Origin of the sequence: Bifidobacterium tsurumiense (assembly GCF_000741765.1) — a bacterium.
In the GTDB taxonomy this organism is placed as follows: domain Bacteria; phylum Actinomycetota; class Actinomycetes; order Actinomycetales; family Bifidobacteriaceae; genus Bifidobacterium; species Bifidobacterium tsurumiense.
In genome coordinates this window covers 288,358-346,028 of sequence record NZ_JGZU01000015.1, presented here as the reverse complement: position 1 = coordinate 346,028, position 57,671 = coordinate 288,358, and the positions used below count along the sequence as shown (strand labels likewise).

General features: G+C 53.7%; 38 protein-coding genes and 2 pseudogenes (2 of these 40 only partly in view). 34 read left to right on the top strand and 6 right to left on the bottom strand.

Annotation, left to right across the window (positions count from 1 at the left end; genetic code table 11):
- The 4 genes from gltX to BITS_RS07250 all read left to right on the top strand — a co-directional run.
- Positions 1 to 1,469: the 3' portion of a glutamate--tRNA ligase gene (gene gltX / locus BITS_RS07265; protein ID WP_034533599.1), read on the top strand. It extends 58 nt beyond the left edge of the window; 1,469 of the gene's 1,527 nt are visible here — the last part of the coding sequence; its start codon lies off the left edge, out of view; the stop codon is at positions 1,467 to 1,469.
- 455 nt (positions 1,470 to 1,924) lie between these two features.
- Positions 1,925 to 3,181, top strand: a complete 1,257-nt coding sequence (locus BITS_RS07260) for a hypothetical protein (protein ID WP_044259659.1) — start codon at positions 1,925 to 1,927, stop codon at positions 3,179 to 3,181.
- Positions 3,088 to 5,670 (top strand): hypothetical protein, encoded by a 2,583-nt coding sequence (locus BITS_RS07255; protein WP_044259657.1) that lies wholly within the window; start codon positions 3,088 to 3,090, stop codon positions 5,668 to 5,670. The genes BITS_RS07260 and BITS_RS07255 overlap by 94 nt, the downstream gene beginning before the upstream one ends.
- Positions 5,667 to 7,982 carry a Cna B-type domain-containing protein gene (locus tag BITS_RS07250; protein WP_044259655.1) on the top strand — a complete coding sequence of 772 codons (2,316 nt, stop codon included), beginning with the start codon at positions 5,667 to 5,669 and terminating at the stop codon, positions 7,980 to 7,982. Before BITS_RS07255 ends, BITS_RS07250 begins: the two co-directional genes overlap by 4 nt.
- 217 nt (positions 7,983 to 8,199) lie before the next feature.
- Here the strand turns inward: BITS_RS07250 and fbaA are convergent, their stop codons facing one another.
- Entirely contained in the window at positions 8,200 to 9,264 is a 1,065-nt protein-coding gene (gene fbaA, locus BITS_RS07245) for a class II fructose-bisphosphate aldolase (RefSeq protein ID WP_026641722.1), read from the bottom strand.
- A 377-nt stretch (positions 9,265 to 9,641) separates the two neighbouring features.
- On the opposite strand from fbaA, the gene BITS_RS07240 reads away from it, so the two are divergent.
- From BITS_RS07240 to ilvC, 12 genes and pseudogenes are all read left to right on the top strand, one after another.
- Positions 9,642 to 10,943 (top strand): adenylosuccinate synthase, encoded by a 1,302-nt coding sequence (locus BITS_RS07240; protein ID WP_026641721.1) that lies wholly within the window; start codon positions 9,642 to 9,644, stop codon positions 10,941 to 10,943.
- A 43-nt stretch (positions 10,944 to 10,986) separates the two neighbouring features.
- Positions 10,987 to 11,946 (top strand): annotated as a pseudogene (locus BITS_RS09650) (FluC/FEX family fluoride channel); the annotation flags it as partial.
- Positions 11,947 to 12,501: 555 nt separating this feature from the next.
- Positions 12,502 to 12,873 carry a fluoride efflux transporter FluC gene (locus BITS_RS09535; RefSeq protein ID WP_026641720.1) on the top strand — a complete coding sequence of 124 codons (372 nt, stop codon included), beginning with the start codon at positions 12,502 to 12,504 and terminating at the stop codon, positions 12,871 to 12,873.
- Positions 12,874 to 13,304: 431 nt separating this feature from the next.
- The gene (locus tag BITS_RS07225; protein WP_026641719.1) at positions 13,305 to 14,342 is read left to right on the top strand and encodes a LacI family DNA-binding transcriptional regulator; all 1,038 of its coding nucleotides are present in this window, start codon (positions 13,305 to 13,307) and stop codon (positions 14,340 to 14,342) included.
- A gap of 204 nt (positions 14,343 to 14,546) precedes the next feature.
- The gene (gene gtfA / locus BITS_RS07220) at positions 14,547 to 16,058 is read left to right on the top strand and encodes a sucrose phosphorylase (RefSeq protein ID WP_026641718.1); all 1,512 of its coding nucleotides are present in this window, start codon (positions 14,547 to 14,549) and stop codon (positions 16,056 to 16,058) included.
- Between the two features lie 367 nt (positions 16,059 to 16,425).
- Positions 16,426 to 18,015 carry an MFS transporter gene (locus BITS_RS07215; RefSeq protein WP_034533487.1) on the top strand — a complete coding sequence of 530 codons (1,590 nt, stop codon included), beginning with the start codon at positions 16,426 to 16,428 and terminating at the stop codon, positions 18,013 to 18,015.
- Positions 18,016 to 18,297: 282 nt separating this feature from the next.
- Positions 18,298 to 18,945 (top strand): YesL family protein, encoded by a 648-nt coding sequence (locus tag BITS_RS07210; RefSeq protein WP_026641716.1) that lies wholly within the window; start codon positions 18,298 to 18,300, stop codon positions 18,943 to 18,945.
- 457 nt (positions 18,946 to 19,402) lie between these two features.
- Complete coding sequence (locus tag BITS_RS07205; protein WP_026641715.1) at positions 19,403 to 20,683, top strand: ABC transporter substrate-binding protein; 1,281 nt, start codon at positions 19,403 to 19,405, stop codon at positions 20,681 to 20,683.
- An 85-nt stretch (positions 20,684 to 20,768) separates the two neighbouring features.
- On the top strand, positions 20,769 to 21,647 hold the full coding sequence (locus BITS_RS07200) for a carbohydrate ABC transporter permease (protein WP_026641714.1): 879 nt from the start codon (positions 20,769 to 20,771) through the stop codon (positions 21,645 to 21,647).
- Positions 21,647 to 22,510 carry a carbohydrate ABC transporter permease gene (locus tag BITS_RS07195; protein WP_026641713.1) on the top strand — a complete coding sequence of 288 codons (864 nt, stop codon included), beginning with the start codon at positions 21,647 to 21,649 and terminating at the stop codon, positions 22,508 to 22,510. The genes BITS_RS07200 and BITS_RS07195 overlap by 1 nt, the downstream gene beginning before the upstream one ends.
- A gap of 663 nt (positions 22,511 to 23,173) precedes the next feature.
- Positions 23,174 to 24,472, top strand: coding sequence for an MFS transporter (locus tag BITS_RS07190; protein WP_162141984.1), 1,299 nt, complete (start codon positions 23,174 to 23,176; stop codon positions 24,470 to 24,472).
- A gap of 455 nt (positions 24,473 to 24,927) precedes the next feature.
- Positions 24,928 to 25,980 carry a ketol-acid reductoisomerase gene (ilvC, locus tag BITS_RS07185; protein ID WP_026641711.1) on the top strand — a complete coding sequence of 351 codons (1,053 nt, stop codon included), beginning with the start codon at positions 24,928 to 24,930 and terminating at the stop codon, positions 25,978 to 25,980.
- Positions 25,981 to 26,155: 175 nt separating this feature from the next.
- Here ilvC and BITS_RS07180 read toward each other — a convergent pair whose 3' ends face one another.
- Complete coding sequence (locus tag BITS_RS07180) at positions 26,156 to 29,710, bottom strand: glycoside hydrolase family 2 TIM barrel-domain containing protein (RefSeq protein ID WP_026641710.1); 3,555 nt, start codon at positions 29,708 to 29,710, stop codon at positions 26,156 to 26,158.
- Between the two features lie 260 nt (positions 29,711 to 29,970).
- Between BITS_RS07180 and BITS_RS09260 the strand changes: the two genes are divergently transcribed.
- The 6 genes from BITS_RS09260 (at position 29,971) to BITS_RS07155 (ending at position 37,874) form a co-directional block, all read left to right on the top strand.
- The gene (locus BITS_RS09260; RefSeq protein WP_160249597.1) at positions 29,971 to 30,324 is read left to right on the top strand and encodes a hypothetical protein; all 354 of its coding nucleotides are present in this window, start codon (positions 29,971 to 29,973) and stop codon (positions 30,322 to 30,324) included.
- Positions 30,218 to 31,612: an ABC transporter substrate-binding protein gene (locus BITS_RS07175; protein ID WP_193345823.1), complete on the top strand. Its 1,395-nt coding sequence runs from the start codon at positions 30,218 to 30,220 to the stop codon at positions 31,610 to 31,612. The genes BITS_RS09260 and BITS_RS07175 overlap by 107 nt, the downstream gene beginning before the upstream one ends.
- A gap of 209 nt (positions 31,613 to 31,821) precedes the next feature.
- Entirely contained in the window at positions 31,822 to 32,748 is a 927-nt protein-coding gene (locus BITS_RS07170) for a carbohydrate ABC transporter permease (protein WP_238556565.1), read from the top strand.
- Positions 32,749 to 32,898: 150 nt separating this feature from the next.
- Entirely contained in the window at positions 32,899 to 33,804 is a 906-nt protein-coding gene (locus BITS_RS07165; RefSeq protein WP_081693481.1) for a carbohydrate ABC transporter permease, read from the top strand.
- Between the two features lie 106 nt (positions 33,805 to 33,910).
- Positions 33,911 to 36,619 (top strand): glycoside hydrolase family 2 protein, encoded by a 2,709-nt coding sequence (locus BITS_RS07160; RefSeq protein WP_026641706.1) that lies wholly within the window; start codon positions 33,911 to 33,913, stop codon positions 36,617 to 36,619.
- Positions 36,620 to 36,833: 214 nt separating this feature from the next.
- A complete protein-coding gene (locus BITS_RS07155) occupies positions 36,834 to 37,874 on the top strand; it encodes a LacI family DNA-binding transcriptional regulator (protein WP_026641705.1) in 1,041 nt (346 codons plus the stop codon).
- A gap of 183 nt (positions 37,875 to 38,057) precedes the next feature.
- On the opposite strand, the gene BITS_RS07150 is transcribed toward BITS_RS07155, so the two are convergent.
- Positions 38,058 to 38,681 carry a YesL family protein gene (locus BITS_RS07150; RefSeq protein ID WP_051264307.1) on the bottom strand — a complete coding sequence of 208 codons (624 nt, stop codon included), beginning with the start codon at positions 38,679 to 38,681 and terminating at the stop codon, positions 38,058 to 38,060.
- A gap of 100 nt (positions 38,682 to 38,781) precedes the next feature.
- Positions 38,782 to 39,582 carry a hypothetical protein gene (locus tag BITS_RS09255; protein WP_160249596.1) on the bottom strand — a complete coding sequence of 267 codons (801 nt, stop codon included), beginning with the start codon at positions 39,580 to 39,582 and terminating at the stop codon, positions 38,782 to 38,784.
- 145 nt (positions 39,583 to 39,727) lie between these two features.
- Between BITS_RS09255 and BITS_RS07140 the strand changes: the two genes are divergently transcribed.
- The 3 genes from BITS_RS07140 (at position 39,728) to BITS_RS07130 (ending at position 43,727) form a co-directional block, all read left to right on the top strand.
- On the top strand, positions 39,728 to 41,905 hold the full coding sequence (locus BITS_RS07140) for an alpha-galactosidase (protein ID WP_026641703.1): 2,178 nt from the start codon (positions 39,728 to 39,730) through the stop codon (positions 41,903 to 41,905).
- Positions 41,906 to 42,112: 207 nt separating this feature from the next.
- Complete coding sequence (locus BITS_RS07135; protein WP_026641702.1) at positions 42,113 to 42,427, top strand: hypothetical protein; 315 nt, start codon at positions 42,113 to 42,115, stop codon at positions 42,425 to 42,427.
- A gap of 52 nt (positions 42,428 to 42,479) precedes the next feature.
- Positions 42,480 to 43,727: an AGE family epimerase/isomerase gene (locus tag BITS_RS07130; protein ID WP_034533485.1), complete on the top strand. Its 1,248-nt coding sequence runs from the start codon at positions 42,480 to 42,482 to the stop codon at positions 43,725 to 43,727.
- Positions 43,728 to 43,850: 123 nt separating this feature from the next.
- Here the strand turns inward: BITS_RS07130 and BITS_RS07125 are convergent, their stop codons facing one another.
- On the bottom strand, positions 43,851 to 45,326 hold the full coding sequence (locus BITS_RS07125; RefSeq protein WP_026641700.1) for an amino acid permease: 1,476 nt from the start codon (positions 45,324 to 45,326) through the stop codon (positions 43,851 to 43,853).
- A gap of 374 nt (positions 45,327 to 45,700) precedes the next feature.
- Between BITS_RS07125 and BITS_RS07120 the strand changes: the two genes are divergently transcribed.
- The 3 genes and pseudogenes from BITS_RS07120 to BITS_RS07115 all read left to right on the top strand — a co-directional run.
- The gene (locus tag BITS_RS07120) at positions 45,701 to 46,402 is read left to right on the top strand and encodes an ABC transporter ATP-binding protein (protein ID WP_026641698.1); all 702 of its coding nucleotides are present in this window, start codon (positions 45,701 to 45,703) and stop codon (positions 46,400 to 46,402) included.
- 59 nt (positions 46,403 to 46,461) lie between these two features.
- Entirely contained in the window at positions 46,462 to 46,974 is a 513-nt protein-coding gene (locus BITS_RS09760) for a hypothetical protein (protein ID WP_420795465.1), read from the top strand.
- Positions 46,975 to 47,756: 782 nt separating this feature from the next.
- Positions 47,757 to 49,473 (top strand): annotated as a pseudogene (locus BITS_RS07115) (ABC transporter permease); the annotation flags it as partial.
- 212 nt (positions 49,474 to 49,685) lie between these two features.
- On the opposite strand, the gene BITS_RS07110 reads toward BITS_RS07115, so the two are convergent.
- Positions 49,686 to 50,366 carry an SOS response-associated peptidase gene (locus BITS_RS07110; protein WP_051264306.1) on the bottom strand — a complete coding sequence of 227 codons (681 nt, stop codon included), beginning with the start codon at positions 50,364 to 50,366 and terminating at the stop codon, positions 49,686 to 49,688.
- A gap of 236 nt (positions 50,367 to 50,602) precedes the next feature.
- On the opposite strand from BITS_RS07110, the gene BITS_RS09755 reads away from it, so the two are divergent.
- The 6 genes from BITS_RS09755 to BITS_RS07085 form a co-directional block, all read left to right on the top strand.
- Positions 50,603 to 50,749 (top strand): DUF4113 domain-containing protein, encoded by a 147-nt coding sequence (locus BITS_RS09755; protein WP_081693490.1) that lies wholly within the window; start codon positions 50,603 to 50,605, stop codon positions 50,747 to 50,749.
- Between the two features lie 297 nt (positions 50,750 to 51,046).
- Positions 51,047 to 52,594, top strand: coding sequence for an amino acid permease (locus BITS_RS07105; RefSeq protein ID WP_044259652.1), 1,548 nt, complete (start codon positions 51,047 to 51,049; stop codon positions 52,592 to 52,594).
- Between the two features lie 235 nt (positions 52,595 to 52,829).
- The gene (locus BITS_RS08985; RefSeq protein ID WP_081890990.1) at positions 52,830 to 53,417 is read left to right on the top strand and encodes an iron chaperone; all 588 of its coding nucleotides are present in this window, start codon (positions 52,830 to 52,832) and stop codon (positions 53,415 to 53,417) included.
- Positions 53,418 to 53,505: 88 nt separating this feature from the next.
- Entirely contained in the window at positions 53,506 to 54,009 is a 504-nt protein-coding gene (locus BITS_RS07095; RefSeq protein WP_026641693.1) for a MarR family winged helix-turn-helix transcriptional regulator, read from the top strand.
- A gap of 102 nt (positions 54,010 to 54,111) precedes the next feature.
- Positions 54,112 to 55,938: an ABC transporter ATP-binding protein gene (locus BITS_RS07090; RefSeq protein WP_026641692.1), complete on the top strand. Its 1,827-nt coding sequence runs from the start codon at positions 54,112 to 54,114 to the stop codon at positions 55,936 to 55,938.
- Positions 55,939 to 56,030: 92 nt separating this feature from the next.
- On the top strand, positions 56,031 to 57,671 hold the 5' portion of the coding sequence (locus BITS_RS07085; protein WP_026641691.1) for an ABC transporter ATP-binding protein. It continues 237 nt past the right edge of the window; only the first 1,641 of its 1,878 coding nucleotides appear in the window; its start codon is at positions 56,031 to 56,033; its stop codon lies off the right edge, out of view.

The window sequence follows — 57,671 nt, the reverse complement described above, 5'->3', positions numbered from 1 at the left end:
GTTTTTGCCCCTCTCCTACTGGCACGCCGCATGTGGGTATGGTGCGTACTGCGCTCTTCAACTGGGCTGAGGCACGTCATGCCAAGGGAACGTTTGTGTTCCGCATTGAGGATACTGACGCCCAGCGTGATTCGGAAGAGAGCTACAACCAGATTCTTGACGCCTTGAAGTGGCTGAATATTGATTGGGATGAGGGTGTTGAAGTCGGCGGCCCTGACGGACCGTATCGTCAGTCTGAGCGAGCTGACATATATAAGGACGTTGCGGCAAAGTTGCTTGAGGCCGGTTATGCCTATGAGTCATATTCGACACCTGAAGAAATCGAGGCTCGCAATGTTGCGGCAGGCCGTCCGAAGGCCTTTGGCTACGACGGTTATGACCGCAATCTGACCGAGGAGCAGCGTGAACAGTTCCGCGCAGAAGGTCGCAGGCCAGCGCTCCGTTTGCGCATGCCTGACGAGGATGTGGTGTTCAACGATCTGATTCGCGGCAGCATTGAGTTCAAGGCCGGTTCCGTTCCGGATTATGTTATCGTTCGTCCTAATGGCGATCCGTTGTACACGCTGACCAACCCCGTGGATGATGCTTTGATGCGCATCAATGTGGTGCTCCGCGGTGAGGATCTGCTGAGCTCGACCCCGCGTCAGATTGTGCTGTATCGCTACTTGATGGAGCTTGGCATCGCCAAGGAAATGCCGCTCTTTGGGCATATGCCATATGTTATGGGTGAAGGTAAGAAGAAGCTATCCAAGCGTGATCCTGAATCCAACCTCTTCCTGCATCGTGAGAACGGCTTTATTCCAGAAGGTCTGCTGAATTATCTGGCTCTGCTGGGCTGGTCGATCGCACCTGATCGCGATGTCTTCTCCATGGAAGAGATGGTGGAGAAATTCGATGTGCGCGATGTCAAGGCGAATCCTGCGCATTTCGATTTGGACAAGGCAATTTCCATCAACGCCGAGCATGTGCGCATGTTGGAGCCCCAGGATTTCCTGAACCGTTCTGTTCCGTATTTGCACCGTGATGGTGTGGTGTCTGCCGATTCGTGGGATGCGCTTACCGATCGCGAGCGCGAGATTCTCACTGCTGCCGCTCCTCTTGTGCAGCCTCGCGTGCGACTGCTCGGCGAGGTTTCGGGCATGGCTGGATCATTGCTCAGCGCCGAAGGCTACATTGAGCCTGATGTCGATGCGCGTAAGCAGTTGAAGGATTCAGCTGCCGAGGTGCTTGATAAGGCGATTGTTGCGCTTGAAGGTGTTGAGGAAACCGCATGGCTCACCGATGATCTGCATAACCTGCTGAATAAGGCCTTGGTGGAGGAAGGCGGCTATAAGCCGCGTCTGGCCTTTGGCCCGGTTCGTGTGGCGGTTTCTGGTCGCAGGGTTTCACCACCGCTTTTCGAATCGATGGAGATCCTCGGCAAGGATGTGACTTTGGCCCGTTTGCGTGGTCTGAGAGATCATCTCTGATCCGCAGGATGTGATCCTTGCGATCTGCCTCGTGAGCAGCGCCGCTGTGCGTTGTGAACGAGGCATTTTTTATTGCGAACGTATTGTGTTATTGCTGATATGCATTATTGTCTGATTGGTGAATGCTGTGTAAAAGTTCGCACGGGGGCTGCTTTGATACGAGTGAATCAGAGAAATACATGACATATTTCTGTGCCGGGCTGAGTGTGACAAGCATGGAAATACAAGATTCCATAACCGAATAATTGCATATTTCAGGGGCTCCACGCCGACCCCAGTCGGTTATGGATGTTCATCATGTCAAGAGTTTCAAAACAGTGAAGTTACAAAGTTTTCAGCAATGAAAATATCATGGAGTTTCGGTCCATGTCGATGGTAAAATCGGTTCGTACCCTAGCGGCGTTGATGAGGTGCGAAGGGTGAAGAATTGAATGTAGAGAAGGAAGAGACTCGGTATGAAAAAATTGATATCGAAGTGCATTGCTGTAGCCATGGCCGCTGGAATGACTATGGGCGGGCTTGGTCTTGTTTCTGCAGCATGGGCGGATGATGCCAATAGTTCAACTAATAGCAGTGTCACAGTGAACACTCAGCCTCAGGATTCCAATGATCCATCGGCGGGCGATTCCGACGATAATGCTGGCGGGAATGGAAGCGCCACGGGTGAAGCGCAAAATAACGGAGATGCTAGTGGCGGGTCTGCGGATTCGGACACCAATAGCAGCGAAGGGGACAGCGCTCAAAACGGCAATGATTCGAATGATTCGCTAGCCCCTCAGCAGCTAGCGCCTAGCGCAAGTGCCGCACCACAGGAGGATCGTGAATATGTTCCCGCTCCTTCGCAAGATCAAATCGATGCCTCCGGCTCGGATTACCAGCCAGGATCTGGCCGTTTGGAAAGTCACTTCCTGCGATATCTGGATGATGAGACTTCTCACAATGATGTGATAGAAGTGGAGCCGAATAAATCTGTGAATTTGACTAGCCATATCAGTATGGCGTCCAAGCAAACCCCTGTCGTTACGGCAACCTCGGTATGGCTTGGATACCGCTTGACATTGCCCAAAACTACAGCTTCGTTGGGTACTTTGGAAATAAGCTCAGGAACAATCAAGGATCTCAATACGGGCAGCCGCACGGTAAGCGCCAAGGATGATGGGAATGGAAACTGGGTTATCGAAGGGCGTCTGAAAGTAACCGGTAGTGAAGATGCCATCGTGATGCCAGGGGAGTTTGAGAATAGCCTCTCCATAATTGGCAAGAATGTGACTGACGGAGATGCGGTCACCATTCGTGAGGATATCTGGCTGTGGGCTGATGGGGAGCAGAACACGGTCAATACCACATCACGTGATATCAAATTCACGGCAAAGCCGGTATTCGACCTTGTCGGACCGGGACGTCTCGTGACCACTGACAGTGATCCTTGGTATTCCGGGTATTACAACGCTCAGACCAAGCAATTCTCTCTGTCCAAGCCCGCGGGCGACGGATGGGTATACGGACGTTTATACGGTGTCAATATGGGTGTGAGACCGACTTCGGCAGGAAGCGAGCGTATCGACCCACCGTTCCGATTACTTGGAATATCACAACCCAGATCAAAACAACCGGGGGAGTGGATGATACCGAAGAGAACCAGCCGGTGCTCATCGGCATCCGCTCGGCAACTTCACCCACAACCATTTCACAGCTTGCCACGGGCGTGGTAACAGATGACGATATGGGCTTGGGAATCGAAGCGATTGCCGAAATGAATGTGAATAGCGGTAATTATCCCAAGTCTGAAGGGGATAATCCGCCACATGCATACAGCTTCAGTGGTGATGTCAACGAGACCAGTGTCTCGGTGAAGCTTGCAGATCAAAATCCTGCTGACTATTTGTCGGCACAAGTATGGGCAGAGTACTTTGTTCCTGTTGTGACATCTGATACCCGCGATACAGGTCGATCCTTCACCATTAAGGTCTCGGATCTCACCGGAAAGAGCATGTCTGGCGCGGATCTGAAGGATAGCGATGGTGCAAACAACGTCAACACATATCCGATTGGATATCTTCCTGAAGGCGAAGGCGGCTTCAATCGCATTACCGTCGCAACCGGTTGGACTGGTGTTGCCAGCAAAGAGCTCGCGGCATCAATTCCGAATTATGGTTCTGCATATCAACAGACCAAACAGATGATGGCCAATGGTGAGGGAAACACCATGTGGAGTTATCTTGCTGCACCTGGTCAAACGTATGAGCCGAATAAAACCAGTTCGATTCGCGACTATGACGTACGCGCAATGAACCAACTCATCAAATTCGACGATGCCTTCCACATCACAGGTAATCCCACTATTTGTGGAGTAGGATTAGGCATGGGTAGCTGTGGATATCTGAATGAGACCAATGGCAAGCGCATAGAACCCAATGTGTTGTGGGCCGTGAAGCCAGATGGTAGCGCATGGGCATCCGATGTCGAGCGAGATCAAACTCAGGATTATCAGCTGAGGTACTACCCCACAAAAGAAGCCGCTGCTCAGGCCGGAACCATTGTCGGCGTACTTATCGAGTTCCGTGGAGGTATTTGGTCTTCCGGAGTATTCCTAGGGGTTTCACGGATTCCTTATACATTGGATGGCGAGCCGGACACGGTTGCTGCCGTCACTACTGACTATCGAGTGTGGACAGGCAACAGCGTTCCCGGCGTCGATGACACTTGGAAAGACACAAATGGAAGTGCTGTCGCGGAAAACACATGGGGCGACACCACTATCGCAAATAACATGTTGCTGCTGCCGTGGGATGATCCGAATAACACATCGGCTGCCGATCCTGCTCAGCGCAGCTATATGAAGGATACTTGGGATGATGAAGCCGCCGCTCCCAAGCAAAACGAAATCGAATACTACGGTGATTCGGTTCGTGTCATAGGTGCCAAGGTGCAGGTGGTGAATCCTTCAGGAAGTACTGAGGGCGATTTTACGCGAATATTGAATGGTAGTGATGCCAGGCTTGTCAATATTGAGGAACATGGCGGGCGAGTGCAGAAAACCTTCGATGTCACTTCCGGAAACCGTATTGAAGATAGGGTCTTGGTATTCGACGTCACCGGTAAATTGAGTGATGAGCCGCTTGAGCTCAAGGGTTTGTTGAATCGAGCTGATAGCACCTGGGCTCCTCGATACCCGTTTGTGAGGGGCGATAAAACCTATCAATACGGTGAGGTTTTGCTGGATACCCCAGATAATCCAGTCACTTACACCCCGGCCCCGGATCCACAGAAGCCTGGGACATTTACTGGTGGAACGCCAGTGGATCCAAGCAATTTCTCTGTGCCAACAACTGGCCGATATCGCTTGTATTACCGTGCATATCTGGGGGATGAATCTGATTATTCCAAGGATGTGTCCATCGGCTCACGGTATTACAACGCAGGAGATTTGAGTATTCCTGCGCAGTCAGTCCGACGAGCAGTAATGGTATTTTCAAATGGCTGGTCCAATGGTGAGTACATCACCAATATCGTTGGTACTGCACGAGCTGGAATCCAACAGTCGGTGCGAAGCCCGTTGTTGGTAGAAAATGGCAAGGTCACAGATCAGCAGTCTTGGAATACCACAGTTGAAACAGCGGGACAAAACATGATCAACCTTTATGTGTTGGATGTTCTGCCAAACAATAGTGACAACCGAGGTACCCAGCGAGTTTCTAATCACAGCACATTATCGGGCGAGGTTACGCTTACCATGCGTGCGCAGTCTGGTGATGCCAAGAGCAAACCGATGCGCCTCTTTGCAACCACAGATGTGGTGAATTCAGCGACATGCGATGCGCGATCCTTCGGAGACACTATTGCGCCGAGCACTCGTGCCACCAGTTTCGAGACCTGTGGAGTGACGTGGACAGAGGTGACGGTTGGCGAAGACGGCAAATATGCAATCGATACCAATACCACAGCGTTGGTATGGGGCACCGATCAATTGGCGCCGTTTGAACGCAGCACAGTAGCGATTGGTTTGAATCTCAACCAAGCTCATGGTGATGTGCTGACCAATGATGCGAGCTATTCACACACCGGCACAACAGATGGTGCTCTCATCTCGAATGAGGCGATCGTGAAAGTGCCAACCAAGTCAATTTCTGGTATTGCGTTTAATGATGTGAATCGCGATGGCGTATACGAAGCTGGTATTGATAAGCCATTCCGGGTGTGACTGTAGAGCTTATCGATAAGGATGGCGAGACTATCACCGCCAACGCCAATGGCGATGCTTTTGGTGCAAATCAAACCGCGCGGCAAAGTTCGTCCGGCGTCGTGACTGATGAACAAGGTGCATACCGGTTTGATGTGGTGCCTGATGGTGAAGTCATAGCGGCTCGATTCTCCGGAAACACGCTGTCCAGATTCGAAAAGGCAACAAAAGCTTCGGGTGTCTCTCCGGAGGTATCGGATACCGATTCGGATGTGTCTGCCGATGCTTCAGGCAATTATGTGACCAGCGCTGTTGGAATGAGTTCCTATGCACAATTGGCAATAACTGGTGCCGCTTCTGAATTGGCAGGAGGCGTCAATGCTGGTTTCGTTGAACCTCTGAGAAAAGTTCATGCTGACAAGGTGTGGGTGAACGGTGCCGATTCTGATCACGGTGAGGTCAAATTGCAACTGCAGAGATCTGTGGATGGCGGTGATCCTGAGAAAGTTGGCGATGTTGTCACCACGAAGGATCTCAGCTATGACTGGGCCGATCTGGATCGTTATGACGGAAACGGAAAGGCATATTCTTACACGGTCAGCGAAGTTGATTCACATGCCAATTACCAAACGACGGTAGCTTCACAAGAGGATAAGGCTCAAACAACACAGACATTTACCTTCACCAATACGTATGTGGTTCCCACAATGGACGTCTCTGCGCAGAAGGTGTGGGTGAATGGTGCAGATGCTGACCACGGCGAAGTGAAGTTGCAACTGCAGCGAACTCTGCCTGGCGGTACCGCGGAAAATGTTGGCGATGTGATCACTACCGAAAGCCTGGCTCACATTTGGACGGGTGTGCCATCTACTGATATCAAAGGCAAGCCATACACATATTCCGTCAAGGAAATAGATACGGCTGGTAATTATGTGGCGACATACGCAATGGGTGAGAATGATGGTTCGTTCACAGTGACGAATACCTATGTCATTCCAAAGATCAGTGTTACCGCCAATAAGCAGTGGGTGGATGGCGCCGACGCCGACCATGGCGAGGTCCAATTGCAATTGCAGAGAAGCCTACCTGGCGGACAAGCCGAAAATATCGGTGATCCGGTAACGACTGCGGACCATACATACACTTGGCAGGATTTGGATCAAACCGATGACAAGGCTAATTTCTACACCTATTCGGTTGTGGAAGTGCAGGTGCCCGAAAACTATGCTGTCAGCTACGGCACTACTGCGGATGGTTCACTGACGGTGACCAATACCTATGTGATTCCCAAGCGCGATGTCACGGCTCAGAAGACTTGGGTCGATGGCGCCGATGCCGATCATGGCGAAGTGAAACTGCAATTGCAGCGCAGCATAGCCGGTGGTGAGGTCGAGAGCGTTGGCGATGTGGTCGAGACCAGCGACTTGGCCTACACTTGGCAAGGCGTTGACCAAACCGATAGCAAGGGCAATGTATACACCTATTCGGTTGTCGAGACTCAGATCCCTGCTCATTATGAGGCTTCCTACGGGACTGCCGAGGATGGCACGCTTACGGTAGCCAATACCTATGTGGTGCCGACCATGGATATCACAGCCAATAAGGTGTGGGTTGATGGCACGGATTCCGATCACGGTGAGGTACGCCTGCAATTGCAGCGCACATTGAATGGTGGAGAGCCGGAAAATGTGGGCGATGTTGTAGAGACGAGCGGACTGACTTATGTGTGGAAGGGCGTGCCGGTTACGGATAGTGCGGCGCAGCCTTATGCATACACCGTGTTGGAAGTCGATGTTGCCGGCAACTACGTGGCAAGCTATGCCATGGGAGAGCAGGGTGATTCATTTACTGTCACCAATACCTATGTGATTCCGAAGGCTGATGTCACCGCAAATAAGGTATGGGTCGGCACACAGCACGCTCAGCGCCCGACCATCTATTTCTTGCTCGAACGTAGTCTCGATGGGAAGAATTGGGACGCAGTGCCGGAAGTGAAGCCAGCGGAGCTTGCCAATGGCAATACCGTCGCTGAATGGAAGGACGTCGAGCAGACCGATGAAGCAGGTAACGCATACACCTTCCGCGTACGCGAGGTGAATGCGGATGGCGTCGATTCAGTACCAAATGGGTACACCAAGCAAGAGAACGGGCTGACTGTAACCAACACAGAAATCCCACCTGTTGTTGTGGAGGTGCCTAACACGCCGAAGCGTATGGCTAATACAGGTTCTCAAGTCGGAGTCTTGGTGGCGATTGCGGCAATGTGCCTGGTCGTAGGTGCAGTCGTGATGGGATTGCGTCGCAACAGCTATCGTGCGCGACACGGCAAATGATATTGGCTGCGCAAACCAGTGCCTAGCGTGGATCTAGGCACTGGGCACTAGGTGCAGAAACGAGAGCGGGCTGTGATGGGAATTCGATCCCATCACAGCCCGCTCTCGCATACGCCGCAAGAACACAGCCGGAATTCGCGATTCACTGGGTAACGCAAGTTGCACTGACGTATCGCGCAATCTCGGCTGGGAGCCGTTTGGGGGTGAACCTGCGGGCTTATTTCAGTGCACGTCCAGCTGAGCCGAGTTGTTGGCAGGCGGCAACCACTCGCTGCGCCATGGAATTTTCGGCTTCACGACCCCATGAACGCGGATCGTACAGCTTTTTGTCGCCCACTTCGCCATCCACTTTGAGTACCGAGTCATAATTGGCGAACATATGGCCGGCAATGGCCCTTGAGAAAGCGTATTGGGTGTCGGTGTCGATATTCATTTTCACAACGCCATGACGGACGGCAGTGGCGATTTCCTCTGGCAAAGAGCCCGATCCGCCATGGAAGACCAGAAGGAAGGGCTTTTCGCGTGCAGCATCATCGGTAATATCGGAAGAAGAAAGGGATGAAGAGAACTCCTTGGCGACCTCCGCCTGAATTTCGCCCAGTAGATCCGGGCGCAGTTTTACGACACCCGGTTTGTACGCGCCGTGCACATTGCCAAAGGTGAATGCAGCCATATATCGCCCGCGTTCGCCCAGACCAAGACGCTGTGCGACTCGAACTCCATCTTCTGGAGTGGAATACAACTTATCGTTGATCTCGGCCGAATGACCGTCTTCTTCGCCTCCGACCGCGCCGATTTCGATTTCCAGAACGGTGCGGGCCTTCACTGATTTTTCCAAAAGCTCCTCGGCAATATCGAGATTCTCCCCCAACGGAACAGTGGATCCATCCCACATATGCGATTGGAATGAGGGTTCTTTGCCGTGAGCAACTTCATCGGCTTCGTGTGCGAGCAATGGGCGTACCCAGTCATCGAGATACTGCTTCGCGCAGTGATCCGTGTGCAAAGCGACCGTGATATTCGGGTATTGTTTGGCCACTTCATGGGCAAATGAGGCAAAGGCCAAAGAACCGGTGACGCGATTATTCACTGCCTGTCCGGAGAAATATGCGGAGCCGCCCACTGAAACCTGAATGATACCGTCAGACTCAGCCTCAGCAAGACCCTGCAAAGCTGCGTTCAATGTTTGGGTACTGGTGACATTGATAGCAGGAAAAGCATAACCGCCGCGACGTGCTGCATCCAGCATCTCGGCATAACGTTCCGGGGTTGCAATAGTCATGACTTCATTATCGCCTTTTATGCTGCCCAAGGGAAATGCATACGCTGAGAGTTTCATCACGTCCAATGAAGAGCGAATGGCGTGCATTATCGGCGTTGCAACGTAGCACAGCTCGGTAACGCAGCAATCCTCTTGATGCCGAGCAAATCCACCACCGCTGAGGTCTTTGATCGAATGCATGTGCAACGAGCGCTCCCCAATGCTCAGGAGTTTGAAGAAATACCTCTTGCACAGGCGAAGCATGGTGTCCAGATATTCGATGTAAAGCCCTGTTCAAGCCACACGTTGCTTACCAACAGTAGAGGCTTCACAGTATGCTAGTCGCGGCGACAGGTGTGCAAATACGCGCACAACACAACGCATAGCGGAGGTGCATGATGGCCGGAATTGTTCTTATCGGTGCCCAATGGGGAGATGAAGGTAAAGGCAAGGCCACAGATCTCATTGGAACGAAAATAGACTATGTTGCTCGCTTTAATGGCGGCAATAATGCCGGTCACACAGTGGTTGTGGGCGACGAATCCTATGCATTGCATCTGTTGCCTTCCGGCATTCTGAGCCCGAATGTCACTCCTATTATCGGCAACGGAGTTGTTGTCGATCCTGAGGTGCTGTTCGAGGAAATCGACGCTCTTGAATCGCGCGGAGTGGACTGCTCCCGTTTGCTGGTGAGCGAAGGTGCACATATTATTGCGCCATATCACCGCGTTATCGACAAGGTGACGGAACGTTTCTTGGGCAAGCGCAAAATCGGTACGACCGGCCGTGGCATCGGACCTACGTATGCGGACAAAATCAATCGTGTGGGCATACGCGTGCACGACTTGTTCAATGAGAGCCATCTTCGCGACAAGGTTGAGGCAAGCCTGCACCAGAAGAACCAGATGCTGGTCAAGCTCTACAACCGTCGTCCGCTTGAGGTGGATGCCGTCACTGAAGAGCTTTTGCAGCTTGGTGAGCGCTTGCGCCCGTATGTTGCCAACACGTCGCTGGTGCTGAACAAGGCTTTGGATGAGGGCAAGACCGTCCTGTTTGAGGGTGGTCAGGCGACCATGCTGGATATCGATCACGGCACGTATCCGTTCGTGACGTCATCAAATCCGACGGCCGGCGGCGCATGCACCGGTACCGGTGTCGGACCGACCAAGATCAACCGTGTTATCGGCGTCGCCAAGGCATATGTCACTCGTGTTGGCGAAGGCCCGTTCCCGACCGAGCTTTTCGATGAGCAGGGTGAATGGCTGCGCAAGCAGGGTCATGAATTCGGTGTGACAACCGGACGTCCCCGCCGTTGCGGGTGGTTCGATGCGGTGGTTACCCGATATGCTTCACGCATCAACGGGCTTACCGATATCGTGTTGACCAAACTGGATGTGCTCACAGGACTGAAGGAAATCCCGATTTGCGTGGCATATGACGTTGAGCAGGAAGATGGCACGCATATTCGTCTTGAAGACATGCCTGTCGACCAGTCTCAATTCGCAGCGGCCCAACCGGTGTATGAGACCATGCCGGGTTGGGATGAGGATATCTCGCAAATTCACAGTTTCGATGATCTGCCTGAGACTACGCAACGCTATGTCAGGCGTTTGGAAGAGCTTTCGGGTTGCCGTATTTCCGCGATCGGTACCGGCCCGCAGCGCGACCATATCATCGAAATCCACTCCCTGATCGACTGATTTGCGGATTGGATAGAGCGCTCTTTTCCTCCAACTTAGCGATATGACAACGAATGATGATGACCTTAAGGGTCGGCTTGCAGCCCGCAAAGCGCCGCATTCAACTGTCGAAGGAGACAGTGCTGAGACGCATATGCGGGCTGTGAAACATGACGCGAATGAATCCGGCGATGCCTCCGTCGCATTGGTCGATGCGACAGGCGATGAACATGACGATGGTTCTCGCATATTGCATATGGCAGATCTTGAAGTGCCAACTTTGCGTCAAGGGACTACCGATGACGAGCCAGACGAGAATCCGGTTTTGAGTGGTGCATCCACTGCTGCAGATGGCGATGCCCAGAGTGAAGCGGATATCGGCACGTCCACGGCTTCAGGCGTTGCTGCCGGTTTGTCTGAATCATTCGGCCCCTGGACGCTTCGCAAACCGGTGCCTGTTGAGGCTCCGGACTTGGATGTTGTCGCTATGCTGACCCAGCCTGACGAGGAGGCGAAGCAACAAGGCAATGCCGACCCTGAGACTTCGACTTTCCGGATTGAAGATGTCAAGCGAAGTGGCAAGCCTACCGGTGCATCGGCGGACCCCGCACCTCCGCAAGTGCCTTTGGCTCCTATGAAGCGCATGCAAGCCAAATTCAATCCACTTGCAGATTTTCCCATGTATGTGGTCGTATTCTTCGGCGGCGCCGCAGGAACAGCCGTACGATATGGCTTGGCGTCATTGTTGCATGTCAATTCCGATATCATGCATGTGGCGACTTTTGTGGCCAATATGGTCGCGTGCTTCGCTCTGGCTGTTATTTCGGAATATATGTCTCATGCCGTGTGGATGCGAAAGCGCAATCGGGCGTTATTCAGTCGCGGCATGGGAGTGGGTTTCTGCGGCGGATTGTCGACCTTGTCGACGCTGGTCTTGGAAACGATGACCACAATGCAGGGCGGGGATATCATTCAACCTGCAATATATCTAGTGCTGAGCATGGTATTTGGCGTCGTATTCGCCGGGCTCGGCGTCTGGTGCGGCAAACGTCTTGCCTCCCAACGAGAAGTCGCGATTCTGAGGGATGTGGCCAAACGCATGAATGAACTTTCGTCGATGCGTGCGATGCAACGCCCACAATATCCGCAAGCGAGACTGGCTCGACAAGCGATTCAAGTGCTGGAACAGGAATATGGCGTATCCATGCCTTCTTCACAGCACCATGGCATTGGGCAAATGTCGGACGGAATATCTAGAGGATCGGCGGGAGACAATATCAATTCAGCCGACGAACAAGTGTATCCAGGTTCAACGAACGGACTGCGAGAGCATGACGGCAAAACCATTGCAAGGAACGATCCGGTGCAACGCCAGGCGGATGGTTATGCCCAGAAGGACGGTTCTGCTACTGGCATCCGAGCCAATCTTGCGATGGAGGGCTCTGCATCCGATGCAGAGGTGAACGCTTCCGCAGTCCATGCCGGTGATGCTAGGCAGAAGCCGCCATCATTCGAGCCGGATCCCATAACCGCGGAGATCGATGTGATTGCCGACCCCATGACCGGTGAGGGTGCGATGATGGTTGAATTCATGGCGGTATGCCTGTGCGGCGGTCTTGGAGCGGTTGCCAGATTTGTGCTGGACACCTCGATACAGCGTCAGTGGAAACGTGCGTTTCCGCTTGGCACTTTTCTGATTAATGTGACTGCAGCGTTTTGTGCAGGGATTGCCGCTGGAGCATATGCCAATGTCACTGTTCCTCATAGCACGTATCTGCTCTTCGTGACCGGATTTTTGGGCGGCCTGTCGACGTTTTCTTCGGCGACAGGTCAGATTGTCTCGCTGTCCCAGCATAAGAACATAGCCTTGGCGCTTACATACGCTGCGCTGACTTTGCTGGTGCCTCTGGGCTGCGCTTTTGCGGGCTGGGGTGTCGCCATGACGTGTTGAATATCAGGTTGATGAGGGAGCCAATACTTCGCTTGGACAAATGAATAGTCGTAGCGTGTGGCCATGCGGGATATGTGTTATGTCTACATGAGCTGTGGTTATACGGGCATTTGGTCCTATGCTCGGTCATGCGGGCATAGGAGTGTGCGTAAGTAAGTGAGCGAGCAAGTATGCAACTTTGCATACGGGCGGTTAGACGAGTCTCGAGCAAGCAGCATTGCGGCGCATGCCGCGCAATGCCCAATCTGGGCAGAATGCGGGTTTTCAGGACGTTGACTTTCGGCGCATAGATTTGTCACCTGTGTCACATTTGGCATATCGTACCGGTTCGATAGTAGAATAACTTGCAGATGCATATATTGTGGCGTTTGCAATGCGGCTGCCCACAAGGTGAAGCATGCGACATCCTGGAATAATAAAGGCGGTGCATGATGGTAGGAATGCGCGACGTGGCCAAAAAAGCCGGCGTCTCCGTAAGTACGGTGTCATTGGTGGTCAATGGCACGGGTTACGTATCCGAGGATATGCGCAAGCGTGTGGAGAAGGCGATGAAAGCCTTGGATTACATCCCCAATGAGCTTGCCCGCAATCTCTATCATGATCGCACCAATATCATCGGGGTGATTGTGCCCACCATACGGCATCCGTTCTTTGCGACTCTTGCTGCCTTGCTCCAACAGGAACTGGCCAATAAGGGCTTCAGGACCATGCTGTGCTCGACCACTGATTCCCTCAACGGGGAAGCTGAATATGTCGATATGCTGCGTAGACACATGATGGACGGCATCATTATGGCAGCACACACCGCGCATGCTCCGGACTATTGGAGTTCCATTGGCCGGCCGGTGGTGGCATTCGACCGATATCTTGGCGCGGGTATTCCTTCTTTGGGCTCCGACCATGAACAGGGCGGCAATCTGGTGGCCGATCTGCTAATCCGTTCGGGTACCCGCCATGTGGTTATGGTCAGTGGCCCGCGCTCGCAGTTCCATGATCTTGAGGGGGAAGGAACCACGTTCCCTACCATTCGCTACTACGCCGCGCTGGAGGAGCGTATGGAACGCGAGGGTGTGAAATACGATTACATCGAAGCTGGCGAAGTCAATGACATGCGGGGATACGCCCACGCCATGCATGATATTTTCGATCGCTTTGACGATGTGGATGCGGTGGTGAGTTCTGATATCGGCGCCGCGTACTGTGTGCAAGAGGCGCATCGACGTGGTGTTTCTGTGCCGGACGAATTGCAGGTGGTGGCTTATGACGGCACATATCTTGCGGATACGGCAGGCAAACGATTGACCGCCATATGTCAGGATTTCAATGCCATTGCCGAGCTTACGGTTCGACGCATGGTCGAAGCCATGGAAGGAAAGCAGACCGCATCAATGCAGATGTCCCATACCGGAGAACTGGATGATCTGGTGCCGGTGCGTTTGATGCTTGGTGAAACCACGAAACAGCAGTGAATCCAAGGCAATTGGATCGCCGTCATGAAGGGTCGATTGTTACCCAATAAACGCTTGATGAGCGAGTCGGATGGCATTTACCTCAATTTGTGCTATCCTTGTATCGAACCGGTTTGATACCGGAATACGCGCCGATCACCAATGAGGCTGACGTGTCCGTCATCACCGGAGGCAACCGGTACTTAAGGCGCCAAAGGAGGTCCGATGAAAAACAAAGTTCAGCTCATCACCTATGCCGATCGTTTAGGAGATGGCACCATCAAGTCGCTGACCGATGTGCTGCGTACGCGCTTCGACGGTGTGTATGAGGGGGTGCACATCCTGCCGTTCTTCACGCCGTTTGACGGTGCTGATGCGGGCTTCGATCCGGTGGATCACGCCCAGGTCGATCCAAGACTGGGAGGCTGGGATGACGTCACCGAGCTTTCCAAGACTCATGACATCATGGTGGATACCATCGTGAACCATATGTCTTGGGAATCCAAGCAATTCCAGGATGTTATGAAGAATGGCGAAGCCAGTCCGTATTACAAGATGTTCTTGACCATGTCGACCATTTTCCCCGATGGTGCAACCGAAGAGGATCTGGCCGGCATCTACCGTCCACGCCCGGGTCTGCCTTTCACCCACTACACATGGGCCGGCAAAACCCGTCTGGTCTGGACCACCTTCACTCCTCAGCAGGTGGATATTGACACTGATTCCGCAGAAGGCTGGGGCTATCTGACATCCATTCTTGATCGCCTTGCAGAAAGCCATGTCAAGTTCATACGTCTTGATGCAGTCGGATACGGGGCCAAGGAAGCCAAGACCAGCTGCTTTATGACTCCGAAGACCTTCGATTTGATCGAGCGCATCAAGGAGGAAGGAACCAAACGAGGTCTGGAAACGCTTATCGAGGTGCATTCCTACTACAAGAAGCAAATCGAAATCGCTTCGAAGGTGGATCGCGTGTATGACTTCGCTCTGCCGCCACTGCTCCTGCACTCGCTGTTCACAGGCGATGTGGACGCCGTCGCGCATTGGGTGGATGTTCGTCCCAATAATGCGGTCACCGTGCTGGATACCCACGACGGCATCGGTGTTATCGATATCGGTTCAGACCAGCTTGATCGCGGCCTGAAGGGTTTGGTGGATGATGAATCGGTGGATTCATTGGTGAACACCATCCACAAGAACACGGATGGCGAATCGCAGGCAGCTACCGGCGCAGCAGCCAGCAATCTCGATCTCTACCAGGTTAATTCCACATATTATTCGGCGTTGGGTTGCAACGACCAGCATTACATTGCTGCCAGAGCGGTGCAATTCTTTGTGCCGGGCGTTCCTCAGGTCTATTATGTGGGAGCTTTGGCGGGTGCCAACGATATGGACCTGCTCAAGCGCACCAATGTCGGTCGTGATATCAACCGCCATTATTATTCCACCGCAGAGGTGGATGAAAACCTTGAGCGTCCTGTGGTCAAGGCGTTGAATGCCCTGTGCAAGCTGCGCAATACCCTGGATGCCTTCGACGGTGAGTTCTCCTACCGCAAGGAAGGTGAATCCCTTGTATTCGAGTGGCAGGGAGACAATAGTTCTGCCTCGCTTGAATTCGAACCTGGTCGCGGATTGGGACGTGATAATGAATCTTCAGTGATCGCACTGCGTTGGACTGATGCAGCTGGAGAACACTACACCGATGATGTCATCGCTAACCCACCTGTGGCAGCCTGAGTAGGCGACAGCCGATCTTTCTGACCTTCGACAACGCAGTCGGAGATATTTGTGGCAATGCATGCCGCGGATATCTCCGACTTTTTTGTGCTTGGGCCAGTATCCAGGCGCACATCAATGACCTTGGTGTGCATCCTGTGCGGGAATCGAGCTGGCTCAGTACAATACAAGGTGTACGTGCAATGCCGCAGGCCATGGTGTAGCGGTTAAGTATTGCCTCTACGCCGTGACTGTGGTTGGTGGTGCGGTGAAGCCGGTGGCTGGAGGAGTGACCATTCTACGAGGAAGCATGCGATATTCGCGCTCTTTGCCATTCGGAATGCCGTTGTGAGGAATCTATAAGCAATACCCCGGAGGAAGGGAAGCAATGACTGAAGATGATAAGCGTCCCCAGCAGCCGCTGCCAGGCGCCCAGTTCGTTCGCCCGGGAATCGACGATCGACCGGATTATGAAAAAGCGCTGAGCCCGGAAGAGAAAGAGGCCATAGCCCGCTTGGCGGTGCCGATGCCAGCGCCCAAGGGTAGTGGCGTGAGCAGCCAGACGGGTGCCGGCGTGCAGGCCACGCGTATGACAGCGGAATCCATGCCGGTAGCCGCGGTGGCGAGCGTCGATGCAGCAGTGCCGGATATGGATTCGGCATTCCTGGATATGCGCGATCCCATGGCGAGTGCTGATGGGCATGTGCCTACCAGAACCGAGGTTATTCGCCTTGGCGTGGGATTCGTGGTGTGCGCATTGGTCTGTGCCATTCCGTGGGTTGCCCTGACTTCACTGGTATTGCCCGCCGTATTGGAGCAAATCGACGCCGGCAGCAAAGAGATGATGTTGGGCATTATCAACATCTGCGGTTCGATTGTGGCTTTGGTGGCCAATATCCTCTTCGGCACTCTCTCGGATTTGACCAGAAGCCGCTTCGGTAAGCGTACTCCATGGATTATTGCCGGGGGCCTTATCGCGGGCGCATCCATGGGCCTGATCAGCACCACGCATTCCTTCCCGTTGATTCTCGTCTTCTGGTGCACGGCACAGCTGGGATTCAACGTCATGCTCGCGCCTTTCGTGGCGACGATGTCTGATCGAGTCCCGGATAAATTCCGTGGCACGATTTCTGGATTCTATGGTGCGGGTATCGCAGCGGGACAGACTCTGGGCAATCTGGTCGGCGCAAGCCTGTTGGACAGGCCTAACGGCATTTGGCTTGGTTGGATGATGGGCTTTGCGGTGTTTTCGTTGATTGGCATCATCACCGTCGCGATTTGGCCGCGAGAGAAGAGTTCGCTTCGTGAAAGCCACGAGCCATTCTCTGCAGGAATGCTCTTGCGCTCCCTGCGTTTCCCCCGCAATGCCCCCGACTTCTATTATGCGCTTTCGGGACGCACTCTGATGATGGGCGGATATTGGATGCTGTACACGTATCTGCTGTACATCGTCACTGATTATATTTACGCCGGCAATCCCGATGCGGACACCTTGGCTCCTGCGCTTATCGCGCGCATGGCGGTAATCACCTTGGCGGTGTCCCTTATCGCCGCTTTGGGCGCAGGTCCGATCGCTGATGCAATAGGGCGTCGCAAAGTTCCTGTTGCGCTCTCCAGCGTGCTGTTTGCAATAGGCGCTGCCATGCCACTGCTGTTGCCGAATGCGTGGGGAATGTACCTGTTCGCTGGCATCTCCGGTCTTGGATACGGCACATATAACGCCATCGATCAGGCATTGAATGTGGCGGTGCTGCCCAATCCTGAAGAAGCCGGCAAGGATTTGGGCATTCTCAACCTTGCCAATACGCTCTCCACGGTTATCGGTTCGGCAGCCACCTCTTTGATTGTTGCCACGGTGAAGCAGATCATGGGCGTGCAGCAAACCCCTGCCTTCGCCTACACCATTGTGCTATGCGTTTCAATCGCCGTCGTGCTTCTTGCGGCATGGTTGATTATGCGTATTAAGTCAGTGAAATAGCGCAAAGTCCGCGGGCGCATCCAAAGTGGCAAAATGCACTGGGATGCGCCCGTTTGTGCCGCACCCGATTGCCGGAACGAAGGCGGTCAGATACGAAGGTCGGGGGGGGGGCGGTCCAGCTTCTTTGATGTTTCCTCTACTTTGTTTCCATTGCATTTATGGCCTGTATGGCTCAGCAGTTCGCATTCATGCGTGGCGTGGCGGGCGATGATGCCGTATCGTAGGCGCTGTGTGAACGCATAAATTCGCATGATGAGCAGTCAGAAAGGTCGCCGAGAAGTCATGTCTCGATTTTTCAACCAGGACAATCTGTTTTTCAAGATCATGGGCACCTTCTTTGATCTCATTGTGCTCAATCTGCTGACTTTGCTGATGTGCCTGCCGATTGTGACAGCAGGTGCCTCGCTTACGGCCATGCATTATGTGCTATGGCATATGGTCAGGGGAGAGGAAACCTATATTTCCCGACAGTTCTTCGATTCTTTTAAACGCAATTTCAAACAGGCGACCCTGATTTGGCTCGTGTTTCTTGTGGTCGGCATCATTATGGCGGTGGACGTGATGGTATTGCTCGCCCTGCCTCGGGAACAGCAGTGGATGATGGGTGCTGTGGTGGCCATTGTTGGTTGCGTGGTCGTTGTTATGGCGCAATATGTATTCCCGTTGCTGTCACGATATGAGGATCCGATTCGTGTTCAGGTCAAGAATGCCGCCATGCTGGCTGTGGGATATTTCCCTCGGACGCTTGCAATGCTTGTGGTTTTGGGTGCATTCGCGGTGGCATATGTGCATTATTTCGCATATGCGATTCCGGGCATAATCCTTCTGGGTATTACTCTGCCTCAGTATTGCTGCGCATGGCTGTACAACACGGTGTTCCGAAAGCTCGATGGTGAAGACGTGCGGGGCGGTCAGGCTTCACACGGATAATGCAGCATGTTGCTGTGAAGAACTATTTACTGATGTGCATTTGTTCGTGTAGTGGCGATTCTTCGCAGGATATAGTTACGAAGTGAATTGCCACTGTATGCGATAAGTCAGGGTCGCGCGCGACACGCGTATGAGTGAACGCGGCGGGAGTGCGTTTCGTGTATCAATGGCATTGCGCAATTTTGATTCATCGATGTATGTATTGTGCTTTCTTATTTTTGCTCCAACTATGTGAAATGGAATCCTGGCTGGGGTGCTGTGCGGTCGCTTGAAAACCGAGTGAGCGAGCGTAGAACGATTGACAAGCGAGTGCGTTTCATGTACTATCGAACCGGTTAGATAATCTAACCGGTTCGATAGTCAGAATCGTTGAAACGACAGCGTACGTCGGTGGCGAAGACCTTCGAACTGGCGCGAGGCAGAGTAGCTTCACGTAAGGAATAGAAAGGGAAAGACCATGGGTATGTCATGGAAGCGCATGGGTGCGATTGCAATCTCTTCATTATTGGCAATCGGAATGCTGTCCGCCTGCGGTACCTCAAGCTCAAGCAATGAAACCAAGATCACCATTTTCAACTCCAAGATGGAAATTCAAAGCCAGATGGAAGAGATGGCCAAGAAGTATTCCGAAGAAAAGGGTGTGGATCTCGAGGTCTATTACTCAAGCGATACGGTTGCGGCCCATTTGGCAACCAAGTACGCATCCAACGAGCCATACACGATTTCGATGGTGGACGCCAAGGACGTCTACTCTTTGGCTGAGGAGCATGCTGTTGACTTGAGCGACCAGGACTGGGTCAAGGAAACGGATCAGGCCATTGCCATTGATGGCAAGACCTACGGATTCCCTGTGAGCGTCGAGGCTCGCGGTTTGATTTACAACGCTGATGCAATCAAGAAGGTCACCGGAAAAGACTTTAATCCAGAAGATTACGAGACCTTGGATTCCTTCAAGGAACTGATCCAGGAACTCAAGGACGGCGGCATGGAAACCCCGACAGGCATCATGAAGGAAGACTGGTCGCTTGCGGCCCACTTCCTCGCTGAGGTCTACGAGGAGCAGCCGGATCCTTCGGCATTCATCAAGGAGCTGCATGACGGCGGCGTCGATCTGAACTCCAATGCGAAGTACAACTCCTTGATGGACACCTTCGATGTGCTCAAGGCCAATAATTACGCGGCCTCCACTGCAATTTCCGCAGAGCGTGAAGTCACCGAACAGAAGCTTGCAGAAGGTCAGATCGCATTCATGTTCGGCGGCAACTGGGATTGGTCCGTGCTCAACCAGTACGACTATTCCGAGAACATGGGTATTATGCCGGTTCCTGAGGACACCGATGACGGCAGCAACCAGAAGCTCGTCGGTGGTGGCTCGAAGTTCTTCTTCATCGACAACTCCTCCAACACCTCTGACGCACAGCGCACTGCTGCCAAGGACTTCCTGAACTGGCTGGTCAATGATGACGAAGGCAAGTCCTTCATCGTCAACGATTGCTCCATGGTTTCCCCCTTCAAGAACAACACCCTGACCGTTGCCGATCCTCTGGGCGCCTCCGTCAAGGAGTATGCAGATGCAGGCAAGCTCATCCCGAGCTACAACTACATGCCTGATGATCACTATTCAGTGCTCGGTGCGGAAATGCAGAAGTACCTCGCTGGCGAGGTGGACCGCGCTGAACTTGCTCAGGCTATCGAAGCCTACTGGAAGAGCGCAACGCTCTCCGACGACACCAAGTGATGAGGATCTGATCCTCGTTACGGTTAGCGGTTGGGCGGTGCCATAACCACCGTCCAACCGCATGTCGCAAGAAGGGATGTGCATTATGAAGCACAATAAATTTTCGTATAAATTAGGGCAGTTCCTCATGTTCGCCGGCCCGGCGGGGATTCTGTTCTGTGCAGTGGTCATCATACCGTTCTTCTACGGTTTGTATCTGACCTTCACAAGCTGGGACGGCGTATCCAAGACCAAGCCTTTTGTCGGTTTTGACAACTACAAAGCGGCGTTCGCCGATACTGCGTACTGGCAAGCTTTGGGGCGCACAGTCGTGTACTCGGTTATTGCCGTCATCCTCGTCAATATCGTGGCCTTCCTGCTGGCCTACCTCGTGACCAGCGGAATCAAAGGCCAGAACTTCTTCCGAGCAGGCTTCTTCATTCCTAACCTCATCGGCGGCATCGTCCTGGGTTATGTGTGGAAGTTCGTGTTCAACCGCGCATTCGTCGCCATCGGCGAGGCTATGACCGGACAGACCACGCCTTCGCTGCTTTCCACTCCGAATGGCGCAATGTTCTGCTTGATTCTCGTCTCCGTGTGGCAATATGCCGGCTATATGATGCTCATCTATGTGGCAGGCTTCATGAGCGTCGATCAAAGCCTGAAAGAAGCGGCCATGATCGATGGTTGCTCCCCGTCCAAGGCCATGTGGAATGTCACCATTCCTCTGATGCGCTCCTCATTCGTGCAATGCCTGTTCCTGAGCACCACGCGATGCTTCATGGTCTACGACCTGAACCTTTCGTTGACCAAGGGCGAACCTTTCAACTCTTCGGTTATGGCCGCAATGCACGTCTACAACCAGGCATTCGTCTACAAGAACTACGGTATCGGTCAATCCGAAGCCTTGGTGCTGTTCGTCATCTGCGCGGTCATCGGCGTGCTGCAGGTGTACATCGGTAAGAAGGGCGAGGTGGAAGCATAATGAATAACACACAAGCAATGAATCCAAGGAAGGTCATCGCCCGTATCCTGCTGTGGGCCGTGCTCATAGTTCTGCTTCTGCTGTTTATCGCACCGTTCATCCTGGTGGTCATCAACGTCTTCAAGACGAAGGCTGACATTACTTCCAACCCGTTGTCGCTGGTCGGCAAGCATGGCTTCACATTGGCCAACTTCCCGGCGGCCATGGAGAAGATGAACTTCTGGACCGTGTTCACCAATTCCACGATCATCACGATCAGTGCAACGATTTTGACGGTTGTGTTCTCCGCAATGGCTGCATATGTGATTGTGCGCAATCCGCGTTGGAAGGCTGGTGCCATCCTCTTCGCACTGATGATCGCATCGATGGTCATCCCATTCCAGGTGCTTATGGTGCCGCTGGTCTCCGTCTATGGCGGTTTGCTGGGCGTGCTCAATAGCCGCATCACGCTGATCCTCATGCATGTGGGCTTCTCGGTATCCTTGGCGACCTTCATGTTCCACGGTGCTATTCGCACGAATATTCCTGCCGAGCTTGAAGAGGCCGCGGAAATCGATGGCTGCTCGAAGTGGCGCACGTTCTGGCGTATTGTGTTCCCGCTTTTGAAGCCGACCATCGCGACGGTGACCATAATCGATGCGATGGCATTCTGGAACGACTACCTGCTGCCATCCTTGGTGCTGGGCCGCAAGGAACTCTACACCATCCCGATTGCAACCCAGGCCTTCTACGGCACCTATTCCACTGATATCGGCTTGATCATGGCCGCCTTGCTGCTGGCTATGCTGCCGATCCTCATCCTGTACGTGTTCCTCCAGCGTTTTGTGGTGGAAGGCGTAACCTCCGGCGCAGTGAAGGGATAACTGAACAGCGCAAAATTGCTTTGCTTCACAGTTCAGGTCGAGTGGCATGGTCCGCATCATGGAATGTGGAACCAACTCCATGCCTCATACGACATGGGTTATGTGGCATAGTTCTTGCGGCATGCGAGCGAGTCCGCCAACGAAGGGCTTTTCCCTTCGGCTATTCGTTGGACGTTCGTATGCCGCATTCTTGTGTTTTCGGGGTTGTGTTGTACGGTGCGAAACCACGATTTCAAAAGTGATCTGTGTCACATTGTGAACAGGCGCTTGTATGAGCACTGCCATGCGACCTAGCTTATGAGCATCGGTAAAGCACCGATGAATACGATAACGAATATCGAAAGGAGGTCTGCCACGATGGTTGGAATGCAATTGCATGATTTGGTCCTAGTTGTTCGAATTATTATTCCGTCTTCGTTGGCGGACTGATTCGACATATGGTTCGGACTCGCCAACGATGGCAGAGCCCGAGCGGACACAATCCAGCGTAAAGACCCTGCCACACAGCGGCAGGGTTTTGTTGTACCGCCCCACAAGGGCATTCCTGTACACAGTCCGAATGCGAAGACTTAAGCATTGGAGTCAAGCATGACAGAGGAGATCGGCGTAATGGGTACGCCGGAAACAGGAGTGGGTTCACGCGCTCATGCGCAATTGGATCGAATGAGCCGGTCGTCGGTACGCACGGTGATTGCGGCTTCTATGGTGGGTACGGCTATTGAGTTCTACGATTTCTACGCGTATGGCACGGCTGCGGCGAACTACTTCCCGAAAGTGTTTTTCCAGGACACCGGCAATTCCACAGTGGCCCTGCTGATGTCGCTTTTGACATTCTCCATTGCATTTATCGCACGTCCGCTGGGCTCTCTTGTTTTCGGACATTTCGGTGACCGCATGGGGCGCAAGGTTACTTTGGTGGTCTCGTTATTCACCATGGGTGTGGCGACCTTCCTGATCGGATGTCTGCCTTCCTATGCCACATGGGGTATCGCGGCGGTTGTGCTGCTGTGCCTCTGCCGTTTCGTGCAGGGAATCGGCCTTGGCGGGGAATGGTCCGGCGCCGCCTTGGTGGCAACTGAGAACGCCCCTGAGGGCAAGCGAGCACTCTACGGCTCCTTCCCTGAGCTAGGCGCTCCTATCGGCTTCTTCCTTTCCAATGGCACGTATTTCCTGCTTGAAACCTTCAATGATGATGCCGCGATGTTGGCATGGGGATGGCGTGTGCCATTTCTGCTTTCCGCAGTGCTTGTGATCGTCGGACTTCTGGTGCGTGTGCAGATGGAGGAAACCCCGGTATTCCGCCTGGCGCAGCAACGAAACACCGTGGTGAAATCGCCTCTGCGCGAAGTGTTCCGCAAGAGCTGGAAGCAGCTTATCCAGGGCACATTCATCGTCGCGGTCACCTACACGCTGTTCTACACCTTGGCCACATGGTCATTGGCGTATGGCACCAAGGATCGCGAGCGCGGTGGCGGCGGATTGGGCTTCACCAATCAGGAGTATCTGCTCATGCTGATGCTGGGCGTATGCGTATTCGCAGCGTCGATTGTGTTCTCTTGCGTGTACGCGGATCGCATTGGCAGAAGGCGCGTACTGGTGGCTTCCTCTTGCGCTTTGGTGGTGTTTGCGCTCGTGTTCCCATATCTGTTGATGGGGTATCGCAATGCGGCCGCCGTGATGGTGTTCCTGTGTGTAGGCTTTGCCTTGATGGGTATGGCCTTTGGCCCAATCGGAGCATTCCTGCCTGAACTATTTGATGCGAATGTGCGCTATTCAGGTTCTGGAATCGGCTACAACCTCGCAGCGATCGTAGGTGCGGCATTCGTTCCCGCAGTCGCCACATGGCTGAGCTCTCATTGGGGTGTGCGTTCGGTCGGACTGTACCTTGCGGTTATGGCGTTGTGCTGCCTTGTCGCTGTGCTGACTTGCCGGGAGACAAGGGACGTTGATTTCAGTGCATAGTTTCTGCCGTAGCGGTATCCATTCCTGTTGGATGCAATGCACGATGACTTCGCATCTTCGCAATAAGCATCCTAAGCGGTAACCGCTCAGTCTTCCATCAACGGGTATCCTTCCTCGGCGTGCAGCCGTGAAGTAGCAAAATTCAACACGATGATATGAAAATCGACTCATCACATTGAATAAGGAGCAATTCATGACTATGACTCACCCTCCGCCATAAGGCCGTAAGCTGTTCGCACCGGATGCGTACGGCACCTAGGTGCGGTCATCGGCTCTGCAAATTCTTCGCGTATTCTGCCCGACTGGTGGAATGGCACGGAAACAACTGAATGCTTTGAGTAAGATGGGCTGAAGCTAAGGACAAAATCCTCGTGCGAGAGAGTTCATCGCGAACATTGGTCATCATTCAATATTCAAGATGTATTACAACTAAATCTTTATAAGGAGTGCCCAATATGGCAGCACAAATCTGGTATGAACAAGACGGCGATCTCTCTGTGCTCGAGGGTAAGAAGGTCGCGATCATCGGTTACGGCTCACAGGGCCATGCTCACGCACTGAATTTGCGTGATTCCGGTGTCGACGTGGTGGTCGGTCTGCGTCCTACCTCCAAGTCCGTCGAATTCGCCAAGGAGCAGGGACTTGAGGTCAAGTCTGTGGCAGACGCGACCAAGGAAGCCGATGTCATCATGATTCTGGCTCCTGACCAGTTCCAGCGCACGATTTGGGCCAACGATATTGAGCCCAATATCAAGCCGGGTGCGGCAGTTGCTTTCGCACACGGATTCAACATTCATTATGGCTACATCAAGCCAAGCGAAGACCATCCGGTATTCATGGTCGCGCCTAAGGGACCAGGCCATATCGTCCGTCGTGAATATGCAGCGGGCCGTGGCGTGCCGGTGGTTGTGGCCGTCGAGCAGGATCCGCGTGGAGACGGTTGGGATCTGACCTTGGCTTATGCCAAGGCACTGGGAGCTCTGCGTGCAGGCGCCATCAAGACCACCTTCAAGGAAGAGACCGAAACCGATCTCTTCGGTGAGCAGAACGTGCTTATGGGTGGCGTGAACAAGCTCGTCGAAATGGGCTTCGAAGTGCTTACCGACGCCGGATATCAGCCAGAAATCGCCTACTTCGAGGTTTGCCACGAGTTGAAGATGCTGGTTGACCTGATGAACGAAGGCGGTCTGAACAAGGCTCGCTGGTCCTGCTCCGATACCGCTCAGTATGGCGACTACACCAACACCGTGATCGGTGAGGACTGCCGCGAGCGCATGCAGTACCATCTGAAGCGCATTCAGGATGGTTCCTTCGCCAAGGAATTCATCGACGATCAGGATGCCGGCGCTCCTCACTTCAAGGAACTGCAGGAGAAGTACAGCCACGAGAGGATCGAAGAGGTCGGCCCGAAGCTGCGCGCTATGTTCTCCTGGAACAAGGATGGCGTCAAGGATCAGGACGAGGCCCAGTCCTTCAACGGCAAGATCGCTCGTACCCAGGTGCAGTGATTCGCCTTGCGTGAGATCGGCTGAGAATGGCTGAATAAGCGCTAGTTTTGCAGTGTGCCGTACCGGTAGCAATAAGCTATTCGGTGCGGCACACTTGCGTTATTGGCGGGTTGTCAAGGATCGTTAACAACCCGCGATTGGAGATATGCCGCGGGTGCGGATTCCTGTGACCAGGCTATTCCAGCGTGAAAGTGAGCGCAAAGGTGAATTGCTCGGCATCCAGCCTGTACCGGGGGTCGAGTGCAGGGCCGCAGCTATTCGAACCGAGGCCACTTTGCATATAATCCAGGCACAGCACCGTTGAATCGCTGCGTTCCAGTTCATGCAGATGCTGCTTTGCAGTCAATTCTTCCTGGGTGTACGGCAGGATCTGGCAGTCGAAGGTCTGCATTGCGGTGGTGGTTTCGGTTGTATCGGATGGCAGAGCCGCGGGCGTTCGGATTGCTTCGGCTGACTGTGCATCCCCTACGACTGAGATTCCGGCTGCGGTAAGCGTGTAATCACCGTCGGTTATGCTCATCCAATCACAGTCATGGTGGTTGCCATTTTCCTGCGGTTTCAGGTATGGCTCAAAGAATGAGTCAGGAGTGCCCGAGAAGATGCCGTGATAGCTGGCGTGATGCTTGTCTACGTAGCTTTCCTGCGGGCCAAGGCCGCAATACAACACATCGCGCATGGTTGGGGGAAGGAACAGACGCAGTCCAAAACGCGGGAGGAACGGAAAGTCGGTGTTGCGCAGCACATTCATACTCATGCTCACCGTGCCGTCCAGCGTGATGGTCCATTGTGTGTCAATGTCTGCAATACGCTGTACGATGGGCGCCACCAACGCCATGCGAGCATGGATGGAGATGCTGCTTGCGTTTTGGGAAACGATATTGACCTCATAGGCGCGAGCGTATGCGCGGTCATATTGCGCACGCTCCCAGTCATGCCTGATATATCGGTCGTTATCGGTTGGCGCTCGCCAAATATTGAGTTCCATAGGGCGATCGAGCAGGTTGTGGTTATTCCATGACATATTGCGGAACAAACCCGTCCGTTTGTCCAGTTCATATCTGAAATCAGGGCTCCAGACAATCAAGCGCGATGCATCCTCTTCAATATGCATGGCTTTATCGGCGGCCAACTTGCTGTCGAAGTGTGCATGAGCACCAGACTGTTGGAGTTGGGAGCTCGCGGTTTGAGCGGCAGAATTAAGTGCGGTATTGGTGTTAGCGTCGCATGTCAGGCTGAGTCTATCAGCGATATCGACCACATATTGATTCCGGGGATTGACTGTATGCAGAGCTATTTCATCGCATCCCAGCTCCTCGCCTGGCATGAGGCGTGCATCCATGCGCCGGTATGAGCGTACGATAAGCGAGGCTTTCCCTGCATGTGGAATGGCCTCCATCACTTCTTGGGGTATGTCGATCGTGCTTTCCCCATGAGGTGCAATGGACGGGCATTGCGGGGTGTAATTGCCCGGCATGGATTCGCGCATCGCCGCGCCCGCCTCGGGATCCTCTTCCCAAGCAGCCCATGCGATGGAGTCGCCGTCCACAATCAATTCAAAGGTGAGGAAGGCATATTGCGCCGCATCGAGGAAATCCAGATAATTATGCAGGGTGACGGTTCCCTCGTTCTGGTTCACAGCAGTAACTCGCAGCGGGCGGAAGACATTCTTGAATTCCAATAGCCCGGTGTGCACAGTTCGATCGGGATACACCAAGCCGTCCATGCAGAAGTTGCAGTCATGGGGATATTCGTGTGAATCGCCGCCGTATGCATATATGCGGCGCCCATCGGGTGTGGTGCCACGGTCGATGGCATGGTCGCACCACTCCCAGACGAAACCACCGATAAAGCCATCGTAGCGTTCCATGAGAGTACGGTAATCTTCCAAGTCTCCCGGGCCGTTGCCCATGGCATGGGAGTATTCGCACATCACATATGGTTTGCGCCCATTGTCGCCGTCATCGCCGTTGCTGCCATCTCCCTGCGGGCCCTCTTCGCTGAAATACCGTTCGATCTCGTCGAATGGCGGATACATGCGGGAGTGCACATCGAGATTGCTGAAATCGTATACACGGTTATCGCTCACATATCGAGCGCTTTCATAATGGGTGAGTCGGCTGGGATCGAATTGCTTGGTCCAGGCCAATGCCTCTTCAAACGTGCATCCGTAGGCGCATTCATTGCCCATGGACCACATGATGATGCTGGCATGGTTCTTGTCGCGTTTCACGCATCGACGGACACGATCCACCGTGGATTCGGTGAAGTCAGGATTGTCTGCAATGACCGTGTTCCACCGTTTTGAAGTGGCTTCCCAGCTGGTGTCCTGATGGATCGTGGCTGTGGTGCCGTGGCTTTCGTTATCTGCCTCGTCGATGACATAGAATCCGAATTGGTCAAAGAAGTCATAGAAATGCGGCGCACTGGGGTAGTGGCTGGTGCGCACTGCGTTGACATTATGCGCTTTCATGATGGAAAGATCTTCGAGGAACTGCTCTTGACTGATCACCGGCCCTGTTATGGGATCGCTGTCGTGGCGGTTCACGCCATGCAGCTTCACCGGATGACGGTTGATGGTGAGCACATTGCCCTGGACCGATACTTCGCGAATGCCTACGGGGAGTGTGATGTACTCGTTCTCGGTGCTCAGAACCAATGTGTAGAGATACGGCTTTTCGGCATTCCAAACAGTGGGATCGGGAACTGACAACTCGATTGTGGAGGCCCACTGGGGTTGGTCAGGCCAAGATCGGCGGTTTTCGTCAGCGGTCCCGCTGAGCGGGGTTCCTTCCGGGCTGACTTCTTCCGCTGTTGCCTTGCGGGGGCTGTCCAGCGAACCGGCAATCAGGTCACCGTCCGCGGAATACAACTGTGCGGTTACGGGAATGGGAGAGGAATCGAGGAAGTCGAGCTCAATGCGAACCTTTGCCGAGCTGGGCACTGCCGGTGCAGATTCGGAGGCTATCGCTTCGAGGGCGAGCGCTTCGGATTGGCTCAACCAATCGATGGGCGTGGAGACGAAGAAATCTCGAATGGCATGTCGAGGACGGTTAATGAGGTACACATCGCGGAAAATACCCGACATGCGGAATTTATCCTGGTCTTCAAAGTAGCTACCATCGCACCATTTGAGTACTAGCACCGCCAAAGTATTGGTGCCGTCTTCGATGGTCGTGCTGATCTCGAATTCGCCGGTTGAATGCGAGACTTGCGAGTATCCCACGAATTTGCCATTCAGCCATACGTAATAGCAGGAATCCACGCCTTCAAAATTCAGGAATACCCGAGGTGCCGCTTCGTCGTGCGAATAGGAAAATTCGTGGATGTAGACGCCGCAGGGATTGTCATGCGGAACGTATGGCGGATCCATGGGGAAGGGATAATTGACATTGGTGTATTGGTGGCGGTCTTCGCCATGCATCTGCCAGACACCGGGGACCGGCATGGTGTGGAATCCGGAAGAGCGGTCGGCGCTCGATGCGGCGAAATCAGATTCAAAGAATGCCGGTTCTCCGGCTTTATGTGCTCGCTCGATCTCGGCGTCCAAGTCATACAGGCTGTTGTAATACGCGAAATCCCAATCGCCATTCAACAGTGTGAAGCGGTCGGATTGTGTCCGCAATTCTCCTGTGGTATCAGTGGGCAGGCTTGAAGGGATGAAATATGCGCGGTTCGGCATGGTATTGACATGCAAGGTATTGAGATCTTCGAAGTAGGACGGGATGAACATGCCATTGCCTTTCTTGAGGATATGCTGCGGTGCACCGTTTACCTATTATGCCGGCACGGGGATATATGTCGGGGAATCTGTGACGGCGGTTGCTGAAATAGATAAGTTTCGGACTGATAAACAGTTATGGATTGCGTAATAACAAAACCGGTTAAGTTAATTAACGAATGGTAATTATTGCAACAGTGCGCTGTGGAAATATCTTAATAGTGGCTGATAAGCCATAAATTACAACGGTTGTGCACGCTTCAATATCGATTATGCAAAGTCGTGAAACATCGGCTATTGCGAATGATTGCTATAAAATCCATCAAAATCAACTTAACCGGTTGACAAAGCATTTTTTCGGTGTTATTCTCAATTTATCTCAACTGAAAAACCCCAAATGGAGCGGTTTCAGGGAGGTGCGCGGCGGCGGTTCACGGGTGAACGGCATCGGTGCACAGCGGATCGGGATTCAACGCCCCGGTCATCGTTTCAGTCGAAAGACCAACGAAGGAGACAGGAATGATATCAGCGAAGAAAATTGCAGCGGCGGCCATCGCAGGCCTGTGCGCATTCAGCTTGGCGGCCTGCGGGGGTTCGTCGTCCTCATCAAGCGGCACCAGCCTTAAGTACACCGATATTGATCTGGGAACCACCGGAAAAGACATCAAGACCTCAATCAAGCTTTACACTCAGCGCACTGATATGGCTCAGGATTCCTATCCTGGCACTTCCTGGAAGGAATATATCGCTGAATTCAACAAGCTGTATCCCGATATCGAAGTGAATGTCGAGGCCGGCACGAATTACGGCGACAGCGCCATGACCCGTCTGCAGGGCGGCGACTGGGGCGACATCATGATGATTCCGGCTATCGATAAGGCTGAATTGAGCAATTACTTCCTGTCGTATGGAAGCACCGATGGCATGGATAAGGTCATCAAGTACGTGCACGACAAGGAATACAAGGGCGAAGTCTACGGCATTTCCAGCACCGGTAACGCCATGGGCATTGTCTACAACAAAAAGGTCTTCCAAGAGGCCGGCGTCACCGAATTGCCAAAGACACCGGAAGAGTTCATCGGCGCATTGCAAGCTGTGAAGGACAAGACCAGCGCCATTCCGCTTTACACCAACTATGCTGCAGGCTGGACCATGGGCGCATGGGATGCCTACATCGGCGCTACAGCAACCGGCGACGCCAAATACATGAACCAAGAACTCGAGCACACCAAGGATCCGTTCTCCGATCCCGGTGACGACACCCATGCATACAACGTGTACAAGATCCTGTATGACGCTGTTTCTGACGGACTGACCGAAGACGACTATTCCACAACCGATTGGGAGAGCAGCAAGGCCAAGATGAACAATGGCGAAATCGCCACCATGGTGCTGGGCTCCTGGGCAGTTTCCCAGATGAAGGATGCAGGCGACAACCCAGACGACGTCGGCTACATGCCATTCCCGATCAGCGTGGACGGCAAGCAATACACCTCCTCAGGCGCTGATTACGCATACGGCATCAACAAGGATTCCGACAAGGATCATCAGGAAGCTGCCATGATCTTCGTCAAGTGGATGACCGAGAAGTCCAACTTCGCATACAACGAAGGCGGCATTTCAGTGGCCAAGGACAATGACACGCTTCCTGAGCTTTATGAGGACTTCGGAGATGTTGAGTTCGTGGTGGACGAGCCGGCTTTGGATGGCGAAGAGGATCTCTTCAACACTCTGAACACCGAATCCGAGTTGGCCATCAACGCCGGTGGCGATGCACGAATCCAGGCCATCGTCGAGCACGCAGCCAATAAGGATCAGAGCTACGACGATATGGTCAACGAGTGGAATAGCAAGTGGAATTCCGCTCTGGAAAGCGAAGGCGTGGAAGTCAAGTACACCACAGTAGCCAAGTAATCCACGGATCCACACATATCAGGGCGCGGCATCTACGGTTTGCCTAGCAGCCGCGCCCTCACCATGACCATTCTTACAACAACGGCGCGAGATGTGCGCACCGGATGACCCGCCTCGAAGACGACGGTTCATCACCCAAGAAGCCGAGCCAAGTCGACCGGTTATCAGCATCGCCAATACACTCCAACATTCAAAGGAAAGGGGATGTCATGTCTTCGGGAACCATTGCTCCGAACGGCAGCGCAGACATACCGTTCAATACCTACCGCCGTGATTGGCGAAAAGGGCTCACCATCGTCGCTTTCAGTGCCATTCCGGTGGCCTTGCTGGTCCTCTTCACCTATCTTCCCTTTGGAAGCATGGTTGGATACAGCTTCTACCGCATGAAGTACATCGGCACTCCAAAATGGGTGGGCTGGGAGAATTACATCCAGGTCTTCACCCGTCCCGATACGCTGTCATCGCTCAAACTCAGCGTCTATTACATGATCGGCGCATTGATCCAGGTGGCACTCGCTCTGTACCTGTCAACGATTTTGGCATTCAAGGTGCGCGGCGGCAATGTGTTCAAGGGCATCTATTTCTTCCCCTACCTGATCAACGGCATCGCAGTCGGCTTCATCTTCAAGTTCTTCTACACTCGCGGATTCGTTTTCGATACGGTTTTGCAATGGTGCGGCTTTGACCTCAACAACCTACCATACTGGCTGAAAGATCAGTCCATCAATAACTGGTCCCTTGTGGGCGCATCAATATGGCGATATCTGGGACAGAACGTCATCCTCTTCATAGGCGCCATGATGTCCATCGACCAGAGCATGTACGAAGCGGCTGAAATCGACGGCGCCAATAAGTGGCAGCAGTTCCGTCATATTATTCTTCCGGCATCAAACCATTCTGGTGCTCAATATCATTCTTTCCATTACCGGCTCGCTTTCGGCATTCGAAGGCCCATACGTCATCACAACCGGTGCCAACGGCACAGCAACATACTTCGTGCGTATGGATCGCCTGGCTCATGTCAATCAGAAGGTCGGTCTGGCATCCGCGATGGCCGTGGTATTGCTGATCATCATCTTGATATGCGCGCTCTTGCAGCAGGTCTTCTTCAAATACGTGTTCAGAAATGCCGATGACGGTGTTGCCAAGGCTCGTAAGCAGGCAGCGCGTTCCGCACGTCAGCGCCGTCGCGTTTCGGCCAAGGCAGCCCCATTGTTCCGCAATGGAAAACGGGCGAGTGGGCAAGTCGCCGCGATCGCAACGGCAGAGAGGAAGTAGGTGGAGTCATGAGTGATGTAACCATGCAAGCGCAAGTCAGCGCCAGCAAGCCCCATATCGGCAAATACGAATTGAGCTGGTACAACATCAGGCGCAGCATTCTTGTGGCCTTGAAGTATTTCAGCCTGATTTTCTTCGCCTTCTGCTTCCTGCTTCCTGTGGTCAGCTGTGTCGTGACCGCCGCGAAGACCGAGAAGGAATATCAATCCACTTCGGTTATGCAGGCACCTGAAAACTGGTTCAATTTCGATAACTACGTGCAGGCATTCAAAACCTCGAATATGGGGCTCGCCTTCGTGAATTCCATAATCGTGTTGGTGTTTGTTCTGGTGGTCACCACATTGATCGGAACCCAGCTGGCATATGTGCTCAGCCGTTTCACCTTCCCCGGCAATACGATTATCCGCGGTATGTTCGCGGTGGCCGCCCTGCTTCCAGGCATCGCTATGCAGGTGTCCTTGTATGCCATCATGGTGCATCTGAATGCGGTGAACACCCTATGGGGCTACATCCTGATGATGTGCGGCACCGATGTCATCTCAATTTACGTGTTCATCCAGTTCTTCGAAAACATTCCGGTCTCGTTGGACGAGTCCGCAATCGTGGATGGCGCTTCGTATTTCACGATCTACTCGAAGATCCTGCTGCCCTTGCTCAAGCCGGCAATCGTGACCTGCATGATTTTGAAGGGTGTGGGCGTCTACAACGAGTACTACGCCGCAAACCTGTATCTGCAGGACAGCAAACTCAAGACCATCGCCATCGCGCTGTACTCCTTTACGGGACCTATGGGAAGCAAATACAACCTGATCTGCGCAGGCGTCATCATCACCTTGCTGCCCATGCTGATTCTGTTCCTGGTCTTCCAGAAGCAGATCTATAACGGCATTGCAGCTGGTGCCGTGAAGGAATAAGCATACGACGGATTGTGCTTGCGGACGGTGCAGTGCCGCAAGCGCCTATGAATCTTGGTGGCGGCCGACTTGATATGGCAGCCGCCACTACGGAAGAAGGAGCATTATGACTACCACTCCCCAAACATTCAGCCCATTGGACAGTGATTGGCGCGTTCGAGCGCTCAATCCTCAAGTGGCGCCAGAATCCCTGCAAGATACCTTGGCTGCCGGTGTGCCGGCCCAGGTCCCCGGCGAGGTGACCTTGGACCTGCAGCGTGCAAGCCTTATCGATGAGCCTTTTGATGGTGACAACGAGCGCCATCAGCAATGGATTGGCGATGTCGATTGGCAATATGAAAGCACGTTCGACTGGCAGTCCAAGGGTTCCCAACGCGTTGACCTGGTGGCGTATGGACTGGATACCGTGGCGACGGTGAGTCTCAATGGCCGAATTGTCGGCGGTGCGAATAACTATCACCGCTCGTACCGTTGGGATGTTCGTGAGCTGCTGCAGCCCGGCCGGAATGTGATTACGGTGGCGTTCAGCTCCTCGGTCCGTGAATCGGATGTGCGTGAGCAGCGCAATGGCTATTATCCGCATACCGAGCACCATGCATTCAACCAAATTCGTAAGCCTTCATATCAATTCGGCTGGGATTGGGGCATCGATGTGGCTTGTGCCGGTATCTGGCAGCCCATCGGCCTTGATGAATGGTCGGGTGCGCGAATTTCCGCGGTGCGTCCGCTGGTTGATATTCGTCCGGACGGCACGGGTGTGCTCAACGTCACGGTGGAAATCGAAAGAGCCGGAGTTGGCAGGGTTCCTTCGCCTGACAAGGCGCTACAAGGTCAAGAAGCCATTCCTGTCAGTCTGAGTCTGCGCGATGGCAACGATGGTCGAGAGGTGCTGGAGCAGATTCCTCAGGGGCGCAATAGCGTTGTCTTGACCATGGAAGTCCCCGATGTGAAGCGTTGGTGGCCGCTCGGTTATGGCGATCAGCCACTGTATGATCTCACGGTCGAAGTCGGCTCGGCTGGTTCCGATCGCCGCCCTGCATCCTGGGAAGGCAAGGTCGGTTTCCGTACGGTTCGCGTAGATACCAAGGCCGATGCGACCGGTAGGCCTTTCCAGATTTATATCAACGACGTTCCCGTTCATGCAAGGGGATACAACTTCGTCCCGGTGGATGCCTTCATGACCCGTGCCACACGGGATGTGTATGCGCAGCGCTTTGCGGACTTGGTCGAATCCAATTCGAATATGGTCCGGGCATGGGGTGGCAGCATCTATGAGTCCGATGACTTCTATGAGTTGGCGGACGAACTGGGTGTCATGGTCTGGCAGGACTTCATGCTGGCTTGTGCTGCATACGCTGAGGACGCCGATACCCGTGCGGAAATCGAGGCCGAAGCGCGAGAACAGATCAATCGTTTGAGCTTGCACCCCAGCTTGGTGGTATGGAACGGATCCAACGAGAATTACGTGGCATACGCTGAATGGTTCGGTTTCAAGCAGGCTCTGCGCGATGACGATCTGCCGGCGAATGAATATGGATACGGTGAGAAGGGTTGGGGTGACTTGTACTACTCTCATCTCTTCCCACGGCTGCTCGATGAGATGGATCCGACCAGGGTGTATCTGCCCAGCTCGCCCATGAGCTTCAGCAAATACACCTCTCCGAATCTCGACACCGACGGCACTATGCATATCTGGGATGCGTGGAATCGCGAGGACTACCGCGTGTATGCCCAATACACCCCGCGATTCGCCGATGAATTCGGCTATCAGGCGCCACCGGCCTGGAGCACATTGACACGTGTGGTCCATGATGAAGTGCTAGAGCCATTCGGCGATCAGATGCTGGTGCACCAAAAGGCCAGCGGTGGCAACTACAAGCTGGCCCGCGGTATGCGTTCGCATTTGACTCCGGGTCATCTGGATGACGTGAGCTACAAGGAAGACGGCACTCGTGATTGGCTCATTCCCACCGATAACTGGGATGACATCGAAGATTGGCATTGGGCATGCCAGTTGCAGCAGGCGCATGCCTTGCGTTTCGGCGTGGAGCATATGCGCTCGCTGGAACCCGTGAACGCAGGCGCCTTGATCTGGCAGCTCAACGATGACTGGCCTGTCGTGTCCTGGGCAGCAGTGGATTATTATGGCCACCGCAAGCCGCTGTGGTACGCATCCCGTGATTTCTTCGCACATCGTTTGGCAACCATACAGCCCCGTATTTCCGACAAGGTGTGGAAGGATCTGAGCTGGGAGGGCAAGAAGCCCGAATGCGACACTTTGGCATTGGTCCTTGCCAATGACACTCGTCAGAAGTGGTCCGGAACCTGGCTGATCCAGCGCATTCGCCTTGACGGAGAGGTTTTGGCCGAGCAGCGGGTGGATGTGATTCTGCGTCCAGTCGATCATCAAACCGTGTTCCTAGACGAAGAGGTTCGCAAGTTTGAAGATCCGGCCGAGGAGCTTATTGTCGCGACTCCGCAGGTTGAAGATGGAGTCGAAGGGCCTTCTTTCGCCCGTGCCATCTACAACGCGGCAGAGGTTATCGACCAGAAGCTGGACATCCGGCCGCTCAAGGCTTCGATCGAGGCCGAGGAAGGCGGGTATGCGCTCACTCTGGAAGCTGTGGGCTACGCTCGAGACGTGTTCTGCATGGTCGATAAGGTCAATGCTCAGGCTCGTGTGGATGAGGGGATGGTCTCCCTGCTTCCCGGCGAGAGCGTGCAGTGGCATATCGCATCCGAGCAGGTTGACGATCCGCAGCAATTCCTCGCATCATCGGTTTTGCGCACGGCCAACGATCTGAAGCATGAGTAAGCCGCGTCCGCGATGAAAGCTCAGGTGCCTCAACGTTCATGCGGTGAGGCACCTTTATTATTGTGACGTGCTCGTCGAAGAGTTGAGTAGTTGGAAGTATTCATGATACGGTCGGCAATCGGATGTGAAGCGCTTACGTCCTTGGGGATACTTGGTTTTCCCTTATAGTTGGCAGTACAATAGAACGACCAAGTGGTCGAGTAGCGGGGTGTTTATGGCGTCGAAATCAAAAGTGACCATATCGGACGTCGCACAGGCAGCTGGGGTTTCCAATAGCGCAGTGTCATATGCCTTGAATGACAAGCCTGGCGTATCTGAGTCGACACGGGAGAAAGTGCTTAAGGTCGCGGAATCCATGGGGTGGAAGCCCAATAGCGCGGCGAAAGCACTGTCGGATGCGAGCACGCGCACAATAGGCATGGTTATTGTCACCGATTCGCGCGTTTTCGCTGTGGAATCGTATTTTATGGAACTGCTTGCAGGTTTGGGCGAAGAGCTCGAATACAACGATTACTCATTGCTTATCCGTGTAGTCAACAATCCGGACAGCGCCATGCGCATACACCGCAATTGGATAGCCGCGGGAAGCGTCGATGCCATGATCGTGCTCAATGTGGAGATAGGCGATTCCCGCATTGAACTCTATAAGCAGCACCCCGAAGTGCCGGTATTAGCCATTGCCGATCCTTCGGTAACCAAGGGACTGCCGGCGATAACCAGCGACGATACCTATGGTTCGCGGCTTATCGTGGATTATTTGCACGAGCTGGGACATAAGCATATCGCGCGCGTCGCGGGCCCTGAACGTTATGCGCACACCTTCATTCGAGACCGTGCATTCATGGCCGAGGCTTCGGCTATGGGTATGCGATGCGATTCCCTGCATTCGGATTATTCGCCAGAGCAGGGCCGGGATTGCACCAATAGATTGCTTGCCTTCGCTGACAGGCCGACTGCCATAATCTATGATAATGACGTTATGGCGGTTGAAGGGTTACATGTGGCTCAGGAACAGGGGCTGATTGTGCCCGATGACCTGTCGATTGTGTCATGGGATGATTCATTTGCCTGCACCGCAACAACGCCTTCGATCACAGCCTTATGGAGAGATATTCCGCGGTTGGGTTCCAAGGCCGTTCCTATGCTGCTGAAAATGATCAATGGCGAGCCGGTGGAAAATATCATGGAATCGCCGTATGAAATGCGTCAACGCGGTTCGACCGGAGCGCCGAATGCTGTTTCGGATGACGAATAGCCGTAAGTGCCTGTATTCATCCGTGGCGGTGGCATCTGGGTTATCCGGCAGGTATCAGCGTCATTGCAAGGAGACGGCGTTGCGATGATGTCGGCATCGTCCGTGTTATCAGTCTCTTGCACATGGCTGCACCCATACTCGATTGCGCGGTCAGGCCGTTCAGAGAATGCTATGCGAATGCCGTCATTCCTCCGTTTTGGATGTTGGATTGGCAATACGCTGAATGAACCATGCGCTGATGCCGGTGAATAGCAGGCTCCAGAAGAACACAACAAATCCCAACCCCCATGGGAATATCACGGCGATGACGACAGGAAGTGCGTTAATAACGGTGATGCAAAGTGCAGGAATCGGGCGTCGTAATGCCTGCAGAGCGGAATTCCTCACCTGATTCCATGCGGAGGCATTGCTGCGCGAAGCGTTGGGGAAGACGAATGCAGTCGCAAGGGTCACCACGAAGGTGAGTGCGATGCATACTCCGTAGCCCAATGCCGCCATATCGGTACCACCTGCGCCATGACCCAGATACCACAGATCAAAGCTTGCCAAGGCGTAGAAGGCGAGGCTCATAAGCGTCAAGGCAAGCGAGGTGGAGAAACGTCTGGTGAATAGTGAGAAAAACTGGTGAAGGACTCGGGCGCCATCGTCTTCTTGGATATTGCGGATCGTGCCGAAAAGCGCCGAGGTCGAAGCCCCTATCGTGACAATCGGGATGCAACATAGTGTCCATGCGATATTGAGGAGTGCAAGGTCTCCCACAGTCGACATCGCAGTAGTGAAACGGCTGTCCTGTTGGAACATATTCATGGACTTACTCCTTGTTGCGCTTTGTTGCGGCTCGTCGTGTTTTTGGTATTCATCTATTCTTCGATGTTCGATCTGCATTCCAGCTCTGTGTGCGATGGGATTATTCGCTGCTGATGTCGAGATAATCGATGAACTGCCGAGACTGCGCGAGGTGGCGTGAATCTTGAGCCAGTCCCACCAGATCCTCGCTGTCCGAGCCGATAAGACTTGAATCCCAATGCTCGGCATGAGCCAAGGAAATTCCGAAAGCTTCTTCCGCCCCCTTGCCTGATCCATCGTAATCCAGATCATCTTCGTGGCTGTCATCAAATCCTGGGAATTTGACCATTGCATCCTTGAGCAAGGCGTGCTGGGAAACGGTGAGCGTTTGCGTCAGATCGGTGAGATAACCGTATCCGGCGAGAGTTACAAAAGCGTCACGTGGTGCGATGATCACGTCTATTTGAGCATTGCGCAGCAGGGTTTGCAACTTGGTGAGTCCGCCCTCGCTTAAGTCGAAATTGGCATCGATGAACACGCCTCCATTGCGGCCATTCTGCAGTCCGATGGCCTCGGCTATGGCATTTTGCCATTGCGATACTGAACTATCCGAGGCGTCTGCATTGATTATCGCCACATACAATTGCGGCGAAGCTTTGGGGGTGAGCAGTTGGACTGCAAGGAAGATGACCACGGCAAGAGCGGCAAGAACCGCAGCAGTCCTCAATGCAAGCTGCTCGCGAAAATAGCGCCAGCGTTGGGATCCTTGCAATGACACGAACATATGCCATCGGGAACGTGGCAGGGGCGCGGCCTGGGCTGCCAAATCATGCACGGCACGATTCTCTTCGTCCGATGTAAGCGCCGATTGCATATCGTTAGGCTGTGCGTTCTGGGCGTCGTCGCCTGGAGTGTGAAGCATGTGCATATGGTCATCCTTCCATGCGTATGGCTCTAGCATAGCGTATTATTGAGCGCAGTGCTGAACCGATTAAGATATACTCCGGTAAGGCCACTGTGACCGGTACGTCGATGTGCTTCGCACTGATGCGATGAGGAGGAACCCGATGTTTGACCAAGGACCACATGTCATTGCGCAACGAGATGGCGTGCAGATAATACTGAAAACCCCACAAGATGAAATGCCACAAGTGGTGTACTGGGGCAAGGAATTGCCGTTGGAAGGTGAGTCTGATGATATGCAGGCGCTTGATGCCATGACCTTACGTGACACCCCGCCCAGCCGACCCGATGCGGCGTGGCGTCCTTCGCTGCTGCCTCAAGGCGCAGAAGGCTGGTCTGGCAGACCCGGCGTGGAACTCTCTCGTGAGGATGCGCCGGTATTCGTGCGGTGGAATTCGGTACGCACAGAAGTGAATGGCGAGTCCAGCGCCGTGATGGTCGAGGCGGAGGACAGCGCCCATGCAGTAGGCCTGAGCCTGCGCATTGCCATTGAAGATGGTGGCTTGGTGACGGTGAAGCAGAGCATCCGCAATTTGCAGCATCAGGATGCCGATATGCCTGCACTTTCTGTGCACTGGCTTGATGCTGTTATGCCGGTTCCCAAGGGCGTGGACACGCTGACGCAATTCACCGGAAGGTGGCCTTTGGAAAAGCAACCCAGCATAGCGTCTCTTCCGGTGGGATCCATAACCAGAGACTGCCGCAAAGGAAAAACCGGTCACGAGTCTCCATGGATGTTCTTGTTGTCCCAAGGCAAACCTCAGTCCCAGAAGGGCGTTGTGTGGGGTTGCCATCTCGCATGGAGCGGTAACCAGACTTATCGCAGTGATGTGTTGCCTCAACATGAGCCGGTATTCGGCGCTGGCGAACTCTTGGGGCCTGGTGAGGTGCGGTTGCATGCGGGGGAGAGCTATGAAGCTCCTACGGTGTGCTTCTCATGGTCCGAGCATGGTCTCGATGGGCTTTCGGCCCGCTTCCACCAATGGTTGCGCTCGATGCCGATGCGCGCTCACTCATCTCGACCTTTCACATTGAACACATGGGAGGCCGTGTATTTCGATCATGATGAACTGACCTTGATGAGGTTGGCTGATCGAGCCGCAATGGTGGGCGTGGAACGTTTTGTGCTCGATGATGGATGGTTCCTCGGCCGCCGCGACGATACCAAGGGTTTGGGCGATTGGATTGTGGATCGTTCCGTATGGAAGAACGGCTTGAATGGTCTGGCTTCGCATGTGCATGATCTGGGTATGCAATTCGGCCTGTGGTTCGAGCCTGAAATGGTCAGTCTTGATTCCGAGGTCGGAAGGGCCCATCCGGAGTGGATCTTGGCTGCGCAAGATGCGGTGCCGGGCAGGAAAGATATCTCCTATCGCAATCAATATGTGCTTGATTTGGCCAATGAGAAAGCCTATGAGCATGTGCATTCGCAGATGGCCGCGCTTATTGACGAGCTCGGCATCGACTACATCAAGTGGGATCATAACCGCGAAGTCACGGAACCGGTTCATGACGGACGCTACGGTTTGCATGCGCAGACGCTGGCGTGTTATCGCCTCTTCAAAGAGCTGAAAACGCAATTCCCAAAGTTGGAGATCGAAAGCTGTGCTTCGGGCGGTGCTCGTACTGATGCCGGAATACTGGCATATGCCGACCGTGTGTGGGGTTCGGATTCCAATGATCCGCGGGATCGCATTGACATTCAGCGGTGGACTGAGCTGGTGGTTCCTCCTGAATTGATCGGCGCGCATATCGGGCCTTCCCCTGCGCATACCACCGGCAGGGCGGCGGCGCTGAGCTATCGTGCGGCTATTTCATTGATGGGATGCTCCGGTTTGGAGTGGAATATTCTGGAATGCGCGGATGGTGAGTTAGCCGCTGTCAAGTCGATTATCGGTGTATACAAGCGATATCGCGACCTATTGCATTCCGGAATCGTTGAGCATGCTGATTTTGCGGAGCCCGCATTGCGTGCACGAGGTGTTGTGGCACCTGACGGATCGCATGCCGTATGGACTGTGGCAAGTGTGGATGTGCTTCGCGATGCCATGCAGGAAAGTCTGCATATTCCCGGCCTTCGGGACGATGGGCAATATCGTATTCGCGTGGTTCGCGAGATTGGTGAAACCTCATGGGGCTGGGTCGTTCCGCAGTGGCTTTCGGCTGCCATGGAACCGGATGGGTTTGTGACTTCCGGATTGCTTTTGCGTGAGGTTGGTTTGCTGCTTCCGACATTGTGGCCTCTTCAAGCGGTGATGTTGGATATTGAAAGTATTCAATAGCATCCCATTGCTCTGGGTTGAGCCTATTGACGACGTAGTGAGCGACCAAGTGGCCCACAAAGGACACATGACACATCCATGAATTGCGACTGCCCTGCAGGGGTTGAATAAGCGTGCAGGGCTGTTGCAAATCGTCTCATGACGTTGTATAGTTACTACTTAAGCGGTTCAGTAAGTAATGAAGCTTGCATCAGGAAAGGACCTCATATGAACGGCAATCCGAATTCTCAGGGTGGTGAAGCCCGATATATAGCCATTGTTTCGGGAGTGTTCGCTCTGCTGGCGGCATGCGGTTTATGGCTGTTCCTTGCAGTTCCGGGAATAGTCGCGGAATCAGCCGGCATTGTGCTCATGATTCTTCCAGTGGTGGTGGCAGGAACCATGTATGCCACTACCACGCTGCAGTCCATGCGCGCCAGCGCTGAGCTCGCTCAGGAAAGCGAAGCGGAATCCGCGGTGGTGCGAAGCTGCCCTGCGACTTCTGCGGCTGTGCGGCCTGCTGGTCAAGCCATAGTTCACTAAATGCGTATGCAGAATGCGCGAGTAACGTTACATATGCTTAAGGAGGCATATCGTGGAAACAGAAGTCAACGATAGTCAGTACCAATTAGGCACTCCGGAAAATGCTGCATTCTTGAATGAGCAGCGAGATACCATGTTTGCATTCGGCAGGCAGTTCCCTTCGCCGCAGGGCGGATCGTATTGGCTGGGCGATGACGGCACGCCTTGGAAGGATCGTGAACGTGCCACATGGATCACATGCCGCATGACCCATGTGTATTCCTTGGCAGCCATGTCCGGATTCCAAGGAGCTGAGGAACTGGTTGATGCAGGTCTGCGCGGTTTGCGCGGCGAGCTGCATGATGATGCCAATGGCGGTTGGTATCCCTCGATTTCCGCGGATGGCGTCCCGGCTGCGGATAAGCAATGCTATGCCCACGCTTTTGTGCTGCTCGCTGCTTCCTCGGCCACTTTGCTGGGTCGCCCGGGCGCCAAGGATCTGCTGGAAGATGCTCAGCGCGTATTCCTGGATCATTTCTGGGATGATGAGGTTGGTCTGTCGGTGGATACGTGGAACACCGAATTCACCCAGTTGGATACCTATCGTGGACTGAACGCCAATATGCATTCGGTTGAGGCGTTCCTTGCCGTCGCGGATGTCACAGGCGATGAAAGCTGGAGAGCACGCGCAGGCCGAATCATCAAGCATGTCATCGCATGGGCCGAGGCTAATCAATGGCGTATTCCTGAGCATTTCACTCAGGATTGGCAAGCAGACCTTGAATACAATCAAGACAAACCGGATGATCAGTTCAAGCCATATGGTGCAACCCCCGGCCACGGCATTGAGTGGGCTCGTCTGATCACGCAGTATGCATTGAGTGCCGGTCTGGAAGATGCTGAGAAGCAACACCTGGTCGAGGTCGCCGAGCATCTGTTCTCCCGTGCCATGGAGGATGCTTGGAATGCGGATGGTGCCCCGGGCATCGTCTACACCACTGATTGGAAGGGCAAGCCGGTTGTGCATGATCGTATGCATTGGACCTTGGCCGAGGCTTTGAACACTTCTGCGGTGCTTGCTCGCGTAACCGGCAAAGAAGACTACAAGCGCTGGTTTGCCACGGTGCTGCAGTATGTGAATGAGTTCGTCATTGATCATGAGCGCGGTTCGTGGTTCCACCAGCTCAACCGCAATAACGAAGTCATCGACACGGTATGGCCAGGAAAGTCAGATCTCTATCACGCTGTGCAGTCGATGATGATTCCGCTGCATGATCCCTCGCTGTCCATCGCCGTGGCGACGCAGCGCAAAGCTGAGTAGTTGCGGATCGAGGCAGAAGCGTCGGTAACGAAGATACGGCAATGCGGAGTGCATATTCGATGAAATGCACTCCGCATTGCTATATGCCGATACCCTCCCAATTGCGCAGGGTATCGGCTCTGTTCAGCGTTTCGATTGCGTGAGCTGGTAGGCAACTAGCAGAATAACCAACCAGATCGGTCCGATAATCACGGCCACGACATAGCTGGGCGACAGGCACATCAATACGACGACTATTGCGAGGAAGCCTAAAACCAACCAGGGCATAATGCGTGGCAAGGGCAGGGGGAAATGCAGCTTCTTCAATGCTTCATCGCCATGCAATCCTGCAAGCTCCTTTGGTCCATCCCCTGCGGCTACCGCCTTGCGGAAATGCATTTCGGTGATCATGATTATCGACCAGTTAATGATGCCTGCGATGGTGGCGATGCTCATCAGGTAGTTGAAGGCGAATTGTGGCCAGAGGAATACGATAACCACGGCGACTGCGGTGATGGCTGCAGAGGTGAGCACGCCTGCCACAGGCACTCCTCTGCGACTGAGCTTGCCAAGATATGCCGGTGCATTGCCTTGGTGGGCCAAGGAATAGAGCATGCGGGAATTGGCATAGAGTCCGGAGTTGTACACGCTCATGACGGCCGTAAGACATACGAAATTAAGAATTCCTGCGGCGGCATGGATGCCGACGGAATCGAAGATCTGCACAAAAGGGCTGGCCGTTCCATCGATGGTATTCCATGGCATGACCGCCATGATGACGCCGAGCGCGGCGATATAGAACACCAAAATACGCCAGATAATGCCGTTGGTGGCCTTGGGGATTGTGCGGCGTGGATCGGCGGTTTCGCCTGCCGCGATGCCGATGAGTTCCGTCCCGCCGAAGCTGAACATGACAACGCATAGGGCCATCAGCAAGCCGGTCCATTGGCTTTGGTCCGTGCGGGTGAGCAGTCCGTGGGGCAGGAAGCCTCCATCGGCGGTGAACCAGTTGGCGAAGGATGCCGCCACTCCTGAAGCTGTGGGCAAATGCAGCAGGAGCACCACGATGCCACCGACGATCATGGCAACGACCGCGGCGATTTTAATGGTGGCAAACCAGAATTCAAATTCGCCGAATTGGCTTACTCCCAGCAGATTGGCCGCGGTGATCAGCACCAAGAAGAAGGCTGCGGATGCCCATTGCGGAATGGATGGGAACCAGTAGTTCACAAAGGATCCGACCACTGCCAATTCCACCATCGACACCAGAATGTAGTTGAACCAGTAATTCCAGCCTGACACGAATCCTGCGCGTTTTGACCAATATCGTGAGGCGTAATAACTGAAGGCTCCGGCCTTGGGGTCTTCTACGGACATCTCGCTCATGGCTCGCACAATCATGAAAATGGCCAAGCCGCCGATCAGATAGGCCAGAATGATGCTCGGGCCCGCCAGTCCGATGGATTCGCTGGAACCGTAAAACAGGCCCGTTCCAATGGCGCCGCCCAAAGCGATGAGTTGGATATGTCTGTTCTTGAGCGAACGATGCAGCGCTGGCTCTTCGCCTTTCTGCGTTGTCGTATTGCTGGGTGGTGTCGCGTCATTGGCGATGTCGGTCATTGGAAGTGCTCCCTCTCGCAGTCATGTCGTGCCCGCTGGACGATATGCCACACGACTGTGCAGTCGAAAGAGTGCATATGCCGACAGGTCAACGACAACCGTATTGTATGGCAGTCCCTGCCCCGGAAGGCACGGGAGTGCGATATCGAATTGCGCATGTTGATATCGCCATCGCCTTGAACGATCGGGATGCCGCAAGGCGCTCTTCTGGCATTCGACATTCGGCGATGGTGCGAAACATGCCCGCAGGCGCATATGTATGAACATGCGTATGCGCCTAAAACGCAATTGGTACACCGGTTTGCGTGTGTTTGCAGCATCATGAGGCACAATAGAAGAAGCACAGGTTTGTTCGTTGAACATGGAGGTGCACGATGGCGTATATCGAATTTGACCATGTGATCAAGGAGTATTCTTCTGGTTCCACTGCAGTGCGTGCATTGGACGAAGCCAGTTTCACGGCAGAAGAAGGTGAGCTCACCGTCATCCTGGGCGCTTCCGGAGCGGGCAAGACTACCGCTCTGAACATTCTTGGAGGAATGGATACTGCCACTTCGGGTCGAGTTGTGGTCGGGGATCGTGATATCACCGGTTTGAGCAAAAGGGAATTGGTGACGTATCGACGGAACGATATCGGTTTTGTGTTCCAGTTTTACAATCTGGTGCCCAATCTGACGGCATTGGAGAATGTGGAATTGGCCTCGCAGATTTGCGATGACCATTTCGATCCGGCCGAGACGCTTGGCAAGGTGGGGCTTGCCGAAAGACTGAATAACTTTCCGGCCCAACTTTCCGGTGGTGAGCAGCAGCGTGTGTCCATAGCCCGGGCGATTGCGAAGAAACCCAAATTATTGCTGTGCGACGAACCTACCGGAGCCCTGGATTACCGCACAGGCAAGGATGTGCTTCAGCTCTTGCAGGATATCTGCCGTGACGAAGGCATGACGGTCATGATTATTACGCATAATTCCGCGCTCGCTCCCATGGCGCATAAGGTCATCCGTTTTCGTTCGGGCAAGGTCATTGCCCAGGATGTGAATCCAGCGCCGACGCCTATTGCGGATATTGAATGGTAGGGCGGTGATGAATCGTGAAACATGCCGTGAAACATTCTGCGCGTTATGTGAAACAATACGTGAAACAACAAAAGGCATTGGCTGCCAAGCAATCGGGAGACTCTGGAAATAAGCGCGGCAATGTGGTGCGGCGCAGGTCCAGTATGTCCGGAGCGTTGGTAAAAGATATGCTGCGCATGTGGGTGCGCAATTGGAAACGCTTCCTGTCCATCACCTTCATCACCACATTGGGAGTTGCCATATTGGTCGGCATCCATGCCGGCTGCCTCGATATGTTCGCAGCTACGAATCGCTTCTACAATGCGCAAGGGCTGTACGACATCCAAGCCATGTCCACACTCGGCATGACCGATGATGACATCTCGGCATTGAAGGGAGTGCAAGGGGTCGAAGATGTGCAGGCCGAACGTTCGGCAACGATCTATGCCACAATCGACGGCACGCAAAAAACCGTTACGATGAGCGAAATCGGTACCAATGGCATGAATCGGCCATACCTTCTTGACGGCACCATGCCCAAGAGCTCGGGGCAGATCGCGGTAACCCGAAAATTCATCAAGGACAGTGGCTGAAAATCGGCGATACGCTGACGGTAAGCACCTCCTCCGAAAGCAGTGACGACTCTTCGACTCAAAGCAACGGAGATTCCAGCACTGAAGATTCCAATACTGCGAGTTCCGACACTGCCGATACTGAAGACGCCGACGACGCCGATGGCACTGAAGACGAGATCACTTTCCCGACGAGTCTCACCATAACCGCGGTTGTGCTTGATCCCGAGGATCTTTCCAATCCAGATGGCTATGAGTCTGCAGAATTCCGTTCCACTTCGACGGTTGACTACACATTCTTCGCTCCTTCGGATGGCGTGAGCGGTGATGTGTACAGCGCGATATCGATGCGAGTCAACGGAGCCGCCGATTTGGATACCTTCACGTCAAGCTACGACCAGGCGGTGAGCACGGTGATCGACCGCATCGAGGAATCGGTGCAAACGAAACGACAGGATGCAAGGCGGCAACAACTGATCGATGAGGCCAACCAGAAAATAGCCGATGCGCGTGCTGAAGCCGATGACCAATTCGCCCAAGCCCAGGCGCAGATTGATGAAAATCAGGCAAGTCTGAACCAGCAGCTTGCGGCCATGGGCGCCACCACTGAGCAGATGCAGCAGACAGTCATTGTGTCCAATGCGCAATTGCAGCAGGCGCAGGCGCAAATCGACAGTGCTCAGCAGGAATTGAATCAGCGCAAGGCCGATGCGGACGCAGAATTCGAGAAGCAGAGCAGCGAGGTGGAATCGAATATCCCCAAGTCGCAGTGGTACATCAACACCCGCGCCTCGGTGGGAAGCTTCTCCAATATCAAATCGGATATTAGTTCCATCGATTCGCTCGGCATAGCCTTCCCTGTGGTATTCCTGTTGGTCGCGGTGCTGATGACGCTGACCGCAATGACTCGCATGGTTGAAGAAGATCGCGGGTTGATCGGAACCTATATGGGATTGGGATATGGGCATGTGTCCGTCAGTATGAGGTATGTGCTCTTCGCCCTGCTCGCCTGCCTTATTGGCGGAGGTCTGGGTGATCTGGTCGGCTTCCTGGGAATCCCGGCTTTCCTGCTGAAGATTCTTGAAGGGCTGTATATCGTGCCCGGAGTCAGTCTGGAATATGACTGGCTCTACGGCAGCGCAGGCGTATTGCTTTTCGTTGTTGGCGTGCTGATAGTGACCATAATCGCCAGCCGCAGCGAAATGCGGCATATGCCCGCAGTGCTGATGCGGCCGAAGGCCCCCAAGGCCGGCGCTCGCGTGCCTTTGGAACTTATTCCAGCGCTATGGCGCAGAATGAAGTTCCTGAACAAGGTTATGGTGCGCAATATCTTCCGCTTCAAAGGTCGGTTGATCATGACCATCGGTGGTGTGGCAGGGTGCACAGCGCTGATCGTGTGTGGTCTGGCGTTGAATGACACCGTTGCCACTTTGGGATCGCGGCAGTATGGCGGTGTGTATCAATATGACATGATGTCCATCGCCGCTGATGGTGATATGGCGAGTATGCGGCAACGGCTGAAGGACGATGGACGAACCACAGCGACCATGTTGGCTCGCGTTGAGAACGGAGAATTGGTAACTGGCGGCGACGAATCCGAAAAGGTGCAATTGGTGACGGTTGCCGATGCTTCGCAATTGCCGGAGATGGTGTCGTTGAGCAATGCGGACGGTGGCGGCAGCATTGCCTTGAATGATGACGGCATTATCGTCTCCAAGAGCGCCGCCGCCTCCTTGGGTGTCAAGAGCGGTGAAACCGTCACGATGGCCAATGGCGAGCGCATGCGCGGCGAGGTGACAGTGACCGCACTGAATCGCAATCTCATCGGCACCGATGTGTATATGACTGCTGCGTGCTACGACAAGCTATTTGACTCGTCGAATGACACCGGTTCCACGGATGCTACGGATTCCTCCGATTCCACGGACTCGGCGTCCGAAGCGGCCAAGGATGTGAATGTCAATACCGTGGATGGCGTGGAGATGAATGCGGTGTATGCCAAGCTATCCGGCTCTGACGATTCCCAGATTGAATATGTGGACCAGTTGAAGGATGACACCAAGGTGCTTACTGCGATGAGCACGAAGGAGATGCGGCAGACCTTTAAATTCGATTTGATGATTGCCGTGGTCGCGCTTATTGTCGCATTCGCAGGAGGCTTGGCTTTGGTGGTGCTCTTCGTGCTTGCCAATACCAATGTTTCTGAGCGCGTGAGGGAAATCGCCACGCTGAAGGTGTTGGGATTCTACGACCGCGAGGTGCACGCATATGTCGACAAGGAGACCATACTCCTGACTGCTGCCGGAGTCGTTGTCGGCTTGGCCGCTGGGGCGCTTGGTAGCCAGTTTGCTGACGAATGCGTTGAATTTGCCTGGATTGTATTTCGAGATAGAAATTCAACCGTGGAGCTATGCCATCGCGGCTGCCGTCACCTTGGCATTCGCATTGCTGGTGCAGCTTATGACCAATCCTGTGCTGGATCGGGTCGATCCGGTGAGCTCCTTGAAGAGCGTGGAATAAGTGGAGCCCTTGGAGTGCAAGGCTTGCCGGCAGTGGTGAATGTCGAAACAATGGCCGCGGCAGGTGTCCGGTTATCTCGGTAGTCGGTCTGGGTATGCGAATGAGACTCAGGAGAATCGCTTCTGCAATATTGCGGGGCGCCCGTCGGCTTCTGCGGCCGTTATTGCCGGATGCCCTGGTTCTTCACGCACAGGCTCTCGTATATTCGTGCCTCATATACTGAGTGTGAATTCGTCGGGTTCGATGAGTTGCGGCCCATCGCCTCTGAGTTTGGCAACGGTATGTGAGCTGAGTTGATCGGAAAGTTGCGCCCCTTTCGCGCTCGCTTCGTCCATAAGAGGTCGTGCTTCGGAAGCGGGGTCGAGCCACGGGTCGACGAGATCGTTGCCTATGAGCACCGGCATGCGATTATGAACCTCGGCGGCTCCTCCTGTGGCTTGGCGCGTGAGAATGGTGCAGGTGAGCAGCCAAGGCGACTGCTTGTTTGGGCGCCACCAGTTATACAGCCCTGCAAGAAACAGAATCGGCCGTTCTGCGTCGTGAAAATAGTGGGGAGTCTTGTGCTGATCCCATTCGTAATAGCCTGTGGCGGGAATTATGGCTCGATGTGAATGCGCGGCTTCGCTGAAAGTGCGCTTGTTCAGCGCGGTTTCGATACGCGCATTATGCGTGGGATAGGCGAGTTTCTTCGAGTCTGCCCATGGGGGAATGAAGCTCCAATATGCGGGCGCAATATGGCGGGTGCCGCGATCATCCTGTGCAGCTATGGCGATGGTTTGGGTCGGAGCGATATTCCATGAGGGTGCCGGTAATCCTGATTCGAGTTCGGCATCAAGGTCCAGCGCAAGCTGGCTGAAGTCAATGGCTACCGTGAATCTTCCGCACATACTCATCTCCGTCCGTGTCGCTGTTGCCAAGTGTATTCGCGATGCATTGAATCCGCTTATGGCATGGTTCGCAGGTCTCGAAGGCTGCGGTCGGCGTGTCCCTTGGGGGCGAACTGAATCCAGTGGTTGTGAGAGCGGAGCCGGTGCTCATGCCCGCCGCTGTCTCGGCCGGGCGTCACAATAATCGAACATATGTTCGACTGTGTTGGAGGTAGGCATGGTCCCTGATGTGCTAATAGGGCATATGTGGAGGCATCGGCTGGTCCGGGATACGCGGGTGTGGCCGTGCAGATGCCGAAACCGGAGCTGATTGGAGGGCTCGGCGTGAGCGACTGTCATCTCGTGCGACAACGAGGTGGGATGAGCTGGCAGTGGCTTATGCGCGGTAACGGTAGCCTATGACTGCTGACTTCTCTGATCAGATATGCCCGGAGCAATTGGAATTGATGGGGTGTGGGTCTGTTGGGCAATCGGTATTAATGGAATCCCTCTGTGACCAATTGAGGTAATTTGGCTTGATGCGGCGCATTATTAATGAATGACAGATATCGATTTCGGCACTGGATGAGGATGTTGGTGAAGGCGTGGATAAGGGCCTGATGCGACGGCGAAATATTGCAAGAATTATGTATGCTCCCGCTTTCCATCGGACTCGATTCGCGGCGAAGAGTATAGTCTAGTCCACTATGACTGACGGAAGCGGAGATCGAGTGCATAATACCGGCGTACCAAATGGGACGGCGAATGGGGGTGAAGAACTGCGTTCCGTGGAGACCCTGGATCAGGATAACCAGATGGAGCGTGGACTGAGCAAGCGCCATGTGCAGTTCATCGCCATAGGCGGCACAATCGGCACCGGCCTGTTTCTCGGATCCGGAAAGTCAGTAAGCTTGACAGGTCCGAGCATCGTGCTGGTGTATATCGCAGTGGGCATTGTGATGTTCCTGCTGATGCGTGCCATAGGCGAGCTGATGTATCGCGATCCGAGTCAGCACACCTTCATCAACTTCATTACGCGATATCTCGGTAATGGGTGGGGGCGATTTGCCGGATGGTCATATTGGATTGTGCTGGTGCTTATCGGCATGACCGAAATCACTGCGGTGAGCACGTATTTCGTCACCTTCTTCCACACTTTCGGCATAGATCTCAGCGCTTGGAAATGGTTGATAGAACTGGGATTCCTGACGGTGCTTGCCGGGGTGAATCTCATTGCGGTCAAGGCGTTCGGCGAGGTTGAGTTCTGGTTTTCGATGATTAAGATCACGCTGATTGTGGCGATGATCGTGACCGCAGTCGTGATGGTTGTGGTGAATTATCATTACCCCGCAGTCCAGATCCACGGTTCCGATGTGGTCAGTCCTGCCGGACATGCTGGATTAGATAATCTGTTTGCGAACTTCTCCTTGGCGCCCAATGGCTGGATGGCGTTTCTCATGAGCTTCCAGATGGTGTTCTTCGCCTACGAGATGATCGAATTCGTTGGCGTCACCGTTTCTGAAACCCAAAATCCTCGTAAAGTGCTGCCCAAGGCAATTAACGAAATCATCATGCGCGTGCTGATTTTCTATGTTGGCGCACTCATCGCCATTATGCTGATCGTTCCCTGGCGCAGCTTCGTGCCGAATGCGGACGGTTCCTTCGCATCGCCGTTCATCATGGTCTTCCAATATGCAGGACTGAATTGGGCATCTGCCTCGTGTTTTTTTGTGGTGATTACCGCGGCATCCTCGGCATTGAATTCCCTGCTGTATTCCGCAGGTCGTCATTTGTATCAATTGGCCCAGGAATCGCAATCGCCTACGTTGCAGCGCATAGGAGTGGTTTCGAATCGCAAGGTTCCTGCGCGTGCCATTATGATTTCCGCTGCGGTTATTCTGCTGTCGCCGCTGATCAACGCTTTGCCGCAGGTTTCCGGCGCCTTTGTGCTCTTCTCCTCGGCTTCCTCCGCGGTGATCATCTTCATTTACATCCTGACCATGCTGGCTCATCGCAGGTATCGTCGATCGGGGGACTTCCTTGATGACGGGTTCATTATGCCGGCATACAAGGTGACCAATACGATCACCATTGCCTTCTTCGCCTTCATTTACATAACCCTGTTCCTGGCATCTGATACCCGAGGTCCTGCAATTGCCGGACTGTTGTGGCTTGTGATATTCGGAGGCTATTGCGTGCTGCATGATCGTTATCAGAATCGCGATCTGAAAGAGGCCTTGCGTTCGCATTCGTGATCTGCTGATTGCGCGGTGTATTCGGTGCAGACTCGTCTGGCTGCGGTATGCGGCGATTGTCTTTCGCGATACCATAGAAGAGCAAGGAAACGCTGCATCGATTGGTGATGCTGCGGCATAAGGAGCTATCACGCCAAGAATGGCGGGGCATGCTCTGTCTGACTGGAATATGTTGAATTCGCTGGCGGGATGTGTGCTGTTGTGTCAGACATGCGTGACGTGAGAGGATCGCGATATGACTGAAAATGCCGTTGATGCCAAGTTGATTGAGGAATATATCGCTGAACAGCCTGAAGAAAGGCAGGCGATATTGCGCAAGGTGCATGAAACCATTGATGCTGCAATAGGGCAATACACCGCCACTATGGCATATGGCATGCCAACCTATCGAGGTCGACGCAATATCATTCATTTTGCGTCGCAGAAACATCATTTGGGCATATATCCGGGTTCGCAGGCAATCGTGCAGTTCGCTGAAGAATTGAAACCATACAAGACTTCCAAAGGCGCTATTCAATTTCCTTTTGATAAGCCAATCCCGTATGAACTCATAGGCGCATTGCAAAGTGGGGATACGGGCAACAAAGCTGAAGAGTGCTGCGGGCGGCTGCATTCCTGTTGCCTTCTTCCGGGTCTTTTCAGGGCTACGCTGGGCGGCGCGGACGGAAGCGTGATCGGCGTATGCAGCTCGTCGTCGGCATGGGTTTTTCCTGCAGCCTGCCGAGATATGGCCGAACGTGTCTATATATGTGCTCATTGCACCCTTTCGCCCAGAAATGTGAAACATATCACTGTGTGCATAATTAGCATAGTAAATAGTTGATAGTGTTAAATATTTATGTTATAAATACTGAAGCTCGAGTGTATGCATGGAATTGCATGCAGAAAAGTTTAGTGAATAAGGAGTGCGTATGTCGTATGAAGATAAGGCATTCGAGCGCCTGCATGCCATCATGATGGACAGTCGCTCCGTTATGAGTAATCGAATGGAATACCCGCATCGGGGTGTACCAATCGTATTGCATTGGCTGGTAAAAGAGGGCGAGAGCACGCCCAGCGAATTAGCCAAGGAAACCCATAACACTCTCGGCAGAATCTCGGCAATACTGTCTGCCATGGAGAAAAAGGGCTGGATTACTCGCGATGTAGATCCGGACAATAGGAGACGCATCATAGTGCGTGTCACTAAAGAAGGCGAGGACCAGCACTGGCGCAAAAGCAAGGAACACAAGGAGAGCATGCGTTGGATCTTCGAACAGATGGGAGAAGAGTCAACGGAGGAATTCCTGACCTTGATGGAACGCTTCGTCATATACATGTCATTGCGCGGGCCAGGTGATCCTGCGCCGGATGAACAGACCATCGCCAAAGCCTTTGCCGCGAGAAATCTGCCCTATCCACCCGAAAAGAAATAACGTTGCGCTGGATAAGCGAACCAACTCTTAACAATCGTATTTCCTAAAGGACATAAGTATTCGCTTTCTCTTTACAGTACTTTCTCTCACGAAAGGACAATCATGATCAAGATCAGTCGATACCTCTCGAAATTCGAGTGGTTCGAGCTCTTCATCGGTTTGTTGCTCATTGTGGCCGATGTGTTTTTGGAGCTGAAACTGCCCGATTACATGGCTGATATCACCACTTTGGTGGAAACGCCAGGCAGTTCCATGAGCGATATTTGGATTGCCGGCGGGAAGATGTTGGGCGTTTCGCTGCTTGCGATGGCGCTCACCGTTGCCACCGGATTCATAACTGCCCGCGTGGCGGCATCCTTCACCCAGCGCCTGCGCAGCGAACAGTTCAAGAAGGTGGAATCCTTCGGCTTGGCTGAATTGAACAAATTCTCCACGGCAAGCCTTATCACGCGGTCCACCAATGATGTGACCCAGATTCAGATGTTCATAACCATGGGCCTGCTCATGCTTGCCAAGGCTCCGATTATGGCAATCTGGGCCATCACGAAGATCGCAGGCAAGGGGTTTGAATGGACTGTGGCCACTAGCATTGCAGTGGTCGTTCTTATCGTGGCCATCGCGCTCATCATGATGATGGTGCTTCCAAAGTTCCGTAGCATGCAGACCTTGACCGATAACATCAATCGTGTGGCTCGTGAGAACCTCACCGGTTTGCGCGTGGTTCGTGCCTACAACGCCGAGGATTATCAACAGAACAAATTCGATAAGGCCAATAATGATTTGACCAGTACCCAGCTGTTCACCAATCGCGCCATGTCGGTCATGATGCCTTTGATGAGCACCATTATGAACGGTTTGATGCTTGCAGTGTATTGGATCGGCGCATATCTTATCGAGGCTGCAACGCTTACCGATAAGCTCACGCTATTCTCCAATATGGTCGTGTTCTCCAGCTATGCGGTGCAGGTCATTATGGGCTTCCTGCTGATGAGCATGGTATTCGTACTGTGGCCGCGCGCTGACGTTTCCGCCAAGCGTATTCTCGAGGTGCTGGAAACCGAGATCAGCATTACTGATGGCGCTCGTGAAGAAGGCGCAGCCGGTGCGGATGGCAAGCCGATCCGCGGTGAAGTGGAATTCCGTGATGTCAGCTTTGCCTATCCCGACTCGGTTGAACCGATTCTGGAACATATCAATTTCAAGGCGGAACGCGGTCAGACCGTGGCTTTCATCGGTTCGACGGGCAGCGGCAAGACATCGCTTATTAATCTGGTGCCTCGTTTCTATGACGTGAGTGGTGGCCAGGTGCTGGTCGACGGCGTGGATGTGCGAGAATACACGGCTAAAGCACTGCGCGACAAGATCGGTTACGTGCCGCAGCGCTCTGTGATGTTCAAAGGAACCGTCGCTACCAATGTCGCATTTGGGGTGGGCGATAATGCGTCGGGAGATGTCAGCGAATCGGTTGGCGACAATAACGTCCCCGTTTTGGATGCCCAGCAGCGTGAACGTGTGCATACCGCGGTTCAGGTCGCGCAGGCAGAGGAATTCGTCAACAAAATGGATGGCGGCATTGACGCGAATATTGCCCAATCCGGATCCAATGTGTCCGGAGGCCAAAAGCAGCGCCTGTCCATTGCGCGCGCAGTATGGCGCAAACCTGAGATCCTGATATTCGATGATTCCTTCTCGGCGCTTGATTTCCGCACGGATCGCGATGTGCGCGAGGCGCTTGCAAAGGAAGCGGTCGGTTCCACCAAGCTTATCGTGGCTCAGCGCATCGGCACCATTATGGACGCCGACCGCATTGTGGTTATGGATGAAGGTCGCGTAGTCGGCCAAGGAACACATAAGGAACTATTGGAAACCTGCCCGGTATACCGCGAGATTGCGGAGAGCCAGTTGAGTGAGCAGGAACTGGCCGGCTGATTCGGCCGCAGTCGAATTCGTGGAAAGGAAGAAACATGTCACAAGCAACGGGACATGGCGCCACTAAGCGCACGACATCTTCGGGTGGAGGCATGCATGGTCCAGGCATGTCCGCCGCGGTTGAAAAGCCGGATAATTTCAACGAGATTATGGGCAAGCTGGTTGCCTATTGCAAACGATACGCTCCAGCGATGATCGTCGCGCTGATTCTGGGCGCTTTGAGTACTGTTTTCCAGGTGGTTGGCCCTGATCAGCTGAAAAATATGACCAACGAAATCACCAAAGGTCTGCCTGCCATGGTGCAGGGCAAACCGGTGCTGGGAAGCATCGATTTGGACGCCGTGACCCGCATAGGCTTGATTTTGGTGGCCTTGTATGTGGGATATGCCCTGTTCTCCTATGTGCAGAGCTGGATTATGGCGACCATAACCCAGCGAGTTGCCCAGCGTCTAAGGGATGATATTTCAAAGAAAATCAACCGACTTCCTTTGAAGTATTTTGACAAGGTCAGCTATGGCGATGTGCTCAGCCGAATCACCAACGATGTGGATGCCATTGGCCAGACCTTGGGGCAGAGCCTGGGATCTCTGGTGACTTCAGTGACCTTGTTGGTGGGTTCTTTGGTGATGATGTTCTATAACAATGTCATCATGACCCTGACGGCTTTGGGAATCAGCTTCGTGGGCATGGTGCTCATGATGGTGATTATGAAGCTCTCGCAGAGATACTTCGTGCAGCAGCAGCTGGCCTTGGGGCAGACCAATGGCCATGTTGAGGAAATGTATTCCGGTCATATGATCGTGAAGGCATATTCCGGTGAACAGGAATCCATCGAGCAATTCGAAAAGTACAACACCTCGTTGTATGAGTCCGGGTGGAAATCGCAGTTCCTGTCGGGTCTGATGATGCCATTGATGAATTTCATCGGCAACTTGGGCTATGTGGGTGTGTGCGTGGTCGGTGCCGCATTGGCCATGAACGGCAGCATCGAGTTCGGCGTCATCGTCGCTTTCATGATGTACATCCGCCTGTTCACCCAGCCGCTTTCGCAGTTTGCCCAGGCATTCCAGAATCTGCAGCGTTGCGCAGCCGCTTCGGAACGCGTCTTTGGATTCCTTGAAGAGGATGAGATGAGCGCTGATGCAGAGGGCGCCTTTGCCAGCAAGCGTATGGAAATCGCCCGCAGGAGCAATTCCGCAGAGGTTGAAGCATATGCCAAGCTGGGCGATCGCGCTCGAGGAGATGTGGAATTCAACCATGTGAAATTCGGATATACGCCGGAGAAAATGGTTATCAAGGATTTCAGCGCGCAGATCAAGGCCGGACAGAAGATCGCTATCGTCGGTCCGACCGGCGCAGGCAAGACCACTATGGTGAATCTGTTGATGCGATTCTACGATCTCAACGGCGGTGAGATCTCCATTGATGGTGTGCCGACCACGAGCATCCCTCGCTCAGAAGTGCATCGCCAGTTCTCCATGGTGTTGCAGGACACATGGGTGTTTGACGGCAGCATTCGCGAAAATATCGTGTATGCAACGCCCAATGTCTCCGATGAACAGGTATGTGAGGCGTGCCGTTCGGTGGGGCTGAGCAAGTTCATCGAATCCTTGCCGGAAGGCTACGATACGAAGCTTGACGACAAGTCTTCGCTTTCGGCCGGGCAGAAGCAGCTGCTCACCATTGCGCGTGCCATGATTCAGGACGCTCCGATCCTGATTCTCGATGAGGCA

Excerpts from the sequence above, each read along its gene's own strand:
- BITS_RS07260 (WP_044259659.1), top strand. The coding sequence starts at position 1,925 with ATGAAAAAATTGATATCGAAGTGCATTGCTGTAGCCATGGCCGCTGGA.
- fbaA (WP_026641722.1), bottom strand. The coding sequence starts at position 9,264 with ATGACTATTGCAACCCCGGAACGTTATGCCGAGATGCTGGATGCAGCA.
- BITS_RS07240 (WP_026641721.1), top strand. The coding sequence starts at position 9,642 with ATGGCCGGAATTGTTCTTATCGGTGCCCAATGGGGAGATGAAGGTAAA.
- BITS_RS09535 (WP_026641720.1), top strand. The coding sequence starts at position 12,502 with ATGGTTGAATTCATGGCGGTATGCCTGTGCGGCGGTCTTGGAGCGGTT.
- BITS_RS07225 (WP_026641719.1), top strand. The coding sequence starts at position 13,305 with ATGGTAGGAATGCGCGACGTGGCCAAAAAAGCCGGCGTCTCCGTAAGT.
- gtfA (WP_026641718.1), top strand. The coding sequence starts at position 14,547 with ATGAAAAACAAAGTTCAGCTCATCACCTATGCCGATCGTTTAGGAGAT.
- BITS_RS07215 (WP_034533487.1), top strand. The coding sequence starts at position 16,426 with ATGACTGAAGATGATAAGCGTCCCCAGCAGCCGCTGCCAGGCGCCCAG.
- BITS_RS07210 (WP_026641716.1), top strand. The coding sequence starts at position 18,298 with ATGTCTCGATTTTTCAACCAGGACAATCTGTTTTTCAAGATCATGGGC.
- BITS_RS07205 (WP_026641715.1), top strand. The coding sequence starts at position 19,403 with ATGGGTATGTCATGGAAGCGCATGGGTGCGATTGCAATCTCTTCATTA.
- BITS_RS07200 (WP_026641714.1), top strand. The coding sequence starts at position 20,769 with ATGAAGCACAATAAATTTTCGTATAAATTAGGGCAGTTCCTCATGTTC.
- BITS_RS07195 (WP_026641713.1), top strand. The coding sequence starts at position 21,647 with ATGAATAACACACAAGCAATGAATCCAAGGAAGGTCATCGCCCGTATC.
- BITS_RS07190 (WP_162141984.1), top strand. The coding sequence starts at position 23,174 with ATGAGCCGGTCGTCGGTACGCACGGTGATTGCGGCTTCTATGGTGGGT.
- ilvC (WP_026641711.1), top strand. The coding sequence starts at position 24,928 with ATGGCAGCACAAATCTGGTATGAACAAGACGGCGATCTCTCTGTGCTC.
- BITS_RS07180 (WP_026641710.1), bottom strand. The coding sequence starts at position 29,710 with ATGTTCATCCCGTCCTACTTCGAAGATCTCAATACCTTGCATGTCAAT.
- BITS_RS09260 (WP_160249597.1), top strand. The coding sequence starts at position 29,971 with ATGCAAAGTCGTGAAACATCGGCTATTGCGAATGATTGCTATAAAATC.
- BITS_RS07175 (WP_193345823.1), top strand. The coding sequence starts at position 30,218 with ATGATATCAGCGAAGAAAATTGCAGCGGCGGCCATCGCAGGCCTGTGC.
- BITS_RS07170 (WP_238556565.1), top strand. The coding sequence starts at position 31,822 with ATGTCTTCGGGAACCATTGCTCCGAACGGCAGCGCAGACATACCGTTC.
- BITS_RS07165 (WP_081693481.1), top strand. The coding sequence starts at position 32,899 with ATGAGTGATGTAACCATGCAAGCGCAAGTCAGCGCCAGCAAGCCCCAT.
- BITS_RS07160 (WP_026641706.1), top strand. The coding sequence starts at position 33,911 with ATGACTACCACTCCCCAAACATTCAGCCCATTGGACAGTGATTGGCGC.
- BITS_RS07155 (WP_026641705.1), top strand. The coding sequence starts at position 36,834 with ATGGCGTCGAAATCAAAAGTGACCATATCGGACGTCGCACAGGCAGCT.
- BITS_RS07150 (WP_051264307.1), bottom strand. The coding sequence starts at position 38,681 with ATGAATATGTTCCAACAGGACAGCCGTTTCACTACTGCGATGTCGACT.
- BITS_RS09255 (WP_160249596.1), bottom strand. The coding sequence starts at position 39,582 with ATGCTTCACACTCCAGGCGACGACGCCCAGAACGCACAGCCTAACGAT.
- BITS_RS07140 (WP_026641703.1), top strand. The coding sequence starts at position 39,728 with ATGTTTGACCAAGGACCACATGTCATTGCGCAACGAGATGGCGTGCAG.
- BITS_RS07135 (WP_026641702.1), top strand. The coding sequence starts at position 42,113 with ATGAACGGCAATCCGAATTCTCAGGGTGGTGAAGCCCGATATATAGCC.
- BITS_RS07125 (WP_026641700.1), bottom strand. The coding sequence starts at position 45,326 with ATGACCGACATCGCCAATGACGCGACACCACCCAGCAATACGACAACG.
- BITS_RS07120 (WP_026641698.1), top strand. The coding sequence starts at position 45,701 with ATGGCGTATATCGAATTTGACCATGTGATCAAGGAGTATTCTTCTGGT.
- BITS_RS07110 (WP_051264306.1), bottom strand. The coding sequence starts at position 50,366 with ATGAGTATGTGCGGAAGATTCACGGTAGCCATTGACTTCAGCCAGCTT.
- BITS_RS07105 (WP_044259652.1), top strand. The coding sequence starts at position 51,047 with ATGACTGACGGAAGCGGAGATCGAGTGCATAATACCGGCGTACCAAAT.
- BITS_RS08985 (WP_081890990.1), top strand. The coding sequence starts at position 52,830 with ATGACTGAAAATGCCGTTGATGCCAAGTTGATTGAGGAATATATCGCT.
- BITS_RS07095 (WP_026641693.1), top strand. The coding sequence starts at position 53,506 with ATGTCGTATGAAGATAAGGCATTCGAGCGCCTGCATGCCATCATGATG.
- BITS_RS07090 (WP_026641692.1), top strand. The coding sequence starts at position 54,112 with ATGATCAAGATCAGTCGATACCTCTCGAAATTCGAGTGGTTCGAGCTC.